Source organism: Sphaerotilus microaerophilus (genome assembly GCF_023734135.1).
Lineage (GTDB): Bacteria > Pseudomonadota > Gammaproteobacteria > Burkholderiales > Burkholderiaceae_C > Sphaerotilus > Sphaerotilus microaerophilus.
This window is the reverse complement of sequence record NZ_AP025730.1, coordinates 4,043,051-4,099,506: the sequence shown is the minus strand read 5'-3', so window position 1 is coordinate 4,099,506 and position 56,456 is coordinate 4,043,051. Positions and strand designations below refer to the sequence as shown.

Here is a 56,456-nt window from a genome sequence, read left to right as displayed (position 1 = left end):
GCCCACGCGCTTCCACACCAGGGTCTTCTGGCTCTTGTCCTTGAAGTCCTTCGAGGCATAGAGTTGTTCGAACCGGGTTTCAACCGTGTTGGCAGAAACGGTCCGGCGCTGGACGTTCGAGATCTTCAGTTCGATCGGTCCTTCCTTCTTGAGCAGCTTGGTGCGATTGGCAAACCACTTGCTCCGAGCGGTGCCGGCGGGCTTGAAGCTGGCATCGTAGAAACTCAGGTAGCGGGTGACGTCCTTGGTTGACCAGGCGGTTGCCCAGTCGAGCAGACGCTGTGACACCGGGGTGGTCAGCGGAACGGCGGCCTTGCCTGGCGCGGGCGTCGGTGCTGCCGCTGTGGTTTGCGTGCTGACCGGAGCGGTCGTTGCTGCGGGAGCGGGGGCGGGCACTGCGCCCAGCTGCTGACGAGCCCGCTCGTCCAGCTCGCCCTTGGATGTCAGGCTGATGTCGGTGGCGCTGAGTGGGCAACGCGCCGCGGCATCGTCACCTGCCTGCCAGTAACGGCCTTCGGCGATGTCGTCCTGCGCATTGCCGGCACGGGTGAGGCCCAGTGCCGCAACCAGACTGCTGGCCGACGCGTGGCTGCGGGCCTTGGCAGTCACCAGATCATGTCGTGCGATCACTTCGGCGCGCTTGGCGCTGTAGACCTCGTTCTCGGCGTTCAGGACATCCAGGAGGCTGCGTTGTCCGATGTCGAATTGCTGGCGATAGGCGTCCCGGGCCTTTTCCGCCGAACTCACATGGCGCTCCAGGTAGCCCAGTTGTTCGCCGAGCTTGCGCACGTCGTTGAAGGCGATCGCCGCCGTCTGGCGGCTGTCGCGGCAGGCCTTGTCGCGGGCGTCGGCCATCTGGTTGAGCAGGTTCGCCGATTGGCGGACGCGTGCACTGTCTGCGCCGCCGTTGAAGAGGTTCCAGTTCAGATACAGACCTGCCGAGGTATCGCGCTTCTGGTCGGCCACGCCATCCAGGTTGTTGCCAGCGCCGGCCCGTACCTTGGCTTCCACGCGGGGGTGGAAGGCGCCGTCCCGTTCACGTGCCTGAGATTGTGCCGACCGGAAATTCTCCACAGCCGCGGCGACCGTCGCATTGCGCTTGGCCACCATCTCCAGGGCTGCGGCCTGTGCGCCCGGCAGGCCTCGATCGAGATTGGCTGCCATGGGCAACTCGCCCGCAGGCATGCTGCCAACGATGCGGCGATACCTTTCGGTGACGTCGTGCAGGTTGGCGGCTTCGGTGGTGAGATTGGATTCGGCCAGTGCCAGCCGTGCATTGGCTTGTTCGACATCGACGCCTCGACCCACGCCTGCCTTGAAGCGGGACTGAATCTGTTCCGCCACCTGCTTGTGCTGCACGTAATTTTCTTCGGCCAGTTTCACCAGCCGTCGTACACGAGCAACGTCGGCATAGGCCCGCACGCTTTCCAGGGCGGTCTGTTCGCTGGCGTCGATGAACTCGAAATACCGGACCAAGCGTGCATGCCCCAGGCGGTCCACCTGGCTCTGCGTGGACAGGCCGTCCCAGAGCAACTGCGTGGCCGTCAGCGCCACGCCGGTGGAGTTCATCGACTGGTCTTCAGGCGTGCGCGTGGCAATGCGGTCGCGTGTGCGGCTGGCCTCGGCCGACAGGTCCACGCGCGGATAGTAGGCACCGCGGGCCACGTCGACTTCGTCGCTGGCTGCCCTGAAGGCGTTGAGTCGCGCGGTCACTTCCGGGTTCGTCGTGATGGCACGCTGGGCGGCATCCTTCAGGGGATCCACCGGCTGGGCGATGGCCACCTGGCATGCGAGTGCAATCAGTCCGACGAGATGCTTGGAAGTCTGCTTCATATTGGGTTGATCCTTGCTCGGGCAGGTGGGGTGGAGGTCGCGCAGGAAACCTCCATCCCGACGGGCCTTGTCTTTCGACCCGAAATTGTGCACGCATGTGCCACAATAATCCTTCTCAAGTATTCCACAGATTTGACGCCGAGAACAAGTCGCACCCGTAGAAATCCGGCCACGCCGGGTTGTGCCTGCTTTCGTCCTGTCCCGTCAAGTTGGCGGTGAACTGGCCGATACTTCCTCGATGTTGCGTAAACCGGCTGCGACTTCGTGCCAGGTCGTCCACACCAGGTGGACGGCCCGGCTGGTTTGTGCCAAGTTGTTTCAGTTGTTGGTGGCCGGCTTGGTGTTGGTGGTCTGGCTGGCTGCGCGCTCCTCCCTGGCGTGGGACCCGGAACGTTTGACGGCCCTCGCCAGCCGCCATGACCCTGCGGTCCAGCAATCGGTACGGTCGCTTCTGGATACGATCAGCCGCGCGGCGGCGATGCCTGACGAGTCGCGGTTGGAGGCCATCAACCAGTTTTTCAACCGCCGGATTTTCTTCCGCGAGGATGTCGAGGTCTGGGGTCAGGTGGATTATTGGGCCAGCCCATTGGAGACCCTGGTGCGTGGCCAAGGGGACTGCGAGGACTATGCGATCGCGAAGTACTTCAGCCTGCTTGCCAGCGGCCTCCAGCCAGCGAAACTGCGCCTGGTGTATGTGCGGGCGGTGTTGGGGCCTCCTGCTTCGCCGCCGGTCGCGCACATGGTGCTGGCCTACTATCCAGTCCAGGGGGCAGAGCCGCTGATCTTGGATAACCTCGTGCCCGAGGTGCTGCCAGCATCGCGTCGGCGTGACCTGACACCGGTTTTCAGCTTCAATACCGAAGGATTGTGGCAGGGTACCCAGGGCAGCGAGGCCGGCGATCCGCTGGCCAGATTGTCTCGCTGGCGAGAAGTGGTGGCCAAAGTCCGGGAGCAGGGGTTTTTGTGATGTCGATGGCAGCACGACGGATGGATTGCAGGAGTTGGCGATGAGCCTGATGCGGCAGGTGTGGCTGCTGGTGCTGAGCGTGATCGTGCTGGCCTGCAGTGGCAGCGTGGTGGTTTCGGTATGGAGTGCCCGCTCCTACCTGGAGAACCAGTTGGCGCTCAAGAACAGCGACAACGCCCAGGTGCTGGCGCTGAGCCTGTCGCAGCAGGGGGGCGAGCCGGCCTTGTTGGAGCTGGCGTTGGCGGCGCAGTTCGATACGGGGGCCTATCGCTCGATCCGGCTGCGGCGGGCCGATGGGCAGGTGCAGATCGAGCGGGTGGCGCCGGCCGTGCCGCCGCACGCGCCGGCCTGGTTCGTGAGCCTCGTGCCCATCGAGTCCCATCCGGGCGTTGCGCAGGTGTCGAGTGGCTGGAATGCACTGGGGTCGGTCGAGGTGGTGAGCCAGCCCGTCTTTGCCTACGCCGACCTGTGGCGCAGTGCCCAGCACACCGGTGCGTGGATGCTGCTGCTGGGCCTGGGTGCGTTGGGGGTGAGCACCTGGGTGGTGAGGCGCCTGCGCCGAGCGCTTGGGGCGGTGGTCGAGCAGGCCGAGGCACTCACGCAGCGCCGCTTCGTGCGTGTGCCTGAGCCGGCCGCGCCTGAGCTGAGGCGGGTGGCCCGCGCGATGAACGTGATGGTCGAGCGGGTGCACCGTCAGTTCACGGAACAGGCCGATGAGGTGGCGCACCTGCGGCAGCAGGCGCACTTCGATCCGCTGACCGGGGTGTCGCACCGTTCGCATTTCCTGGCGCGTTTGTCGACTGAGCTGTCCAGTGAAGACGGCATGGCCACTGGACGCCTGTTGCTGGTACGCGCGCTGCACCTGACCGAAGTGAATCAGCGCCTGGGCCACGCCCGTACCGACGAGGCGCTCCAGCAACTGGCCAAGCTATTGAGCGAGCCGGTAGGGGCGTCCGTCCCGGTGGTGGTGGGGCGTCTGAATGGCGCTGACTTTGCCGCCATCTTGCCCGTGGTTGGTGGCGCCGCGGCTGGGTTGGAGGCCTTCACGGGACAGCTTCGCGAGGGACTGGCGCCCTTTGAAGGGCTCGCGGTCGCCCTCTCGGTGGTGATTTGGCATCACGGCGAGGAAGTCGCGGCGGTGCTGTCGCGTGCGGACGCCACCCTGGCCGCCGCGGAGGCCCAGGGTGACTACGCCTGCCAACTGTCGGATCAGTCGGACCCTGAGCAGGGCGAGCCGGGTGGGGAGGACAGTTGGCGCCGCGGTATCCAGGCTGCCCTGCAGCAGCAGCGCGTGCAGTTGCTCGAGTTCCCGGTGGTGGACCGGCAGGGGCGCTTGTTGCACCAGGAATGTCCCCTTCGCATCCAGTTGAAGGAAGGTGGACCCTTCGTGGCGGCGGCCCATTGGCTGCCGTTGGCGTTGCGCACCGGCATGACTGCCCAGGTCGATGAGTTGGCCGTGCTGCTCGGACTCGCGGCGATCGAACGTGACGGTCAGCCGCGCAGCATCAACCTGTCACCTCACTCACTGCATGCCAGTGGCTTCGTCGGCCGCCTGCGCCGTCATTTGGCCGAGCATGCTGGCGCGGCGCGGCGCCTGTCGGTCGAACTCGACGAATCGGCGCTGCTGATCAGCCCGGCGACCGTGGGTGATCTGTGCCGTCAATTGCGACCCTTTGGCACGCGGGTGGGCCTGGAGCACGCGGGCGAACGCCTCGCCAGCCTGCGGCCTTTGCTGGAGAGTGGACTGGACTTCGTCAAGCTGATGTCCAGCATGGGCCGCGGCCTGTCCGGTGACGAACGTCGCACAGCACTGCTGCGCGGCACCGCGCAGATGTTGCATGGCCTGGGCCTGGCCACCTATCTGGAAGGCGTGACCGAGCTGTCGGACCTGCCCGACGTCTGGACGGCAGGGGTCGATGGCGCAACGGGACCAGCGGTCAAGGTGCGTTGACCCCCGCATCGGGGTGCGCACCGTACCCTCAGACGCGTGGTGTTACAAAGCGGAAAAATGACCCATGATCTGCCCAGTGCACAGTTGGTACGAGAGAAGGCGCTTGATTCCGCCGCTTCTCGTTGTTACGGCTGGCGAAACAGGAGTGCAGGTCATGGCAAATCGGAGGAAGCTGGCGGCAATCGGGCTGCTGTGGGCAGCAGCAGTTGTCAGTCAGGCGCATGCAGCTGACGTCAACATGGTGTCCAGCCCAGCGGGGCTGCAAGCCGCGTTGGGTGGCGCTCCACTGGTCACTGAGACTTTCGAGGATGGTCACGCCGATGGGCTGGTGATCACCACGTTTGGCGGATCGCACGTCGTTGGTTTTCAGGGTCAGAACTTCCTGCGTGCAGGGGTCTTTGATGCTTCCTTCGTCCAGTCGATTGGCGGGACAGGTGGTAGCGCTCAGTATCTGGACAGCGTCAGCACTTCCGGCAACCAGGAAACGGTCTGGTTTTTGGGCGCGGGGCGCCAAGGGGTTGGCGCAGAGTGGGATCTGGGGGCCTGGGGCGTTGGCGAGAGCCTGAGGCTGTATGCCGTGTTCTCGGACGGCGAACAACTGATCAGCGAGATCAACCCGACCACCCTGGGCGGCCATGCGCGAGGTTACCTCGGGTTCACGTCAAGTCAGTCTTTCTCGGCGGTGATCATCCGGGGTGCACTGGGCCCGGGGGCGAATGCCGAAACCTATGCGGTCGACAACGTCGCCTTTGGCAATGCCGCGCCGGTTCCCGAGCCCGAGACGGCGGTGATGTGGCTGGTGGGACTGGCTGGCCTGTCAGGGCTGCAGCGCTGGCGCGCGCAGCGTCGAGTGGCGGTGCGCGTCGACAAGTCCTGATTCGCGGGAGCACCACCCGTCAAGTGGTCTGCCGCATTCTTCTCACAGGACAAGGGGCGCTCAATCGAGCGCCCCTTGTCGTTGAAGGGCAGCAAGCACCGGTTGGATCAGGGATCAACCACCAGCTTGCCTTGCTCGACCATCGCCTTGAGGATGGCCGACTCGGTGGCATCCGTGGCCAAGCCGAGTGCTGAGGCCAACTGCGTCTGAGTCAGCTCGATCACCTGGGTTTCCTGGCCGGCTGCGTAGTTGCCGCCCGCGAAGCCACCGTTTGAACTGACGTGCAGGGTGGTGCTCGTGGCGCTGCCGGAGGGCAGCTCGACATGCAGGAAGTTTTCCAGGTTGTAGGCTCCAGCTGCAGCGTGCTCCCCCACCAGGAGATCGCGCAGGTCCAGCACGTCGCCCCCAGCCGTCTTCGTTGACGACGCATTGAAACCTGCGATCGTGTCCTGCCCCGGCGAGCCAGATGCACCGGCGTCCGCCAGTGTCCAGGCAAAGACGTCGCTGCCGGAACCCGATGTCCAGGTGTCGGTCGAGGTGGTGGCCGAGTGGCCCGCGACGACGTCGATGGTCATCTTCCCGACCGTGCTGCCGTCCGACAACGTGGCATCCACGCTCACCAGGGCCGAACGGCTCCCAAGTCCTTCCAGCGACAAGGACTGCAGGTTCCAGCTGGCCGGGTTGGTGATGCTGGCCTCACCCGAGGTGCCGATGGTCACTTCATTCACACCGTCGGTCAGCTTGGCGCCATTGGGCACGCCACTGAGGTGAATGAAGAGCGGGTTGCCCGCGACAGCGAAGCTCACGCTGCCCTGGTCGTTGTCCAGCACCAGGCGATCAGCGCTCGAATTGCCGCTTTGCGCCGCTTCGGCGGTGTGGATGGCCAGCACCTGATCCTCGGTGAGCACGCCGCTGTAGACGCGGATGTCATCCAGCGTGCCCTTGAAGTAGGTTGACGTGCCGTCGGTGGCCGCCTTGGCGTTGTTGATCCCGAAGCCGGTGAACTCGACGTTGAGAAGGCCGTCGGCGAAGGTGAAGCCACTGCCATCGAGGGAACCGTCCACCCAGATGGTGGCGGACTGGATCTTGGAGTCGGTCGGGCTCTGCGCGTAGGAGATCACGACGTGATGCCACTGGCCGTCGTTGATCGCCGTGCTGCCGAACACCGCCTGATTGCCCCGCACCAGGCCGATGTGTCCGTCCGCGCTGACCTGGCCCCACCCCAGGTTGCTGCCAGGATCGATGGTGCTGGCGCTGTTGGCGCCGATGACGCTGCCTCCGGTCTGGCCCGGATCGAGCTTGACCCAGAAGGCGAGGCTGGCGGACATGCCACCCTTGCCTTCGAGCAGGTTGGTCGTGGTCGAGGCGTTGGCGAGGTTGACGTAGCCTGAGCTGCCGTTCAACACCACGGCCTGGCCGATGTGGCCGGCCGACAGGGTCGCACCGCCCGTGAGCGTGCCCTGCTGCGTCGTGGCACTTTCGTCGGAGACGGTCGATCCGCTGGCGTTGTCGAAGGTCCAGTACTTGGTCGGCGTCAAACCAGACAGCGCGATGGCAGGGTCGACCTGGATGTAGACGCTGGCTGTTTCGCTGCTGCTGCCGGCGCTGACCGTGTAGGTGAAGCTGGCTTCGTTGCCGACCGTGTTGGTGTATCCCGTGGCCGGCTCGAAGGTGACCTTGCCATCACTGCCCAGCGAGACCGTGCCGACTTGCACGCCGTTCTGGAGCACAGGGATCTCGGCGCCGGTACCCGCCGTGACCGCCTGGCCATTGAGGTGGGTGATGTGGGCGGTGCTGTCAGCGAACTTGTCGTTGTCGAGCAGGTCGATCACCACCGGGCGGTTCTCCCAGGTGCTCTCCGAGTCGATGATGGCGTCGCGCACGGCGGTGACCTGCAGCTTCAACTGGGAGGTCGCTTCAGCGAGCCCGTCCGTCAGCGTGTAGTGCACGACCGGAGCGGTGGCCGAGGTGTTGTTGTAGTCGGCGGCAGGAACGAAGCTGTAGCTGCCGTCAGCCGCCAGCGTGAATCGACCGACACCGCTGATGGTGACCGTCGTACCGGCGCTGTAGACGGTGCTGTCGCCGACACCGGCGATCGTGAAGCTCACGATCCTCAGGTCCGCTGCAGGCGTATCTGCGTCCTGGTCGTTGTTGAGCACATTGCCGCTGGCGCTGGTGTCTTCGTTGGTGCCATTGCCGGTCGCACCAAGTCCGTCGGCCTGCGGCACGGGTGCATCGTTGGTGCCCGTGACGGTGATGACGAGCTGGGCGGAGTCGGAGCCGCCCTGACCGTCGGAGACGGTGTAGGTGAAGGTATCGAGGGCGGTGGCGCCCAGGGCCAGGGCGTTGGCGTTGTTGGCGACGTAGGTGTAGGAGCCGTCGGCATTGAGGGTGAGGCTGCCGTAGGTGCCGACCAGGGCGGTGCCGAGGGTGCCGGTGGTGCCGGAGCCGGTTTCTGCACCGGTGCGCACGCTGGTGACGGTGAGGGTGTCGCCGTCGGGGTCGGCATCACGGCCGGAGGTGGCCGAGCCGCTGAGCACGACGCCGTTGGCGGCGGTGACGCTGAGGGAGCTGTCCTCGGTGACGGCGCCGGCATCGTTGGCGGCCACGGGAGGAGGGTTGGTGACGGTGAGGGTGAAGGTCTGGGTGACCGAGCCGCCGTGGCCGTCACTGGCGGTGACGACGATGGTGTAGGGGTCGGTGACCGAGGCGTTGGAGGGCAGGGTGCCGGAGATGACGCCCGTGGTGGGGTCGATGCTCAGGCCGGAGGGCAGGCCAGAGGCGGAGTAGGCCAGGGTGTCGCCGGAGTCGGGGTCAGTGAAGCCCGAGGCGGTGGGGAAGGTGACGGCGGCGCCGTCCTGGCTGGTCTGGTCGGCCAGCGAGCCCACGGTGACGGGCACGTCGTTGGCACCGGTGACGGTGATGACCAGCTGGGCGGAGTCGGAGCCGCCCTGACCGTCGGAGACGGTGTAGGTGAAGGTATCGAGGGCGGTGGCGCCCAGGGCCAGGGCGTTGGCGTTGTTGGCGACGTAGGTGTAGGAGCCGTCGGCGTTGAGGGTGAGGCTGCCGTAGGTGCCGACCAGGGCGGTGCCGAGGGTGCCGGTGGTGCCGGAGCCGGTTTCTGCACCGGTGCGCACGCTGGTGACGGTGAGGGTGTCGCCGTCGGGGTCGGCATCACGGCCGGAGGTGGCCGAGCCGCTGAGCACGACGCCGTTGGCGGCGGTGACGCTGAGGGAGCTGTCCTCGGTGACGGCGCCGGCATCGTTGGCGGCCACGGGAGGAGGGTTGGTGACGGTGAGGGTGAAGGTCTGGGTGACCGAGCCGCCGTGGCCGTCACTGGCGGTGACGACGATGGTGTAGGGGTCGGTGACCGAGGCGTTGGAGGGCAGGGTGCCGGAGATGACGCCCGTGGTGGGGTCGATGCTCAGGCCGGAGGGCAGGCCAGAGGCGGAGTAGGCCAGGGTGTCGCCGGAGTCGGGGTCAGTGAAGCCCGAGGCGGTGGGGAAGGTGACGGCGGCGCCGTCCTGGCTGGTCTGGTCGGCCAGCGAGCCCACGGTGACGGGCACGTCGTTGGCACCGGTGACGGTGATGACCAGCTGGGCGGAGTCGGAGCCGCCCTGACCGTCGGAGACGGTGTAGGTGAAGGTATCGAGGGCGGTGGCGCCCAGGGCCAGGGCGTTGGCGTTGTTGGCGACGTAGGTGTAGGAGCCGTCGGCATTGAGGGTGAGGCTGCCGTAGGTGCCGACCAGGGCGGTGCCGAGGGTGCCGGTGGTGCCGGAGCCGGTTTCTGCACCGGTGCGCACGCTGGTGACGGTGAGGGTGTCGCCGTCGGGGTCGGCATCACGGCCGGAGGTGGCCGAGCCGCTGAGCACGACGCCGTTGGCGGCGGTGACGCTGAGGGAGCTGTCCTCGGTGACGGCGCCGGCATCGTTGGCGGCCACGGGAGGAGGGTTGGTGACGGTGAGGGTGAAGGTCTGGGTGACCGAGCCGCCGTGGCCGTCACTGGCGGTGACGACGATGGCGTAGGGGTCGGTGACCGAGGCGTTGGAGGGCAGGGTGCCGGAGATGACGCCCGTGGTGGGGTCGATGCTCAGGCCGGAGGGCAGGCCGGAGGCGGAGTAGGCCAGGGTGTCGCCGGAGTCGGGGTCAGTGAAGCCCGAGGCGGTGGGGAAGGTGACGGCGGCGCCGTCCTGGCTGGTCTGGTCGGCCAGCGAGCCCACGGTGACGGGCACGTCGTTGGCGCCCGTGACGGTGATGACCAGCTGGGCGGAGTCGGAGCCGCCCTGACCGTCGGAGACGGTGTAGGTGAAGGTATCGAGGGCGGTGGCGCCCAGGGCCAGGGCGTTGGCGTTGTTGGCGACGTAGGTGTAGGAGCCGTCGGCGTTGAGGGTGAGGCTGCCGTAGGTGCCGACCAGGGCGGTGCCGAGGGTGCCGGCGGTGCCGGAGCCGGTTTCTGCACCGGTGCGCACGCTGGTGACGGTGAGGGTGTCGCCGTCGGGGTCGGCATCACGGCCGGAGGTGGCCGAGCCGCTGAGCACGACGCCGTTGGCGGCGGTGACGCTGAGGGAGCTGTCCTCGGTGACGGCGCCGGCATCGTTGGCGGCCACGGGAGGAGGGTTGGTGACGGTGAGGGTGAAGGTCTGGGTGACCGAGCCGCCGTGGCCGTCACTGGCGGTGACGACGATGGTGTAGGGGTCGGTGACCGAGGCGTTGGAGGGCAGGGTGCCGGAGATGACGCCCGTGGTGGGGTCGATGCTCAGGCCGGAGGGCAGGCCGGAGGCGGAGTAGGCCAGGGTGTCGCCGGAGTCGGGGTCAGTGAAGCCCGAGGCGGTGGGGAAGGTGACGGCGGCGCCGTCCTGGCTGGTCTGGTCGGCCAGCGAGCCCACGGTGACGGGCACGTCGTTGGTGCCCGTGACGGTGATGACCAGCTGGGCGGAGTCGGTATTGCCGTGACCGTCGGAAACGGTGTAGGTGAAGGTGTCGAGGGCGGTGGCGCCCAGCCCCAGCGCATCGGCGCGGTCGGCCACGTACGAGTAGGAGCCGTTGGCGTTGAGGGTGAGGCTGCCGTAGGTGCCGACCAGGGCGGCGCCGACGCTGCCGGCGGTGCCGGAGCCGGCTTCTGCGCCGGTGCGCACGGCCGTGACCGTCAGGGGATCAAGGTCAACGTCAAGGTCCCGCCCTGCGGCGACCGTGCTGCTCAGGATCACGCCGTCGGTGGCTGAGACGGTCAACTGTGCATCCTGGGTGACCGCCCCCGCGTCGTCTGCTGCCACAGGGGCCGTGTCGTCATTGGTGATCACCCCCGTGCCGAGCACACCCCCTACCACCACCGGTACCGTCTCGTCGACCTCGACGGTGGCGTCGGGCGCTGTCGGTATCGAGATCGTGAAGCTGCTCACTCCGGCCGGGACGTTCAGCGTGCCATCCGCGTTGCGGGTGACGCCGTTCGAGAACGTGGCGGTGCCGCTGTAGTCGTCGGCGGAAGCGGTCCCTCCGCCGATGCTGATCGGCAGGGTCAGCACCGTGGTGGTCGCCCGGGTGAGGGTGACTGTGTAGACCAGGGTGTTGGCGGCCGCGGTGCCCTCGGGGACCGCGTCGTCACCGGCGCCTGGAGCGCCAGGCTCGACGGTGGCCACGGTGGGGACGCCGTTGTCGACGTCGGCACGCACGGCCAGACCGGTACCGGCCTGGGTCGCGTCGAAGGCGTAATCCTGCGCAGAAACCACTTCGTAGAGCCGGTCCACGCGCAGGCCGGGCTGCAGGCTGCCGCCGCTGGCGCCACCGGCTCCCGGCGGGGCGTCGCCGGTATTGACGGCCACGATCACGTTCTCCAGCGACTCGCCGTCCGGGACGCGGGCCAGCCGCGTGCCGTCGTGCTTGATCTGCACGATGCCGTTCTGCGACGTGAGGATCATGTCGCCCTTGCGGACCTCGTCACCCACCACCAGCGGGCGCGGCTGCCCACCTGCGGGACGGATGATGGCGCGACCCCAGACGCCCGTGACCATGCCCTCGGGCAGGCGCGCCGGGACGTAGCTCTCGACCAGGTCGTTGGTGCCGAGGTTGGGGATGGGGCCTGACTTCGAGCCCACTGCAGGCTTGGAAGCGGCCTTGGTGGCCACTGCGGGGCGGGCGGTGCTGGCTGCCATGTCTGCCTTTCGATGCGTCGGTGCGGTGCAATTTGAGCGCGCTCCACCTCCACGAGGAGGTACGCGCGCCCTGCACGGTCAATATATGTAACAGTATTGTCGGGGCCGGGAAACTGCTCAAGGATAGCGGTTTCTGCGAAATCCGATAAGGGGCGCCGGGCGTTGGCGTGACCGGGGCCGTCGATGGCAGTGCGCAAATTCGCTGTGCACTACCCAGCCGGACGCGGCCCCGTGTGGCGGCCTGCTGCTTTCCGATCTGGCTCAGCGCTCGCGCAATGCGTAGGCCTTGGCCTTGAGCACGGGTTTGAGCAAATACGACAGCACGGTTTTCTTGCCCGTCAGGATGTCCACCTCGGCCGTCATGCCCGGGATGATGGGTTGCTGCTCGCTGAAATGGACGGTGTCGGTGCGCACGCGCACGACATAAAACGCGTTGCCACGCTCATCGACCTGGGTATCCGGGCTGATGTTCTCGACCTTGGCCGACAGGCCGCCATATATGGAGAAATCGTAGGCGCTGAACTTCACCGTGGCGGGTTGACCCGGATGGATAAAGGCGATGTCCTTGGGCTGCACCCTTGCCTCCAGCACCAGGGCGTCGTCGAGGGGCACGATTTCAACGATGTCCTTGCCCGGTTGAACCACGCCGCCCACGGTATTGGCGAGCAGGCGCTGCACCCGCCCGCGCACCGGGGATTTGACCTGGGCCTTGTCCACCTTGTCGGCCAGCGCAACGGCCCCTTCGTTGAGGGCATTCAAACGCGCCAGCACATCTGACATTTCCTTGCGTGCTTCGTTGCGAAATGACAACTCGGTTTCGGTGATCTTGCGCTGGGCCTCGCCGATGGCCGCCTGTACGCGGGCGATCTGGGCGCCGGTCTGTTCGACCTCGCCGCTGGCGCGGCTCACGTCGCGTTCGATGCGCAGCACCTCGACTTCGGAAATTGCGCCGGACTTGAGCAGCGGCCGCGTTTTGGCCAGTTCCTGGCGCGAAATATCCAGGCTGCGCTGCGCCGAGGACCGGCGCGAGCGGGCCTCGCTCAATTCCTGTTCGCGCTGCATCAGTTGCTGGCGGTTGATGGAAACCATCGCGGCGAGTTCGGAAACCCGTGCCTGATACAGATTGCGCTCCTCGTCGATGGTGCGCTGTGCTTCCAGGTCGTTGGCCGGGGCCGTGGGCGGCAGGAAGGGGCTGCCCTCGGCCAGCGCCTTCAGCCGGGCGCGCCGCACCTGCAGCGAAAAGGTCTGCGAGGCGCTCTCGCGCACGCCGGAGGTGGCGCGGGTCACGTCGATGCGCAGCAGCAGCTGTCCGGACTCGACCTCCTGGCCCTCGCGCACCAGGATCTCGGAGACCACGCCGCCGTCGAGCGACTGCACCACCTGCAACTGGCGCGAGGGGATGACCTTGCCGTCGCCGCGCGTGACCTCGTCGATCGGGGCGAAGGCGGACCAGACGATCAGCAGCACGATCACCAGCACCGCGGCGCGCACGATGCGTTGGGCGCGGGCGGTGGATTCGCGCGAGAGCAGCTCGTCGGCTTCCAGGTCGTAGCTGGTCACGGTCCGGCCACCGGCCTCGTCGGCCACAGTGGGGCCGAGCAGGCGGCGCGTGAGCGGGTCGAGCCGCGTGCGCAGCGCCTCCAGCGTGCGCAGCAGGCGCCGGCCCAGCGAGATCAGGCGGTCGTTCATCAGGCGGCCCTCGCGATGCGCCCGGCCTGCAGGGCTTCGAGGATGCGGTCGCGCGGGCCGTCGGCGACGACCTTGCCGCCGTCGATCACGATCACGCGGTTGACCAGGGCGAGCATCGAGGTGCGGTGCGTCACGAGCACGACGGTCTTGTCCATCGCGAAGTCGGACACCTTGCGGGTGATCTGCGCCTCGGTGGAGAAATCCATGGCGCTGGTGGGCTCGTCGAGCAGCAGGATCGGCGCCTGGTGCAGCACCGCGCGGGCGATGCCCACGGCCTGGCGCTGGCCGCCGGAGAGCAGCTCGCCGCGCTCGCCCACCGCCAGGTCGAAGCCACGCGGGTGGCGGTTGACGAACTCCAGCAGGCAGGCGGTGTCGGCGGCGTTGACCACCGCCTGGTCGTCGGCGTAGGGCAGGCCCAGCGTGATGTTCTCGCGCAGCGTGCCGTAGAACAGCGTCACGTCCTGCGAGACGTAGGCGAGGTTGCGGCGCACATCGGCCGGGTCGAGCTGGCGCAGGTCGATGCCGTCGAGCAGCACTGCGCCCTCGCTGGGCTGGTACAGGCCGAGCATGAGCTTCTGCAGCGTGGTCTTGCCCGAACCCACCCGGCCGATCAGGGCGACGCGGTCGCCCGCGGCGATGCGCAGGCTGACACCGTCGATCACCGCGTCGTCGCGCCCAGGGTAGGCAAAGCGCACGTCGCGCAGCTCGATCTCGCCGCGCAGCTCGCGCCGATGCAGGAAGGCCTGGCTGGCCTCGCGCTCGACCGGCCGCTCCATCACCTTCTCCAGCGACTGCAGCGCCGTGCGCGCGCCCTGGTACTGCATCAGCAGGGCCACGATCTGCCCGGCCGGGGCCAGCGCGCGCGAGGCCAATGCGGTGCAGGCGATCAGCGCGCCCATGGTCAGCTCGCGCTGCGTGATCAGCTGCACGCCGATCACCACCACGCTGAGCGAAACGATCTGCGCCAGCCAGCTGGTGCCGTAGTTGGCCTTCGCCGACAGCTCGCGCATGCGCACCTGGGTCTGCGCCAGGAAGTGGTTGTTGCGCTCCCAGCGCGCCTGGATGACCGACTCGGCCGCCTGCGTCTTGATCGTCTCGATGCCGGTGAGCGCCTCCACCAGCGTGGCATTGCGCTGCGCGCCGGCCTGGTAGGTGGTCTGCGCCAGCTCGTGCAGGCGGTGCTGCAGGACGAAGCCGACGACCAGGATCAGCGCGAAGGCGATCAGCACCGGCAGCACCAGCCAGGGCGAGATCCAGGCCATCGCGGCGATGAACAGCAGCGTGAAGGGCAGGTCCACCAGCGCGGTGACGGTGGAGGAGGCGATGAAGTCGCGCACCTGCTCGTAGCCGCGCAGGTTGGCGGCGAAGGAGCCCACCGACTGTGGCCGGTGTTCCAGCCGCATGCCGAGCACGCGCTCCATCAGGTGGCCGGCCAGCTGCACGTCGATGCGTGAGCTGGCCTCGTCGACGAAGCGGCTGCGCAGCAGCCGCATGTAGAGGTCTGCGCCCAGCGCCAGCAGCAGGCCGACGGCCAGCACCCAGAGGGTCTCCACCGCGTGGTTGGGCACCACGCGGTCGTAGACGTTCATCGTGAAGATCGGAAAGGCCAGCGCGAAGACGTTGATCAGGAAGGCCGCCCACAGCACGTCCCGGTAGACGCCGCGCTGGCTGGCGACGGCGCTCCAGAACCAGTGGCCGGAGCGCACCGGGCGCACCTCGGGCGTGCGCTCGTCGAAGCGGAAGTGCGGCCGCACGAACAGCGTCACGCCGCTGTAGCGGCGCGCCAGTTCGCGCCGGGGCATCAGCACGGCGCCCTGGCCAGTCTCTGGCATCAGCACGCGGGCGTCACCCTCCTTGGTCCAGCCCAGCAGCACGCAGGCGTCGTTGTCCTTGAGCAGCAGGATGGCCGGCAGCGTGGCGATGTCGATGCGGTTCGGCTTGGCGCGCTGCAGGCGCGTGGACATGCCCACGCGGCCGGCCGCGCGCTCGACCAGGTGCAGCGACAGGCGCCCATCGTCCAGCGGCAGCCCGGCGGCCAGGGAGGCGCGTGAGGCGCTCACGCCGTGCAGGCGGCAGATTTCGAGCAGGCAGTCCAGCAGCGGATCGGGGTGCAGCAGGTCCTCACGCAGGCGGTCGGTGTCGGTGGCGTTGCCGGCTGGTGGTGTGGCCTCTGCCGATGGCGCTCTGGCTGCAGCGGGGGGCGTGGCGGCAGAGGGGGCGTGGGGTGGGGACGGAGTGGACGGCGGGGATGGTGCGCGGCCGGCGGCGCCGGCCTGGGCACCCGTGGCGGCAGGACGCAGGCCGACGGCCGGGCCCGGGCGGGGAGGGATCATGCTCATCGGCAGCGAGGGGGGCGTCGGTTCGGGAGGCTGCGGCCGCAGTGGCCGCAGGCGTCAGGCGATGTCGCCACAGTGCGTGCCGAAGTGGCCGTGGCGCCGGTCCGCAAAATAGTGTTCCAGCGTCATGCGCACGGTGCGGAAGGCGATCTCGGACCAGGGCAGTTCGGTCTCCCGGAACAGCCCCACCTCGATGGTCTCCGGACCGGGGTCGAAGCGGGTGTCCAGCAGCCGCGCGCGGTAGAAGAAATGCACCTGGCCGGCCGGCACCACGTTCAGCACGGTGTACAGCGGCAGCAGTTCGATGCGTGCGCCGGCTTCCTCGATGGTTTCGCGCAGCGCGCCTTCGGCGGTCGTCTCGCCCAGTTCCATGAAGCCCGCTGGCAGGGTCCAGAAGCCGCGGCGCGGCTCGATGTTGCGCCGGCACAGCAGCACCTGGTCCTCCCACACCGGCACGGTGCCGACCACGTTGAGCGGGTTCTCGTAGTGGATGGTGGTGCAGGCCGGGCAGGTCGCGCGTTCCCGGTTGTCGTCGTCCGGGATCCGGTATTCGACCGGGGTACCGCATTCGCGGCAGTGCTTGATGCGGCGCGTCAAGTGCATCCGGGCAGTGTATCGCGAGGCCCGTGGCATCATCAGCTGATCCCGCCGAGCTTCACCGGTCGGGCGCGTGCAGATGTCCTGCCCCGGCGGCTGCCGTGCGGTATGACACACCGCCCGCCGGTCCTGGCTCCCCTCTCGTGTGGGCCGGGCCGGGTGGGCCACCACCAGACAAGACAAGAGGATCGAACGATGGAGCTGTACAGCTATTTCCGCTCATCCGCGGCGTTCCGGGTGCGCATCGCCCTCGCGCTGAAGGGCCTGCCGCACGACTACCGTGCGGTCCACCTGGTGCGCAACGAGCAGGCCGATCCCACCTACGCCGCGGTGGCCACGCACCGGCTGGTGCCCTCGCTGGTCGATGGGGGCCAGGTGCTGAGTCAGTCTCTGGCCATCATCGAGTACCTCGACGAGACCTACCCGCAGCCGCGGCTGCTGCCGGCAGATGCCCTGGGCCGGGCGCGGGTGCGCGCGCTGGCGCTGGACATCGCCTGCGAGATCCACCCGCTGAACAACCTGCGTGTGCTGCGCTACCTGGTCAAGGAACTGGGGGCCAGCGAAGACGCCAAGAACGCCTGGTACCGTCACTGGGTCGAGGCCGGCCTGGAATCGGTCGAGCGCCGCCTGACCGCCGACGGTGCCACCGGCCTGTATTGCCATGGCGACACGCCCGGCCTGGCCGACTGCGTGCTCGTGCCGCAGATCTTCAATGCGCAGCGTTTCGACTGCCGGCTGGACCACGTGCCCACCGTGATGCGCGTCTTCGACGCCTGCATGGCGCTGCCAGCCTTCCAGGCTGCGCAGCCGTCGGCCTGCCCCGATGCGGAGAACTGAACGGTGTCTTTCGAGCAGGCGGCGGCCGTGCCCGCAGAGGGACTCGGCTGGCTGCGCCCCCGCTTCACCGCCGTGAACGTGCAGGCCGCGATGACCACGCGGCTCGGTGGCATCAGCAGGGCACCGTTCGACGGCTTCAATGTGCGCCCGGGCATCGGTGATGACGAGGCGGCGGTGGCGCACAACCGGCGCCACCTGCATGCGACGCTGGGCGTGCCGAGCGTGCGCGTGGATCAGGTCCACGGCGGGGTCGTGCATCGCATCGCGCGACTGTCCGTCGACCCCGGTGCACCGTTGCCCGTAGCCGACGCCATCGCCACTGCAACTGTGGGCTTGGCCTGTGAGATCCAGGTGGCCGACTGCCTGCCGGTGCTTTTTGCCGACCGATCCGGGCGGGCCGTGGCAGCTGCCCACGCGGGCTGGCGGGGCTTGGCGGCCGGCGTGCTGGAGGCCACGCTGGAGGCAGTGTGCGAGCTGGCCGGCCAGCCGCCCGAGGCGATCGAGGCCTGGCTCGGACCCTGCATCGGGCCGGCGCAGTTCGAGGTGGGCGCCGACGTGTTGCGTGCCTTCGGGGCGGCCCCGGCCGCGTTGACGGATTCGGCGCGCTTCACCCGGCGCACCGGTGCGGGTGCGGATGAGAGTGCGGTCGGGGAGGTGGATTCAAAGTGGCTGGCCGACCTGGCCGGCCTGGCGCGTGACCGGCTGGCGGCCGCCGGCCTCGTGCACCTGCAGGGCAACGATGGCAGCACAGGTTGGTGCACGGTCACGAACGCACAGCGCTACTTTTCCTACCGCCGCGACCGCCACACGGGCCGTATGGCGGCACTGATCTGGCGCAGCGCTTAGGCGGCGCGATCCGGCGGAGCCGCGGCATCGGCAGGCTGTTGCTCCTGCGCCTCACGGGCACGCCGCAGCCTGCGCCGCCCCGGCGTGCCCAGGATGTACAGCAGCAGCGCCGTCGGCAGCAGGCCATAGAAGATGAACGTGATGGCCGCACCGAGCCAGCCGCCGTTGGGCGCCAGGCCCTCGGCAAGCGCCATCATCAGGGCCACGTAGAGCCAGCCAATCGCCACCAGGTACATCGGGGTCTATCCCAGGAGTTGGAAAAGGTTCGTGCAAGCCGTTCCGACCATAATGTTGCCACCCGTCAATCGCCGGTTCACGCAGGGCGAGGGGCCAGTTGACCCGCTGAGGAGACGATGCAATCCACGAATTTCGCCCCCTGGGGCATTCCCGGGCTGCCGGGCCTGACCGATTTCGGCAAAACCGCATTCCAGTTGCCCGGTGCGCCCGACATCGGCCGGCTCGGCCAGCAGCTTGGCTCCTTCGGTGCTTCGATGGCGCCGGCCATGCAGGCCTTTGCCGACCTGAAGATCCCGCCCGCCGAGCTGGCGCGCATCCAGGCCGAGTACCTGCGCCAGGCCGCGGAGCTGTGGAACAACAGCCTCAGCGCCGGCGCGACGACGCTGCAGGGCGATCGCCGCTTCTCCTCGGACGCCTGGGCCACCAACCCGATGGCGGGCTTCGCCGCCGCCAACTACCTGCTCAACGCCCGCACCCTGATGGAGCTGGCCGACGCGGTGCAGGGTGACGAGAAGACCCGGGCGCGGGTGCGCTTCGCGGTGCAGCAGTGGATCGACGCGGCCGCGCCGTCCAACTTCCTGGCCCTGAACGCCGATGCCCAGAAGAAGGCGCTGGACACCAAGGGCGAGAGCCTGTCCCAGGGCATGGCGCTGCTGTACAAGGACCTGCAGCAGGGCCACGTGTCGCAGACCGATGAATCGGTGTTCGAGGTGGGCCGCAACGTCGCGACCACCGAGGGCGCGGTGGTGTTCGAGAACGAGCTGTTCCAGCTCATCGAGTACAAGCCGCTGGGTGCGAAGGTGTACGAACGGCCGATGCTGTTCGTGCCCCCGTGCATCAACAAGTACTACATCATGGACCTGCAGCCGGAGAACTCGCTGATCCGGTACACGGTGGAGCAGGGCCATCGCCTCTTCGTGGTCAGCTGGCGCAATGCCGACCAGAGCCTGGCCAGCAAGACCTGGGACGACTACATCGAGGACGCCGTGATCCGCGCCATCCGCGTGGTGCAGGAGATCAGCGGCTCGAAGACGCTCAACACGCTGGGCTTCTGCGTTGGCGGTACCCTGCTGGCCACCGGTCTGGCGGTGCTGGCCGCGCGCGGTGAGCAACCCGCAGCGAGCCTGACGATGCTGACCTCCTTCCTGGACTTCAGCGCCACCGGCGTGCTGGACCTGTTCATCGACGAGCCGGGCGTGCGCCTGCGCGAGATGAGCATCGGCGCCGATGCACCCGGCGGCCCGGGCCTGCTCAAGGGCAGCGAGCTCGCCACCACCTTCAGCTTCCTGCGCCCGAACGACCTGGTGTGGAACTACGTCGTCGGCAACTATCTGAAGGGCGAGGCCCCCCCGCCGTTCGACCTGCTGTACTGGAACGGCGACAGCACCAACCTGCCCGGCCCGATGTACTGCTGGTACCTGCGCCACACCTACCTGGAAGACAAGCTGAAGGTGCCCGGTGCACTGACGGTCTGCGGCGAGAAGGTGGACCTGGGGGCGATCCAGTGCCCGGCCTTCATCTACGCCTCGCGCGAAGACCACATCGTGCCCTGGGACTCGGCCTACCTGAACACGCGCGTGCTCAAGGGCCCGCTGCGCTACGTGCTGGGCGCCTCCGGCCACATCGCCGGCGTGATCAACCCTCCGGCCAAGAAGAAGCGCAACTACTGGAAGAACGACGACCTGTCTGGCACGGCGGCGCAGTGGTTCGAGGGCGCCACCTCGGTGCCCGGCAGCTGGTGGACCGAGTGGACCGACTGGCTCAACCCCCAGGGCGGCAAGCTCAAGGCCGCACCGAAGGCGCTGGGCAACCGCAGCCACCCGCCCATCGAGCCCGCTCCCGGGCGCTATGTGAAGCAGAAGGCCTGACGGATCTGGAACAGGCCCGCGGCGCGAGCGATACTGCGCGCCGTTTTTTCACTTTCGAGACCGAAAGGTAGTTTTCATGACCGACATCGTCATCGTCGCCGCCGCTCGCACCGCGGTGGGCAAGTTCGGCGGCTCGCTCGCCGGTATCGCCGCCCCTGATCTGGGCGCCGCCGTCATCCAGGGCCTGCTGGCTCGCACCGGCCTGGCCGGTGACCAGATCGGCGAAGTCATCCTGGGCCAGGTGCTGACCGCCGGCTCCGGCCAGAACCCGGCGCGCCAGTCCGTCATCAAGTCCGGCCTGCCGAACGCCGTGCCTGCGATGACCATCAACAAGGTCTGCGGCTCCGGCCTGAAGGCCGTGATGCTGGCCGCCCAGGCCATCCGCGACGGTGACAGCGAGATCGTCATCGCCGGCGGCCAGGAAAACATGAGTGCCTCCCCGCACGTGCTGATGAACAGCCGCAACGGCGCGCGCATGGGCGACACCAAGCTGGTCGACACCATGATCAACGACGGCCTGTGGGACGTGTACAACAAGTACCACATGGGCATCACGGCCGAGAACGTCGCCAGGCAGTACGGCATCAGCCGTGAGGCCCAGGACGAACTGGCCATCGGCTCGCAGCTGAAGGCCGCTGCCGCCCAGGATGCCGGCAAGTTCAAGGACGAGATCGTCGGCATCAGCATTCCGCAGCGCAAGGGAGATCCGGTGGTCTTCGACACCGACGAGTTCCTGAACCGCAAGACCAACCTCGAAGCGCTGTCGGGCCTCAAGCCCGCCTTCGACAAGGCCGGCTCGGTCACCGCCGGCAACGCCTCGGGCATCAATGACGGTGCCGCCGCGGTGATGGTGATGAGCGCCGCCAAGGCAGCCGCCCTGGGCCTGAAGCCGCTGGCCCGCATTGCCAGCTACGCCAGCGCCGGCCTCGACCCCGCCATCATGGGCATGGGACCGGTGCCGGCTGCCCGCCGTGCACTGCAGCGCGCGGGCTGGTCCGCTGCCGACCTCGACCTGCTCGAGATCAACGAGGCCTTTGCCGCCCAGGCCTGCGCGGTGCACAAGGAAATGGGCTGGGACACCAGCAAGGTCAACGTCAACGGCGGTGCGATCGCCATCGGCCACCCGATCGGCGCCTCCGGCTGCCGCATCCTGGTCACGCTGCTGCACGAGATGCAGCGCCGCGATGCCAAGAAGGGCATCGCCTCGCTGTGCATCGGCGGCGGCATGGGCGTGGCCCTGACCGTCGAGCGCTGAGTAGAACATCCTGACGAGACCGGCTCCCCCCGGGGGCTGGCACCGATGGACCACCGACCCCCTGCCTGCGTATCGTGCGCAGGCTGATACACGAAGGAGAGACAGCATGACCCAGAAAGTAGCCTACGTCACCGGAGGCATGGGTGGCATCGGTACCGCCATCTGCCGCCGCCTGCACAAGGAAGGCTTCAAAGTGATCGCCGGTTGCGGCCCGAGCCGTGACTACCAGAAGTGGCTGGACGAGCAGAAGGCCGACGGCTATACCTTCTACGCCTCGGTCGGCAACGTCGCTGACTGGGAATCCACCGTCGAGGCCTTCTCGAAGGCAGTGGCCGAGCATGGTCCGATCGAGGTGCTGGTCAACAACGCCGGCATCACCAAGGACCGCATGTTCCTGAAGATGACGCCCGACGACTGGAAGGCGGTCATCGACACCAACCTGAACTCCATGTTCTACGTGACCAAGCAGGTCGTGCCGGGCATGGTCGAGAAGGGCTGGGGCCGCATCATCCAGATCTCTTCGGTCAATGGCGAGAAGGGCCAGGCCGGCCAGACCAACTACTCGGCCGCCAAGGCCGGTATGCACGGCTTCACGATGGCCCTGGCGCAGGAACTGGCCAACAAGGGCGTGACCGTGAACACCGTCAGCCCCGGCTACATCGGCACCGACATGGTCCGTGCGATCAAGCCCGAAGTGCTGGAGAAGATCGTCGCCACCATCCCGGTCAAGCGCCTGGGCACGCCGGAAGAAATCGGCTCCATCGTCGCCTGGCTGGCGGGCCCGGACTCCGGCTTCACCACCGGTGCGGACTTCAGCTGCAACGGCGGCCTGCACATGGGCTGAACCCGGGCGCGTCGCTGGATGCGCAGACCGGTGGGTTGGGAGGGATTCTCCTCTCCCGCTCGGTCAGGACAAGGCGGCTGCGGCCGCCTTTCTCGTTTCCGGATTCCGGCGATGCCACGCACATCGACCGACTTCCCGCCCGCTCCTGAGGAGTTCGCCATGCCCCTGACCGAATCGCCAGACTGTGACCTGGTCCTCTACACCCACCCCTGGTCGCGTGGGCAGATCGCGCGCTGGATGCTCGAAGAAACCGGGGCGCCCTACCGGCAGGTGGTCCTGGACTACGCCAGCACGATGAAGGCGGCCCCCTACCTCGCCGTCAACCCGATGGGCAAGGTGCCGGCCGTGGTGCATGGCGGCCAGGTGGTCACGGAGTGCGCCGCGATCTGTGCCTACCTGGCCGATGCCTTCCCGGCCGCCGGGCTGGCGCCGCCGACGGCGCAGCGCGCGTCCTACTACCGTTGGCTGTTCTTTGCCGCCGGGCCGCTGGAGGCGGCGGTGGTCAACCGCACGCTCGGCGTCCACCCGGATGAAAAGCAGCAGCGCATGGTCGGCTACGGCAGCTATGAGCGGGTGGTGGAGGTGCTGGCTGCTGCGGTGGCCGGCACGACCTACCTCGGCGGTCCAGCGTTTTCTGCCGCCGATGTGTACGTCGGCTCGCACCTGATCTGGGGCATGCAGTTCGGCACGTTGCCCAAGCGCGCTGAGTTCGAAGACTATGCGGCCCGCCTCACCGATCGCCCGGCGTACCAGGCAGCCAAGGCCATCGACATGGCGCTGGGCGCCGAGCTGGCGGCGCAGGGCTGAACGCCGGGCCGGCCGACGCGCTGACCGTCGCTGTGGTCGCCACCAGGCTCCGTTTCAGACCAGGCCCTGGTAGGCCCCGCCGTCGAGCTGCAGGTTCTGGCCGCTGATGTAGCCCGCCAGATCGCTGCAGAGGAAGGCGCAGGCGGCGCCGAATTCCTCTGGCCGGCCCATGCGCCCGGCCGGGATGGTGGCGACGATCTGCGCGCGCGCCTCCTCGTGGCTGATGCCCGAGGCCTTCATCATGCGCTGCGCCATGAACTCCTGGCGCGGGGTGTCGATGCGCTCGGGCAGCAGGTTGTTGATCGTCACGTTGTCCGGCGCCGCCTCGCGCGCCAGGGCGCGGCTGAGCGCGGTCAGGCCGGCGCGGGCGGCGGTGGAAAGGCCCATGGCCGCGTGCGGCGTCTTCACCATCGCGGAGGTGATGTTGACGATGCGGCCCCAGCGCCGGGCCCGCATGCCCGGCAGCACGGCGCGCAGCAGCAGCGCACCGGTGAGCAGGTTGGCTTCCAGCGCGGCGATCCAGGCGTCGTGGTCCCAGTCGGCCAGCTGGCCGGGGGACGGCCCGGCGTTGTTGTTGACCAGGATGTCCGGCTCCGGGCAGGCTGCCAGCAGCGCCGATCGGCCGGCCTCGGTGACCAAGTCGGCCACCACGCCGTGCGCCGTGGCGCCTGTGTCCGCGCGCAGGTGCTCGGCCGCGGCGGCCAGCTTGTCCGCGTTGCGCCCGTTCAACCAGACCTCGCAGCCCTCCTGCGCCAGTGCCAGCGCGCAGGCATAGCCCAGCCCCTGCGAAGAGGCACACACCAGGGCCTTGCGGCCACGAATACCGAGATCCATCGTGCGTCCTCAGAGGAGGTAACCACCGCCGTCGCAGAGCATGAACTGCCCCGTGATCAGTTCCGCCTCGTCGCTGGCCAGGAAGGCGATCAGCCCGGCCAGGTGGCGCGGCTGGCCGCGCTTCTTGATGGCCTGGTTCTGCATCACGCGGTCGAAGGCCTCCTCGGGCGAGTTGGCCAGCGTGCCTTCGGTGGCGATCATGCCCGGTGCCACGGCGTTGACGGTGATGTTCTCCGGCCCCAGCTCCTTGGCCAGCACGCGGGTGAAACCCATCACCGCGCCCTTGCTGGCCACGTAGGCCATCTGGCCCGGGTTGGCCAGGTAGTAGGTGCGCGAGGCGACGTTGATGATGCGCCCGGCGCTGCTCTTTTGCAGCAGCGGGTAGAAGGCCTGGCTGACCAGGAAGTAGCCCATGAAGTTGACCTGCAGGAAGCGGTCCACCTCCTCGCGCTCCAACTCATGCCAGGGCTTGCGGCCCGACAGGATGCCGGCGTTGTTCACCAGGATGTCGATGCGCCCGCGCCGCGCCTCCACCGCCTGGGCGGCGGCGCGGATCTGCGCCTCGTCGGTGACGTCGCAGATCGAGGCCGCCGCCTCGCCGCCGGCTTCGCGGATCAGCGCGATCGTTTCCGTGGCGTCATTGCGGTCGAGGATCTCGATGAGGGCGCCCTCCTGCGCCAGCTTCAGCGCCGCGCCCTGGCCCATGCCGGAGGCCGCGCCGCTCACCACTGCGATGCGGCCGTCGAGTCGTCCCATGCTTGCTTCCTTTCGTATCGAGGTTCAGGCCTCAGGATGTCGGGATCCCTGCAGATCCGCAAAGCTCCGCCCCTCGGCCACCAATCGTTCCAGCAGCGGCGCGGGCTGCCACCAGAAGCTGTGCTCGGCGTGCAGCCGGCGGATGGCGGCCAGCACCTTGGGCAGCCCGATGCGGTCGGCCATGGCCATCGGCCCCCCCTGCGCGGCGGGGAAGCCGTAGCCGGTGAGGTAGACGATGTCGATGTCGCTGGGCCGCAGCGCGACGCCGTGCTCCAGCAGCCGCGCGCCCTCGTTGACCATGCCGTAGAGGCAGCGCTCCAGGATCTCCTCTTCGCCGATCGGGCGGCGCGTGATCCCCATGCGCGCGGACTCCGCGACGATCCAGGCCTCCAGCTCCGGGTCGCGCTGCGGCCGGCGATCGCCGTCCTCGTAGCGGTACCAGCCCTGGCCGCTCTTCTGACCGAGCCGGCCCTTCTCGACCAGCTTCAGGATGAGGTCGTTCCAGCGCCGGTCGGTGGGGCGCGTGGCCATCTGCGCCTTGCGGGTCGGGTAGCCCACGTCGTTGCCGGCCATGTCGTGCACCGCGAAGATGCCCATCGCGTAGCCGAACTTCGTCAACGCGGCATCCACCTCGTGCGGCAGCGCACCGTCCTCGACCAGGAAGTGCGCCTCCCGGTTGTACTGGCGGAACAGCGCGTTGCCGATGAAGCCCGGCCAGATGCGCGCCAGCACCGCCACCTTGCCGATGCGCTGGCCCAGGGCCATCAGGGTCGCGATCACCTCGGGTGCGGTGGCCACGGGCGTGTCGATGCGCACCACCTCCAGCAGGCGCATGACGTTGGCCGGGCTGAAGAAGTGCGCGCCGACCACATCCTGCGGCCGGCTCGTCACCGCGGCGATCTCGGCGATGTCCAGCCCGGAGGTGTTGGTGGCCAGGATGGCGCCGGGCTTGGCGATGGCGTCCAGCTCGCGGAACAGGCGCTGCTTGAGCGCCATGTCCTCGAACACCGCCTCGATGAAGAGGTCGGCCCCCTCCGGCCCCCCGGCGTCGGCCAGGTTCGTCGTGCCGCGGATGCGCGCCATGCGCTCGACCACCGCCTCGGGGCTGAGCTTGCCGCGTTTGACGCTGGTGTCGTAGTTGGCCATCACGCGCTTCAGGCCACGTTCCAGCCCCGTGGCGTCGGCGTCGATCAGCACGACCGGCAGGCCGGCGTTGGCGAAGGCCATCGCGATGCCGCCGCCCATGGTGCCGGCGCCGATCACGGCCACCTGGCGGACCGGGCGCAGCGGGGTGTCGGCGGGCAGGCCGGTCTTTGCCGCTTCCCGTTCGGCGAATCGGACGTGCTCGGCCGCGGCGGCGCGGTCGGCGTCGGTGAGGTCGAAGGCGCTCATCTCAGGCGCCCTTTCCCGGCGCGCCGGCGTCTTTGGCCTCGTCCTTGGCGACCAGCGGCTTCGCCTTGCCCTCGACGAACTCGCGCAGGCGCTGCTCCACCTCGGGCGGGCGGGCCATTGCGGAATTGAGCTGCTCGAAGAACAGGCCGTCGTCGTGCGACACATCCTGGATGCGTGGCAGTACATTGACGATCTTCCAGTTGGTCTCGATGGTGTTCTGCGCGATGCGCTGTGCCAGCTCCTTCGCCTTGGCCAGCGCCTGGCCGGCGGGGGTGACATAGCGCACGATGTGCTCCTGCAGCCCCTCGGCGGGGTTGAGCAGGCGGCCGGTGAGCATCATGTCCATCATCACCGTGGTGCCCACCACGCGCTGGATGCGCACCGTGCCGCCCCCGCCGACGAAGATGCCGCGCTGGCCCTCGGGCAGGCCGAAGAAGGCGGTCTCGTCGCAGACCCGCACATGCGCCGCGGTGGCCAGCTCCAGCCCGCCGCCCACCACCGCGCCGTGCAGCGCGGCGACCACGGGAATCGGCCCGCGCGCGATCTGGTCGAACACCATGTGCCAGTTGTGGCGGCGGCGCTTGCGCGGCGGCGTGATCTTGCCGCTGGCGCGCGCCAGGGCTTCGGCCAGGTCCAGGCCGGCGCAGAAGTTGCTGCCGTGGCCGTGCAGCACGATGACGTTGGCATCCTCATGGGCGCGCTGAACGGCGGCGTTCAGTTCGTCCACCAGGGCGTCGTTGATGGCGTTGCGCTTGTCGGGGCGGTTCAGGCCGATCAGGGCCACCGGGCCGTCGAGTTCGTAGGTGATCAGGGCTTCGGACATGGATGGGAGCTCTGTTTCAGAGGTCGAGGACCAGCTTGGGGGTCTTGGCGCCGGAGCAGCAGACCATGATGCGGTTGTTGGCGGCGCGCTCGGCTTCGCTGAGCACGAGGTCGCGGTGGTCGGGGGTGCCGGCCAGCACCTTGACCTCGCAGGTGCCGCAGATGCCTTCGCGGCAGGAATAGAGCACCTCCACGCCGGCGCCTTCCAGGCTTTCGAGCAGAGTTCGGCCCGGCTGCACCGGCACGGTCCGGCCACTGCGGGCCAGTTCCACCACGTAGCTGCCGTCGGTGGCGGCGGCCTCCTTGGCGGCAAAGTACTCCAGGTGCACCTGCTCGCGGGGCAGGGCGGCGGTGGCCGCCTCGAAGGCGCCCAGCATGCCCAACGGGCCGCAGCAGTAGACGTGCGTGCCAGCTGGCAGCGCGGCGATGAGGCCGGCGATGTCCAGCACCCGGCCTCGGTCGGCGTCGACATGCAGGTCCAGCGCGCCGTCGCGCCCGCCCGCCTGGCCGGCTTCGGACAGGGCCTGCAGCTCGCTCACGTAGGCGGCGTGGATGGCGCTGCGGGTGGCGTAGTGCAGCCGCCAAGGCCGGCCGATGGCCTCCAGGCGCCGGATCATGCCCAGGATGGGCGTGATGCCGATGCCGCCCGCGAAGAAGACGGACAGCGGCGCGGCCTCGTTCAGCGGAAAGTTGTTGCGCGGCGCACCCACCGTCAGCGTCTGGCCGCAGCGCAGCTGCTCGTGGATCCAGCGCGAGCCGCCGCGGCTGGCGGCATCGAGGTTGACCGCGATGCAGTAGCGCTGTCGCTCGCCCGGCGCATTCAGCAGCGAGTAGCTGCGGATGTGCGGCCCGCTGCCCGCATCGGGCGGGTGTGTCGCGCTGCCCGTGCCGGGCAGGTGCAGGTCGATGTGCGCGCCGGCCTCGAAGGCCGGCAGCAGCGTGTTGGGCTGCAGCGGCACCAGCTCGATGCCGAGGATGCCCTCGGCCTCCCAGGTCAGCGCGCGCACGCGCAAGGTCAGCAGGGCGGTGCTCATTCGGGTTTGAAGCCTGAGGCCTTGATGATCGGTTCCCAGTGCGCCAGCTCGGCGCGCTGGCGGGCGGCCATCTCGGCCGCGGGGCGGAAGTCCGGCATGACGGACAGCTTGTTGATCAGCACGTCGCGCAGCGCCGGCTGCGCCAGCACCTTCTGCAGCGCGCGCTGCATGCGCTCCAGCTCGGCCGGCGGTGTCTTCGCCGGGGCCCACATGCCGGTCCAGCCCTCGCCGCTGGTGACCTTGATGCCCTGCTCGGCGAAGGTGGGGATGTCGGGCATCAGCTCCGAGCGCTTCTCGGTGAAGAGGCCAATCACATTCACCTGGCCGGCACGGTGGTGCTTGAGCAGGCCGTCCATCAGGCTGATGGCCGCCGGCACGTGGCCGCCGACCAGGTCGGTGACCATCGGTGGCGTGCCCTTGTAGGGCGTCACCGGCAGGTCGATGCCGGCTTCCCTGGCGAGCTGCACGCCCAGGAAGTGGTTCTGGCCGCCCAGCCCCGGCGTGCCGAAGCTGGCGGTCTTGGGGTTCTTCTTCACCCAGTCGATGAACTCGCGGGCGTTGCTGGCACCGGTGGCCGGGCTCACCGCCATGCCCAGCGGGTAGGAGGTGAGCGCCGCCACCGGGGCAAAGTCCCGGAACAGGTTCCACTTCAGCTGCGCACCGAACACCAGCACCTGGAAGGTCGGCGTCGCATTGGGCGCGATCATCCAGGTCAGGCCGTCGGGCGCGGCGGACATCAGCGCATCGGCGGCAAAGCGCCCGCCGGCGCCGACCTTGTTGTCGATGATCACCGGCTGGCCCAGCTCGGCGGGCAGCCGGTCGGCGATCGCGCGGGCGATGGCGTCGGTGCCGCCGCCGGGTGGCAGGCCCAGCAGGATGCGGATCGGCCGGTCACCCTGCGCCCGCACCAGCGTCGGGGCAGCCCAGGCCGCAGCCGCAGCGGCCCCAGTGGCGAGGAGACGGCGGCGGCGGAGCATGGCCACGCCTTTCATGCCTGCTCGGCCAGCACGCGCCAGTCGCTGCCGCTGGGCAGCACACCGCCCACCGAGCGGGCCTGGCGGTAGTCCAGCTCGGGGTGGGTCGCTAGCGTCGGCGGCTTGCCGGCCATGAATTCGCGCACCGATTTCAGGATCGCGGCGCGCACCCGCAGCACCGCGCCGTCGGCCGAGCAGAGCTGCTCGTCGCTGCGGTCGTAGATCGGGCCCTGGCCGAGGAACATCGCGAAGTCCTCGGTGGCCAGGTGCTGCGGGAAGCCGCTGGCGTGGCCACGCTTCATCAGGTCGCGGTTCTGGCCCCAGTTGTTGGCGGCGCCGCCCTCGGGCACCGGCGGGGAGTTCCACACATCCGGCGCGGTGGAGATGATGGTCGGGCCCAGGGGGGCATGCTCGTTGAAGTTGACGAACCAGGCGCGGTGCGTCACGTCGTCCACCGGGGTGGAGAAGAACACCATCGCCGGGCCCTTCTCGTAGGGCGCGCAGATCAGGCCGTACCAGGGCATCACGAAGTTGTTGATGCGCGCGTAGAACTTGTCCTCGCCGACATCGCGGATGGCGGCGTAGCGGAAGCCGTAGGGCCGCTCCTCGAACTCCAGCCGCGGCGCCAGCGCCTTGGTCATGATCAGGCGCTCGTTGCCACTGCCCGCCGTGAGCTTGGTGGTGGACTCGTGCAGCACGCCCACGTGGGAGGAGTCCATCGACGCCTCCACGCCCTGCAGCCAGTTGGTCGGCACCTCCACGCTGGTGACGGCGCGCTGGTCCTCGGGCAGGTCGATGAAGGGCAGCTCCGGGAACTTCGGTGCGGTGTCGCCTTTGCCCAGCCAGACCCAGACGATGCCGCCGCGCTCCACCACGCTGTACTGGTTGGTGCGGATGTGCTTGCAGAACTGCTGCTGGTCGCCGCTGTGGTTGGGCGCCTCGTCGAGCACGCCCGTCACGTTGATCTTCCAGCCGTGGTAGATGCAGCGCAGGCCGTCCTCCTCGCTGCGCGCCAGCAGCATGGAGGTCCGGCGGTGCGGGCAGGCCTCGTCGATCACGCCGGCCGTGCCGTTGCCGGCGCGGAAGGCGGCGTAGTTCTTGCCGAGCAGGCGCACGCGGAAGGGGCGCCCGCCGGCTTCGAGCTTCGACGACGGGATGGCCGGCAGCCAGTAGTGCTGGCGGATCATCTCCCCCAGCGGGGCGCCGTTCTCGACGCGGGTCACCAGGTCGTTGTCTTCCTTGGTCATGGGCATGGCGGTCTCCTCGGATCGTTGGCGGGCTGCAGGAAACGCAGCTCAGGACGGATCGGTGTAGTTGCGGAAGGCGCGCGGGTACACGCGGCGGCAGTTGCAGTCGAAGATGTCGGCGCGGTCGTCGGCCGACAGCCAGCCGATGTTCTCGATCACCGGCTTCATGTCGTCGTAGTCGCGCCCGCTGATCGGGTCGCGCGCGCTGCCGGTGCCGGGCTTCTCGGTGCCGAAGAGCACGTTCTTCACCCCGGCCACCTTCAACAGCAGCTCGATCGAGTCCTGGCTGTAGTTGCAGGTGTCGAAGTAGAGCTTGCGCAGCTGCTCGTCGAAGCTCACCTTCTCGCCACGGCGCACGCTCCAGCTGCGAAAGCGCCCCATCTGGTAGGGGATCGCGCCACCGGCGTGGGCCACGACGATCTTCAGGTTGGGGAATTTCTGGAAGGTGTCGCTGTCGATCAGCGAGATCACCGCGATGCTCTCCTCGTTGATGAACTTGAGGGTGTAGCTCTCGCGCGGCGTGCAGCTGCCGGCCGAGTGGATCAGGCCGGGCACCTGCAACCGCTCCATCGCCGCGTACAGCGGGTGCCAGAACGGATCGCCCAGGCCGGGCGGCGGCAGTTCGCTGCCCTCGGTGGGGTCCGGGTTGATCAGGCAACCGACGAATCCCAGCTGCTCGACGCAGCGCTCCAGCTCGGCCACGCAGCGCTCGGCCGGGCTCTCGTGCATGAACTGCGGCAGGCCGGCGACGCCACGGAAGCGGTCCGGGTAGCAGGCCACCACGCGGGCGATCACGTCGTTGCAGTGGCGCGCCCAGATCTCGCTGACCTTGGCCGGCTTGACCGAGTGCATCTGCAGGTAGGGGCGCGGCGAGATGAACTGCAGGTCGGTGCCGACGCTGTCCATGATCTTGACCACCTCGGTGGCCACCTTGTGGATGGCCTCGTCGGGGATCTTCGGGTCGACCGAGGGGTTGCCGCGGCCGCCGACCAGCTCGGACATGAACTTCAGGCTCTGCGGCGGCATCACCACGTGGGCGTGGGAATCGATGATCAAGGGGAATCCTTTCGAAGCGAATGCGAGCGGTTCAGCTTTGGACCATGGCCAGGACTTCGAGCTGCAGCCACATGCCGTGCTGCAGGTCGTGCACGCCGATGTGGCGCGCCGGGCGGTCGTCGGGGTCGGGGAAGGCGGCGAGCCAGTGGGCGTTGACCGCCTCGCGCACCGAGTCGTCCTTCACCGTGATGCTCAGGCGCACGACGTCGTCCAGCGACGCACCCCCCGCCGCCAGCAGGGCGCGCAGGTTGGTGAAGGCGTGCGCTGCCTGCGTGGCGGCGTCGGCGGGCAGGGCGCCGCTGGCCGGGTCCTTGCCGGCGATGCCCGAGGAGCAGATCAGGTTGCCGACGCGGGCACCCAGAGGGATGGGCGCCTTGTGGCCGACGTTCGGGACCTGCAGGGAGCGCTTGGGACGCTTGGGGTGGGTCATGCGGGGTCTCCGGATTCGGCATCGAAGAAGCTCATCGGCACGGTGGCCAGGAACTCGGAAAAGCCCGAGGAGCCCACCGGCACGTGCAGGTGCATGGCCTGCCAGGCGCCAGCCTCGTCGCCGGACTGGATGGCGCGGGCAATCTTCAGGTGATCCTGCAGCGAGCGGGCGATCTGCTGCTTGTTCTGGAAGTCCTTGACGCGGTAGCGCTGGATGCGCCGGCGCGCGTGGCGGATCTGCTCGGCCAGGTACTCGTTGCGGCTGCCGGCGTAGATGGCCTCGTGGAACAGCGCGTTGGCCAGGGTGTACTCGGCGGTGCCACCGCTGACGGCCGCCTCCTGGCAGCGCGCCAGGGTGTCGTCCAGGCGGCGGCTGAGTTCGTCGTCGACCCGGCGCGCGGCCAGCTTGGCCGCCAGGGCCTCCAGCTCGGAGATGAACTCCAGCATCGCCCGCACCTTGCCGATGGACAGCCGCGCCACCGTCACCCCCTGGCGCGGCGCGATGCGCACCAGATGGCGGGCGGCCAGCTGCTGGAGCGCCTCGCGCACGGGGGTGCGGCTGACCTCGAAGCGCGCGGCCAGCGCCCGCTCGTCCAGCGCGGCGCCGGGGGGCAACTTACCCGACTCGATCTCGTCCTGCAGAGTGGCCCGGATGTCGGCCGCGCGACCCCCGGGGCGGGGGCGGGTGTCATCGGAGGTCAGCTCGCCCTCGGCGGCGTCGGGCGGTTCGTTCGACGGGGGGTTTGGCATGGGTGTTCCTGGAAGCGAGGTCTAAAGAATACCAAACATCATTTGTGGCATACCTAGGGAAAGTCATGAGCATGCGGATGACTGGCCTGAAATGGGCTGAATCCGGGCTTATTGGGATCGAGATGATCGCCTGAGTGGGCGAAAACCCGCGGGTTAACCCGCGTTTCACCCGAAATGCCCACGGGTAAACACCGGTATCTGGATGCCTTTGCAGAATTTCTGGTGTGTTGATCATGGCATTTGTGTATGCCAGACTTCGTCCCATGGCGAACAATACAAGTCCTGTGCCGGCCCGGATGCCGGACGCCGCCCGCCCGCTGGGCCGGGTGCTGCAGCCCCGTTCCATCGCCCTGGTGGGTGCGTCGGCCGACCCGCGGTCCTTTGGCGGCTTCGTGCTCGCCAACGTGGAGCGCTTCGGTTTTGCCGGTGCGCTGCACCTGGTCAGCCGCAGCAGTGCGGAGATCGGTGGGCGGGCCTGCGTGAAGACAGTGGACGAGCTGCCCGAGGGCATCGACCTGGCGGTGCTGGCCATTCCCGAGGCGGGCGTGCTCGACGCCGTGCGCAGCTTGGGGGCGCGGCACTGCCATGCGGCGGTGTTGTTCGCCTCTGGTTATGCGGAGACGGGCGACGAAGGCCGGGCGAAGCAGGCCGAACTGGCCGCGGTGGCCGAGGCCGCCGGCATGCTCCTCATCGGCCCCAACTGCATGGGCTTCACCCACTTCGCGGCCGGCGTGCCGGTGACCTTCGAGCTGCTGGAGCGCGACGCCTACCGTGCCGCCGAGGCTGGGCACGGTGGCATCGGCATCATCGCGCAGAGCGGCTTCATGGCCGCCACGCTGCGCGATGCCTTCACCGGCCGTGGTCTGCCGCTGACCTGCCAGTTCTCCACCGGCAACGAGGCCTCGGTGGGCGTCGAGGACGTGCTGGCCGCCTACCTGGATGACGCGGCCACCCGGGTCATCGCGGTCTATGCCGAGCAGGTCCGCCGCCCGCGGCTGTTCCTGAGTCTGGCGCGCCGGGCCCGCGAGCTGGGCAAGCCCATCGTGCTGCTGATGCCCGGGCGCAGCGAGCGCGCCCGCCATGCCGCCGCCTCGCACACTGGCGCGCTGGCGGGCGACCATGCCAGCGCCAGCGTGCTGCTGCAGCGCGAGGCGGTGGTGGTGGTCGACACGCTCGACGAGCTCTTCGACACCACCGCGGTGCTGCTCAGCCACCCCCGCCCGGCGGCGGGTGGCGCGGCCTTCGTGACGGGCTCGGGGGCGATGAAGAACATCGCGCTGGACCTGGCCGACGGCATCGGGCTGGACCTGCCGGCGCTGGGCGCGCCCACCGTGCAGGCACTGGCCGAGAAGCTGCCCAGCTACGCGGTGGCCGAGAACCCGCTGGACTACACCACCATCGGCGTGCGCCAGCCTGGCCTGATCGGCGAGCTGGTGCACACGATGGCGGCCGACCCCGCCGTCGGCAGCGTGGTGTTGTGCATCCCCGTGGGGCCGGTGATGGCCCAGCGCGACAAGGCCGATCACATCGTGCCGGCGCTGGGCCGCTGCCCCAAGCCGGCGGTGCTGGTGCTGACCGGTGACGCCGGCCCGGTGGAACCCTTCTTCCTGGAGGCCATCCGTGCCAGCGGCGTGCCGTTCTTCCGCTCGGCCGACCGCGCGCTGCGGGCGCTCAAACGGGTGGCGCAGTACGCCGAGGCGCTGGAGCGCGCCGCGCGGACGGATGAATTCGCCGCTCGGCCCTTGCCTGATGCCGGACTGCCCGGGCCTGCGCCGGCCAATGGCATCTATCCCGAATACCAGGGCAAGGCCTGGCTCAACTCGGCCGGCATCGCGGTGCCACACGGCAGCCTGGCGCGCACGGCGGACGAGGCGGTGGCCATCGCCGAGGGCCTGGGCTGGCCGGTGGTGATCAAGGCGCAGGCCAGCAGCCTGCCGCACAAGAGCGACGTGGGCGGCGTGATCGTGGGGCTGGCGGATGCCGCCGCGTTGCGTGCCGGCTGGGTGACGCTGATGGACAACCTGGCGACACACCGCCCCGATCTCACCCTGGGTGGTGTCCCGGGCAGTGGCCTGGACGGTGTGCTCGTCGAGGCGATGGGATCCAGGGGCCTGGAGCTCGTGGTGGGGGCCAGGAACGACCCGGCGTGGGGCCCGGTCGTCCTGGTCGGCTTGGGTGGGGTGTGGATCGAGGCGCTCCGTGATGTGCGCCTGATCCCCCCCGACCTGGCCGAGCCCGACATCGTCGCGGAGCTGCAGCGCCTGAAGGCCGCGCCGATGCTGGCAGGCATCCGCGGCGCGACCGGGGTGGACGTGGCGGCCATCGCCCACGTCGTGGCCACCCTCGGTGCCCTGATGCGGGCCAACCCGGCCATCGCCGAGATCGACGTCAACCCGCTGGTGGCCTACCCCGACCGCGTGCTGGCGCTGGATGCGCTGATCGTGGTCGGCCCGGCGCAGGGAGCATCCGCATGAAGCTGGCATTCAGTGCGGCCGATGAGGCCTTCCGCCAGGCCGTGCGCAGCTTCGTGCGTGAGCAGCTGCCCGGCGACATCCGCCGCAAGGTGGAGCTCGGCCTGCGCCTGGAGCAGGCCGACTACGTCACCTGGTTCAACCGGCTGGAGGCGCGCGGCTGGCTCACGCCGGGCTGGCCGCCCGAGCATGGCGGCCCGGGCTGGACGCACCTGCAGCGCTTCATCTTCGACGAGGAGTGCCTGCTGGGCGGGGCGCCGCGCATCATCGCCAGCGGCATCCAGATGCTGGGGCCGGTGCTGATCGCCTTCGGCACGCCCGAGCAGAAGGCCCGCTACCTGCCCGACATCCGCGCCAGCCGCACCTGGTGGGCGCAGGGCTTTTCGGAGCCGGGCTCGGGCTCGGACCTGGCCTCGCTGCGCACCACCGCCGTGCTGGAGCCGGACGGCCGGCACTTCGTCGTCAACGGCCACAAGGTCTGGACCTCCTACGCGCAGTGGTGCTCGATGATGTTCGCCCTGGTCAGGACGGACCCGAACGCCGCCAAGCCGCAGGAGGGCATCAGCTTCCTGCTGATCGACATGACGTCGCCCGGCTTGACGGTGCGGCCGATCCGCATGCTCGAAGGCGGCACCGACCTGAACGAGTGCTTCCTCGACAACGTGCGCGTGCCGGTCGAGAACCTGGTCGGCGAGCTGAACCAGGGCTGGACCTGCGGCAAGTACCTGCTGGGCCACGAGCGCACCGGCATCGCCGGCATCGGCTCGTGCAAGCAGCAGCTGGCGCGCGCACGCCAGCTGGCCGGGCAGCAGGGGCTGGGCGAAGATGCCCTGTTGCGCGCCCTGCTGCAGGCGCGGCTGGCGCAGTTCGAGATCGAGCTGATCGCGCTGGAGGCCACCGCGCTGCGCCTGCTCGCACCCGGCCAGCGCAGCCGCGTGCCGCAGGTGGAGGCGTCGATGCTCAAGGTGCGTGGCACCGAGCTGCGCCAGGCCATCTACGAGACGCTGCTGGACATCGCCGGGCCGGACGCGCTGCCCTTCTCGGCCGAGGCGCAGTTCCTGGAGTTCCTCGATGCGGCCGACGACGCGCCGGTGGCGCCGGTGCCTCCCGAACTGGCCAGCGTGGCCGCCAACTGCCTGGACGCCCGCAAGCTGTCGATCTACGGCGGCAGCAACGAGGTGCAGCGCAACCTGATCGCCCAGGCCGTGCTGGCCGCCCATTGACCAGAAGACCGAGCGCCAAGGTATGGATTTCTCCCTGAACGACGACGACCTGGCGCTGCGCGACGCGGTGCAGCGCTTCTGCGAGGGCGAGTACCCCGCGCCCGAGCGTGGCAACGCCGAGACCCCCGCGCAGGCCGCCCAGCGCCACGCCGCCCTGGCCGAGCTGGGCCTGCTGGGCCTGCAGATCCCCGCCGAGCTGGGCGGCAGCGCGCTGGGGCCGCAGGCCGCGATGCTGGCGGCCGAGCAGCTCGGCCGCGCATTGGCCAACGGCAACTGGCTGTCCAACGCGGTGCTGATGGCGCCCCTGCTGGCCGAAGCCGGCAGCCCGGCGCAGCGCAGCGCCTGGCTGCCCGCACTGGCCGCGGGCCGCCTGCAGGTCGCGCTGGCCTGTGCCGAGCCCGAGGCCCGCTACGACCTGGCCGATGTGCGCAGCCGCGCGAAGCCGACCGCCGACGGTGGCTGGAGCCTGAGCGGACGCAAGGCGCTGGTGCTGGGTGGCGACGTGGCCGACCTGCTGCTGGTGGTGGCGCGCACCGACGGCGAGCGCCGCGACCGCAGCGGGCTGAGCCTGTTCGCCATCGATGCCGCGTCGCCCGGCCTGACCCGCCGGCCGATCACGCTGCTGGACGGCCGCCGTGCCGCCCAGCTCGACCTGCAAGGCGTGTCGCTGGCGGCGGACCGCCTCGTCGGCCCGCTGGATGCCGCGCTGCCGCTGGTGGAGCGCGCGGTGGAGCGCGCCAACGCCGCGCTCTGCGCCGAATCGGCCGGGGCGCTGGAGGCGCTGCTGGCCATGACCTGCGAGCACCTGAAGACCCGCCGGCAGTTCGGCGCGCCGCTGGCGAAGTTCCAGGCACTGCAGCACCGGGTGGCCGACATGGCCACGGCGCTGGAGCAGCTCAAGTCGATGGCCTGCGTGGCCGCGATGGCGCTGGAGGCCGAGGACGCCAGCGAGCGCACCCGCCTGGTCTCGGCCGCCATGACCCTCACCGCCCAGTTGGGCCGGCAGTGCGGCCTGACGGCCATCCAGCTGCACGGGGCGATGGGCATGACCGACGAGTGCCGCGTCGGCCACTACGCGAAGCGGCTGATCGCCAACGGCCTGCTGTTCGGCGATGCCGCCTTTCACCTGGCCGCGTTCGACGCCGCACGGCGGCCGACCGCTGCTGATCTTGATTTGACCCCCTGAGACGAACGAAGGAGACACGCCATGACCTCTCATCCGATCCTGCGCCGCAGCCTGCTCGGCCTGGCCGCCGCGACCCTGTGCCTGGCGCTGCCGCTGGGCGTGCAGGCGCAGGGCGACAAGCCCATCCGCCTGCTGGTGGGCTTCCCGCCCGGCGGGGCGTCCGACAGCGTGGCACGCGTGCTGGCCGAGAAGCTGCAGGTGCTGCTCAAGCAGCAGGTCATCGTCGAGAACCGGCCGGGCGTGGGCGGGCGCATCGCCGCCCAGGCGGTCAAGAACGCCGCGCCGGATGGCCTGACCTACATGGTCGCGCCCAACGCCACCTTCGTCTTCCAGCACCTGACCTACCCGGTGAGCGTGCTGGGCTACGACATGACCACCGACTTCACCTCGGTGGCCCAGATCAACTCCTACCCGATGGCGATGGTGGTCAACGCCGGCATCGGCGTGAAGAACGCCAAGGACTACGCTGCCTGGCTCAAGGCCAACCCGGACAAGGGCACCTTCGGCACGGCCGGGCAGGGCGGTGACACGCACTTCAACGGCCTGCAGTTCGCCAAGGTGGCGGGCGTGAAGATGACGGTGGTGCCCTACCGCGGCAACGGCCCGCTGGTCACCGATCTGGTGGGTGGGCAGATCCTGACCGGCAACATGGTGGCGGGCGATGCGCTGCAGCACGTCAAGAGCGGCAAGCTGACCTACGTGGGCGTTTATGCGCCGAAGCGCTCGCCGCTGCTGCCCGACGTGCCGACCATGGCCGAGCAGGGCTTCGACACGGGCGGCGACAACGGCTGGATGGGCCTCTGGGGCCCGGCCAAGCTGCCCAAGGCCGAGCTCGATCGCATGCAGGGCGCGCTCAAGCACGTGCTCGCCCAGCCGGAGGTGAAGGATCTGATGATGAATCGCTTCGCCCAGATCGCCGACTACCGCCCGGGCGCCGAGGCCGACAAGCAGCTCAAGGCCGAGCTGGCGCACTGGGGGCCGGTGATCAAGGCATCGGGCTTCACCCCGGCGCAGTGACCGGAGACCTGGCATGAGCTTGAACGGCAAGGCCGCCATCGTCGGCGCCTACGAGCACCCGACCCGCAACGCCGAGAACCTCTCGGTGCTGCGCCTGCACGCCGACGTGGCCAAGGGCGCCCTGGCGGATGCAGGGCTGACCCGCGACGACATCGACGGCTACTTCTGCGCCGGGGATGCGCCGGGGCTGGGCAGCGCCACGGTGGCCGAGTACCTGGGGTTGAAGCTGCGCCATGTGGACAGCACCGAGTGCGGCGGTTCGGCACCGATCCTGCATGTGGCGCATGCCGCGGCGGCGATTGCCGCCGGGCGCTGCAACGTCGCGCTGATCACCCTGGCCGGCCGGCCCCGTGCGGCGATGGCCGAGGCGCAGGCCCGCGCTGCGGCCGCCGGCCCCGGCAAGGACGGCAAGCCGGCCAAACCCGCGCTGGCGCTGCGCCCGCCCGACCCGGATTGCCCGGAGCTGGCCTTCGAGCTGCCCTACGGCCCTTCGACGCAGAACCTCTACGCCATGGTGGCGCAGCGCCACATGCACGAGTTCGGCACCACCAGCGAGCAGCTCGCCTGGATCAAGGTGGCCGCCTCCCACCATGCCCAGCACAACCCGAACGCGATGCTGCGCAAGGTGGTGACGGTGGACGACGTGGTGAACTCGCCGATGGTCAGCGACCCGCTGCACCGCCTGGACTGCTGCGTGATGAGCGACGGCGGCGGCGCGCTGATCGTCGCCCGCCCGGAGATCGCCCGGCAGCTGAAGCGGCCTTTGGTGATGGTGCGCGGCACCGGCGAGGCGCCCAAGCACGGCATGGGCGGGCGCATCGACCTGACCTGGTCGGCGGCGGCCTGGTCCGGCCCGCGGGCCTTCGAGGAGGCCGGCATCACGCCGGCGCAGATCCAGTACGCCTCGCTCTACGACAGCTTCACGATCACCGTGCTGATGCAGCTGGAGGACCTGGGCTTCTGCAAGAAGGGCGAGGGCGGGCGCTTCGTGATGGACGGCGGCCTGATCTCCGGCGTGGGCCGCCTGCCCTTCAACACCGATGGCGGCGGCCTGTGCAACAACCACCCGGCCAACCGCGGCGGCGTCACCAAGGTGATCGAGGCGGTGCGCCAGCTGCGCGGCGAGGCCCACCCCGCCGTACAGGTGCGTGACTGCACCTGGGCGCTGGCCAACGGCATCGGCGGTGCGCTGGCGTCGCGCCACACCGCCGGAACCCTCATCCTGGAGCGTGTGTGATGGCACGGAAGATCCCGAAACCCATGGTCCAGGCCGAAACCGCCGCCTACTGGCAGGCCGCCGACGCGGGCCGCCTGCTGGTCAAGCGCTGCACGGCCTGCGGCGAGTTCCACCACTACCCGCGCGATATCTGCCCGCACTGCCTGAGCGACGCCACCGAATGGGTGGACGCCGCCGGCACCGGCACGGTCTACGCCTGCAGCACGATGGGCCAGGGCGAGGCCGCCTACACGCTGGCCTACGTGACGCTGGACGAGGGGCCGACGATGCTGACCAACCTGGTCGGCGGCGACGCCGCGCGGTACCAGATCGGCCAGAAGGTGCGCGTGGTCTTCACGCCCAGCGAGGGTGGACCGGCGGTGCCGATGTTCACGCCCGTCTGAACAACGATGAACCGGGAGAAACCGATGCGAACCGGTGCGCTGTCGCGCTTCACCATCCTCGACGCCACCCGCGTGCGCGCCGGCCCCACCGCGGTGCGGGTGTTCGCCGACCAGGGCGCGCGGGTCATCAAGCTGGAGATCCCGCCCGGCGCGCCCGGCGGCGACGACATGATCGGCGGGCGCGAGCACAACCGCGCCGACTACGAGAACCTGCACCGCAACAAGGAAAGCCTGACGCTGAACATGAAGGCGCCCGAGGGGCTGGCGATCCTGCATGCGCTGGTCAGGCAGGCCGACGTGTTCATCGAGAACTACCGCCCGGACGTCAAGTACCGCCTGGGCATCGGCCCGGACCAGTTGCGCGCCATCAACCCCCGGCTGGTCTACGCCAGCATCTCCGGCTTCGGCCAGGACGGGCCCTATGCGAACTGGCCCGGCTTTGATTCCATCGCCCAGGGCATGGGCGGGCTGATGAGCGTCACCGGCCGGCCCGGCGAAGGGCCGATGCGGGTGGGCATCCCGCTGGCGGACCTCTGCGCCGGGCACTTCTGCGCCCAGGGCATCCTCGCGGCGCTGCTGGAGCGCGAGGTGTCGGGCGAGGGCCAGTGGGTGCAGACCTCGCTGCTGGAGTCGCAGATCGCGATGCTGGACTTCCAGGCCGCGCAGTGGCTGATCGACCGCAAGGTGCCGCAGCAGCACGGCAACGAGCACCCGCTGACCGTGCCCACGGGCGTGTTCAAGACGGCCGACGGCTACCTGAACCTGGCCGCCATCGGCAACACCATGTGGCGGCGCCTGTGCGAGGCCCTCGACGTGCCTGAGCTGGCCGCCGACCCCGAGCTGGGCAACGACCCGCAGCGCTGCGCACAGCGTGAGCGGGTCAACGGCGCGATCGGCGCGGCCTTCCTGAAGCGCAGCACGGCCGAGTGGACCGAGCGGCTGCTGGCGGCCGGCGTGCCCTGCGGCCCGATCCACAGCGTCGACCACGTCTTCACCGACCCGCAGGTGCAGCACCTGGGCATCGCCTGGCCGATGCGGCACCCCGAACTCGGCGAGGTGTCGGTGGTGGGCCAGCCCTTCCGCCTGTCGCGCAACCCGCGCCAGGCCGAGCCAACACCGGCGCCGCACCAGGGCGACCAGACCGACGCGATCCTGCGCGAGCTGGGCTACGACGATGCCCGCATCGCCGAGCTGCGCGCTGCGGTCGTGGTTTGAAAGAAAGGACATTCCATGGCCCGACTCGTTGCCGCCTTTGGCGCCTCGCACAGCATCATGCTGGTCTCGCAGCGCGAGGACTGGATGCACGGCTTCCGTGCCATCGACCCCAAGAACCCCTTCCTCTTTGACAAGCAGGGCGAGAAGACCGACTACGAGCGCCTGCTCGCTGCCACACCGCCCGGCGCCGCCGAGGCGCTGGCGTCACCGGAGATCATGAGCCAGCGCTACGACCAGGCCGAGGCGGCGATGGACGCGCTGCGCGAGCGCATCCACGCGGCGCGGCTGGACGTGCTGCTGATCGTCGGTGACGACCAGACGGAGCTGTTCCGCACCACGAACAACCCCGCGATCGCGATCTACTGGGGCGAGACGATCCGCAACACCAAGCGCGAGCCGGCGGCGCCATCGGACGCCTGGGTCAAGTCGGCGCGCATGTGGCGCCACGAGCCCGAGGTGGACCGCGACTACCCGGTCAAGAGCGACCTGGCGCAGTGGCTGATCCGCCAGCTCTGCGACCGCGATTTCGACATCGCCGCGCTCGACGGGCTGGAGCCCGGCCAGTTCGAGGGCCACGCCTTCCAGTTCATCCACCGCCGCCTGCTGCAAGGGGGATCAGTGCCCGCCGATCACATGGTCCCGGTGATCCCGGTGATCCTGAACACCTTCGACCCGCCCAACCAGCCCACGCCGCGGCGCTGCGTGCAGCTGGGTGCGGCGCTGCGCGAGCTGATCGCCGCCTGGCCGCAGGACCTGCGCGTGGGCGTGATTGCCTCCGGTGGCCTGAGCCACTTCGTGGTGGACGAGGAACTCGACCAGCAGGTGCTCGACGCCATCCGCCATAAGGACGGCGCCGCGCTGGCCGCGCTGGACCCCAAGCGCCTGCAGGCCGGCAGCAGCGAGATCCGCAACTGGCTGGTGGTGGGCGAGCTGGCGCGCGAGCTGGAGCTGGAACACGTCGACTACATCCCCGCCTACCGCAGCCCGGCGCTGACCGGCACCGGGCTGGCGTTTGCCAGTTGGAAAACCCTGGAGTAGCACGACATGTCGATCCAGAACGAAGAGCGGTCCGAGCGCCGGGCCGCTCCCAAGCCGGACCGCATCCCCTCGGGGGATCGGCCGACGTACCCGGCGGTCGAGGGGCTCGTGAAGCGCCTGCGTCGGCTCGATGCCTGCGCGGTCTCCGACGCCCTCGACAAACTCGGCCTGCAAGGCGCCGTCACCGGCCTGCCGCTGCGCAGCGCCGGCCCCGGCGGCGCCAGCCGCATCGCCGGCCGGGCGGTGACGATGAAGGTCGGCCCCGGCACACCACCGCCGGGACCGCCCAAGCACCTGGGCTGCACCGCCATCGAGCGGGCCGGTGCCGACGACCTGATCGTGGTCGAGCAGAAGAGTGGCGTCGAGGCCGGCTGCTGGGGCGGCCTGCTGACGCTGGGCGCCAAGGTGCGCGGCATCGCTGGCGTGGTGGCCGACGGCCCGCTGCGCGATGTCGATGAGGCCATCGCCTACGAACTTCCGATCTATGCACGCAGCCTCACCTCCCGCACCGCCCGCGGCCGGGTGGTCGAGCTGGGCACCCAGGTGCCGGTGGTGATCGGCGATGCGCTGGCCGGCGGCCAGGCCACGGTGCACCCCGGCGACTACCTGCTGGCCGACCGCAGCGCGGTGATCGTCATCGCTGCGGCCGACATCGAGCGCGTGCTGGACGCCGCCGAGCAGATCGTGGCCAAGGAGGCGGCGATGGCCAAGGCGATCCTTGGCGGGACGCCGATCGGCACCGTGATGGGCGGCAACTACGAACACATGCTGAAGAACGGATGACCATGAGCGAACCCTTGGACCCCAACGTGGCGCGTGCCGCCAAGCTCGACACCGCCACCCTCTCCGACGCGCTGGACAAGCTCGGTATTGCCGGCCAGTGCTACCGCATCAAGCCGCGCGACGTGAACTTCCGGATGACGGGCCGCGCCTGGACGCTGCTCTACGGCCCGGCTGGCAAGCCCTGCGGCACGGTGGGCGACTACATCGACGACGTGCCGCCCGGCAGCATCGTGGTGCTCGACAACGGCGGGCGCGACAACGCCACCGTTTGGGGCGACATCCTCACCGAGATCGCCCACCGCCGCGGCATCGCCGGCACGCTGATCGACGGCGTGTGCCGCGATACCGCGCTGTGCCGCCAGCTCGGCTACCCCATCTTCAGCAAGGACCACTGGATGCGCACCGGCAAGGACCGCGTGCAGGTGGAAGCCACGGGGGTGCCGGTGAACATCGGCGACGCCCGCGTGGCACCCGGCGACATCGTGCGCGGGGATGCCGACGGCGTGCTCGTGATCCCCAAGGAGCATGAGTCCGCGGTGCTGGACACCGCCGAGGCCATCGAGGTGGCGGAAGAAGCCATCCGCAACGCGGTGCGCGGCGGCATGCGGCTGGACGAGGCGCGCAAGCAGTTCAAGTACCACCAGTTGCAGACCCGCCAGGAGGGATGATGAGCCTGCGTTTCGACTGGCATTCGACCACCCGCGCCGACGCGCCGCGGGTCGGTGAGGACCTCGTGGCGGCGGCACGCACGCTGCCCACCGCCACCCTGCACGAGGCGGGCGGCAAGATCGGCGCGCTGCCTTCCGCGTTGAAGCCCATCGCCCCGGGCATGCGCGTGTGCGGCGCGGCGCTGACGGTGCACTCGCCCGGCGGCGACAACCTCTGGCTGCACCGCGCGCTGGACGTGGCTCGCCCCGGCGACGTGATGGTGGTCTACGCCAGCGGCGTGCACGAGCACGGCTACTGGGGCGAGATCATGGCCACGATGGCGCAGGCGCGCGGCTTGGCCGGCCTGGTGATCGACGGCTGCGTGCGTGATGCGGCGCTGCTGGCGGCGATGGGCTTCCCGGTGTTCGCCCGCGGCCTGTGCATCCGCGGCACCGGCAAGGACTTCGGCGCACCCGGCTGGATCAACCACCCGATCCGCCTGGGTGAGGTCACCGTCGACGGTGGCGACCTGATCGTGGGTGATGCCGATGGCGTGGTGGCGATCCCGCGAGAGCGGGCGGCCGAGGTGATCGAGAAGTCGGTGAAGCGCGAGGCCGACGAGGCCGCCATCCTGGCCCGCCTGCGCGCTGGCGAATCGACCTTGGACGTCTATGGCTGGCGCTGACTCTGCTGTATCGCTGGACATCGCGGCCGGCCTGCCGTCGCTGGCCATCGACGGCCACATCGCCACGATCACGCTGCGCCGCCCCAAGGTAGCCAACCGCCTGGAGCTGGAGGACCTCGCCGCGCTGGGCGAGCACCTGGCCACCGTCAACGCCCGCGACGAGGTGCTGGTGCTGCGGCTGCAGGCCGAGGGCCGGCACTTCTGCAGCGGCTTCAACATCGCCCGCGTCGACGGCGGGGGCGAGGCCGCCGGCGCGCGCTTCGAGGCGCTGGCCGAGGCGCTGGAGAACGCCCGGCCGGTGACGGTGGCAGCGATCCAGGGCGGCATCTACGGCGGCGCCACCGACCTGGCGCTGGCCTGCGACTTCCGCCTCGGCACGCCGGCCAGCGAATGGCGCGTGCCGGCGGCCCGCCTGGGGCTGCACTACTACCTGGGCGGCCTGGAGCGTTACGTGGCGCGGCTGGGCCTGCAGGCCGCCAAGCGCGTGATGCTGACCGCCGAGACCTTCGACGCCCCGGCCATGCTCGCCACCGGCATGCTGGACCGGGTGGTTCCCGCTGCCGAGCTGGCCTACGAGGTGGAGGCCTTCTGCACCCAGCTGGCCGGCTTGGCGCCGCTGGCCCTGCTGGCGATGAAGAAGAACCTCAACCGGCTGGCCCGCGGCACGCTCGACGTGGCCGAGGCGGCGGCCGACATCGCCCGCGCCGCCGCCTCCGAGGACCTGAAGGAGGGCGCCCGTGCCTGGGCCGAGAAGCGCCCGCCCGTGTTCCAGGGTCGCTGACCCGTTCTTGCCAGATCCATCAGGTCCACCATGCCCACCTCCGCTGACCCGACCCGCTGGGACGCCGAAGCCGACTTCGTCATCGTCGGCGCCGGCACCGCCGGCTGCGTGCTGGCCAACCGCCTGAGCGCCGACCCCGCCCACCGCGTGGCGCTGGTTGAGGCCGGCGGCCCGGACCGGCACCCGTACGTGCGCATGCCGATGGGCTTCCTGAAGGCGCTGCAGAACCCGGCGCTGACCTGGCAGTTCCAGAGCGAGCCCGAGCCGGCGATGAACGGCCGGCGCATCCCCATCCCGCGCGGGCGCCTCTGGGGCGGCTCTTCGTCGATCAACGGCATGTTCCACATCCGCGGCCACCGGCGGGATTTCGACGACTGGGCGGCCGCCGGCTGCAGCGGCTGGAGCTATGCCGAGGTGCTGCCCTACTTCCGCCGCAGCGAGACGAGCTGGCGCGGCAACGGCCCCTACCACGGCGGCGACGGCCCGCTGCAGGTCAACCCGGTGGACACCCGCCGCCTGCTGGCCGAGCCGCTGCGTGAGGCGGCCGAGCGCGCCGGCCACCGCGCCAACGACGACTACGACGGCGAGCACCACGACGGCATCGCCCGCGGCGAGGTGGCCATCGACCGGCGCGGCCGGCGCCACAGCAGCGCGCGCGCCTACCTGCACCCGGCGCTGCAGCGGCCCCATCTGCAGACCTTCAGCCACGCCCAGGTGCAGCGTGTGATCTTCGAAGGCGGCCGGGCGGTGGGGGTGGAATTCCTGCAGGACGGCCAGCGCCGGCGCCTGCGTGCGGCCCGCGAGGTGATCCTCTGCGGCGGCGCCTACGGCTCACCCCAGCTGCTGATGCTCTCGGGCATCGGCCCCGCGGCTGAGCTGCAGGCGCTGGGCATTTCGGTACAGCGGGACCTGAGCGGCGTGGGTGCCAACCTGATCGAGCACCCGCGCATGCCGCTGCAGTTCCGCGCCAATGCGCCGGTGACCTTCCTGAGCCAGCTGCGCTTTGACCGCGCCGTGATGAACGTGCTGCGCTGGGCCTTCACCGGTTCGGGGCCGTTCGCGACGCAGATCTGCTCGGGCACCGTGCTGCTGAAGAGCCAGCCGCAGCTCGACCGCCCGGACATCCAGCTGCTGTGCAACCCGGTGCGCATCGACGCGCGCCTGTGGTTCCCGGGCGTGGTGAACGAGCAGGAGCATTGCTTCTACATCACCGTCTGCCAGCTCTACGCCAAGAGCCGCGGGCGCGTGAGCCTGCGCTCGCCCGACCCGGCGGACGCACCGCGCATCGCGCTGAACCTCTTCAGCCACCCGGACGACCTCGTCAGCATGCGCGAGGGCCTCCGCGCCGCCCGCGCCATCTACCGCCAGCTGCCGCAGGCCGCGCTGATTGACCGCGAGACCATTCCCGGCGCAGGCCTGGACAGCGACGAGGCGCTCGACGCCGCCATCCGCCAGCTCGGCGGCATCACCCACCACCCGGTGGGCACCTGCGCGATGGGTGACCTGGCCAGGAGCCCGGGCGCGGTGGTCGACCCGCAACTGCGCGTTCACGGCGTGGCCGGGCTGCGCGTGGTGGATGCGTCGGTGATGCCCAGCATCGTTGGCGGCAACACCAACGCGGCCACGCTGATGATCGGGGAGAAGGCCGCTGACCTGATCCTCGGCCGCAGCCTGCCACCCGCCAATCTGCCTTCCTCCCCCCTTTGAGAAAGGGGGGTCGGGGGGGATTTCTCCCCTCTCGCCGACCGCAAATCCCCCCAACCCCCCTTTTTCAAAGGGGGGCGAATGCCAGGAGCTGTGATGACGATGCCTGACCTGCTCAACCGCCCGCTGCGTTGCCTGATCGACGGCCAGTGGCACGACGCCGCCAGCGGCGCCACGCTGCCCGTCACCAATCCCAGCACCGGCGAGGTCTTCGCGCAGGCCGCGGCGGGCGAGGCGGCCGACATCGACGCCGCCGTGGCTGCCGCGCGCCGCGCCTTCGAGTCCGGCCCCTGGTCGAAGATGCCGCCCGCCGGCCGCCAGCGCCTGCTGTGGCGGCTGGCCGAGCTGATCGACGCCCATGCCGACGAGCTGGCCCTGCTGGAGGTGCTCAATACCGGCAAGCCGCTGAAGATCGCCCGGATGTTCGACGTCGGCCTGTCCGCGGAAAGCCTGCGCTACCACGCCGGCTGGGCCACCAAGCTGGAAGGCGCGACGCGCGACGTGTCGCTGCCCGGCCATTGGCATGCCTACACCCTGCGCGAGCCGGTGGGCGTGGCCGGCCTGATCGTGCCCTGGAACGTGCCGCTGCCGATGGCGGTGGGCAAGATCGCCCCGGCGCTCGCCGCGGGCTGCACCGTGCTGCTCAAGCCCGCCGAGCTGACGCCACTGACGGCGGTGCGCCTGGGTGAGCTGGTCATCGAGGCCGGCTTTCCACCCGGCGTGGTCAACATCGTCACCGGCCTGGGCACGACAGCCGGGCAGGCCCTGGTGGACCACCCCGGCGTGGACAAGATCTCCTTCACCGGCTCCACCGCGGTGGGCCAGCGCATCCTGGCCTCGGCCGCCGGCAACCTCAAGCGCCTGTCGCTGGAACTGGGTGGCAAGAGCCCCGTCTTCATCTTTGCCGACGCCGACCTGGAGCGCGCCACCGACGCCGCAGCGCGCGGCATCTTCGCCAACAGCGGCCAGGTCTGCGCGGCGGGTTCGCGGCTGTTCGTGCACCGCGCGGTGGCCGACCGCGTCTTCGAAGGCATTGCCGAGCGCGCCCGCCGCCTGCGTGTCGCCCCTGGCCTGGCGCCCGACGCCGAGATGGGCCCGCTGATCTCCGCACGCCAACGGGAACGTGTGCTGGCCTATATCGACGGCGGGCGCGAACAGGGCGCCGAGGTCCTGGCCGGCGGCGCGGCGCTGGACGGCCCCGGCTTCTTCGTCCAGCCGACCGTGATGGTGAACACCCGCGCCGACATGACGATGGTGCGCGAGGAGATCTTCGGCCCGGTGCTCAGCACCTTCGTCTTCGACGACGAGGAAACGGTCGAGCAGCTCGCCGCCCGGGGCAACGACAGCGCCTACGGGCTGTCGGCCTCGATATGGACCCGCGACCTCGGCCGCGCCCACCGCCTGGTGCGCAAGATCCGCAGCGGCGTGGTGCGCGTCAACGCCGCGGTGGCGCCTGATTTCGCGATGCCCTTCGGCGGCGTCAAGCTCTCCGGTTGGGGCCGCGAGAACGGCCGCGAAGGGGTGGAGAGCTATACCGAGCTGAAGTCGGTGGCGATGGACCTGGGCTGACGGGGCCCACTGTCGCATTTGTCGGGGTCCGGACATCCGAGGCGGTCCGGCGGAATTCGTCCAGAAGCGCCAGGTCCTTGATTCGGTAGATATTTTTCAGGTTCCGGAGGTTGGCACGCGTCTCGCAGTGGAGATCGCAACGCCCAACTCGCTGTGGTGGCCGGCCCGGGCCGCCGCGGTGAAACGACCGGAGCCTGCGATGTCTTCTTCCTCCACTGCCTTCGTTTCCATCGGTGACCTGCGCAAGGGTCGTCAGGCCCGCCCACCGCCCCCAAGGTGCCACCCAGATCCCGCTACTCCCGCACCAGCTGGCGAGCCAGCCTGAGGAAGCAGGCGCGGTCGGCGTTGCTCAGGGGCTGGAGGATGTCGTCCTGCAGGTCCTGCACGATCGGCAGCAGGGCGGTACGGACGCGCTCGCCCTCGGCGGTCAGCGACAGCTCGCGTGCCCGGCGGTCCCGCTCGCTGACGATGCGGAGGATCCAGCCCTTGTGCTCCAGCCGGTCGATCACGCCGCCGATGGTGGCCCGGTCGTAGGCAATCGTCTCGGCGACGCGCGCCTGGTCCGTGGCCGGGTGGGCGTGGATGGTGTCCAGGGCCGCGAACTGGATGGGCGTCAGGTCGAAGCCGGCCGCCTGGGTGCGCTGGACGAAGTTCTGGGTGGACTGCTGATGCAGGCGGCGGATCAGGTGCCCGGCCATGTCGAGTGAGTCCATCCATGTGCTCCGTTTGAAGGGCCAACGCCGATCAGGCCAGCCGGTTCCGGCGGGAAACAATCAGCATACATATCGTATTGACGCTGATTATATGCATCGGTATGATTTGCTGGCGCGCCGGAGTGTGGTCGATGGCGCTGTTCAACCCCAGGAGACAGGTGATGCAGTTCTACAAGAATGGCTTCCGCGGCGGCAACCCGGACGTGAAGGAAGCAGCCCCCAACCGGCGCAACCGCGGCATCAACGAGCCGCTGCCCGAGCAGGTGGATGTGCTGATCGCCGGCACCGGCCCGGCCGGCCTGTGCCTGGCTGCGCAGCTGGCGCAGTTCCCCGAGATCGAGACGATGATCGTGGAGCGCATGCCCACCAACATCATCAAGGGCAAGGCCGACGGCATCAACACGCGCACGATGGAGATGTTCCAGGCCTTCGGTTTTGCCGACAAGGTCAAGCGCGAAACCTACTGGGTCAACCAGACCAACTTCTGGATGCCCGACCCGGCCAACCCCGAGCATATCAAGCGCGTGGGCCGGGTGCAGGACGTGGCGGATGACAGCTCGGAGATGCCGCACATCCTGATCAACCAGGCGCGGCTGCATGAGCTCTTCCTGGAGGTGATGAAGAACTCGCCGTCGCGCCTGGAGCCCGACTACAGCTGGGAGATCGTGAGCCTGACGGTGGATGCGACCACCGACGACCACCCGGTGACCGTGACGCTCAAGGACGCCAGCGGCGTGAACTGGTGGGCCACCCGCACGGTGCGCGCCAACTACGTGGTCGGCTGCGACGGCGCGCACTCCGCGGTGCGCAAGTCCATCGGCGGCGAACTGCATGGTGACGCCGCGCACCAGGCCTGGGGCGTGATGGACATCCTGGCCAACACCGACTTCCCGGACGTGCGGCAGAAGTGCCTGATCTCCTCGGCCAACGAGGGCAACGTGCTGATCCTGCCGCGCGAGGGTGGTTACGTGTTCCGCATGTACGTGGAGCTCGACAAGCTCAAGGACGGCGAGAAGGCCGCCAGCCGCAAGTTCACGCAGGACGACATGATCGCGGCGGCCAACCGCATCATCCGCCCGTACTCGATCGACGTGAAGGAGATCGTCTGGTGGTCGATCTATGACATCGGCCACAGCATCACCGACAAGTTCGACGACGTAGGCCCGGAGGGTGACCGCGACCCGCGCGTCTTCACCGCCGGTGACGCCTGCCACACCCACTCGCCCAAGGCCGGCCAGGGCATGAACGTGTCGATGCAGGACACCTTCAACCTCGGCTGGAAGCTGGTGCACGTGCTGCAGGGCCGCGCCGACGCCAGCCTGCTGCGCAGCTACTCGAAGGAGCGCCTGACCGAGGCCAAGCGCCTGGTCGAGACCGACCACGAGTGGGCGCGCATCATGTCCGCGCCCACCACCCGGGCCGAGCGCGAAGGCCGGGAAGAGCCGCGCATCATCCGCCAGTTCAAGGCGAACCTGGAGTTCACCGGCGGCACGGCGGTCAAGTACGACACCTCCTACCTCTTCGGCGCTGGCACCCACCAGGCGCTCGCCAAGGGCGAGGAGATCGGCCGCCGCTTCCACTCGGCGCCGGTGGTGCGCCTGTCGGACGCCAAGCCGATGCAGCTCGGCCACGTCGCCGAGGCCGACGCCCGCTGGCGCCTCTACGCCTTCGCGGGCAAGGCGGATAGCTCGGCGCCGGGCTCGGCGATCCACCGGCTGGCCGACTGGCTGGAGACGAACCCGGCCTCCCCGGTGGTCAAGTACACCCGCCCCGGTGAAGACATCGATGCGGTGATCGATTTGCGCGCCGTGTTCCAGCAGACCTTCGACCAGCTGGCCTACGAGAACATGCCCTCGCTGCTCAAGCCGAAGACCGGCAAGCTCGGCCTGCAGGACCACGAGAAGGTCTTCTGCGTCGACCACAAGGGCGCCGGCGACATCTTCGACCTGCGCGGCATCAACCGCGACAGCGGCTGCATGGTGGTGGTCCGCCCGGACCAGTACACCGCGCACATCCTGCCGCTGGACGCCTTCGACGAGCTGGCCGCCTTCTTCGCCGGTTTCCTGCGGTGACCTGAGGCGGTCAAATCGGCCGGCCGGCAGTTCAACCTGGCGCCAGCCAGGTTGCCGGCCGACGCGCTGCCACCGGGTCAGCCGGGGCGGGGCCCGTCAGCGCAGGATGCCCCGCAGGCTCATGGACCGCGCGTACACGCTGAACAGGACCAGCAGCCCGGCGATGACGGCACTGGTGACCGCGCCCTGCAGGCCCATCAGTGCGCCGCCGTTGGTGAGGACGTAGCTGTAGAGCAGGCTGACCAGGAAGGCCGCCAGCGACAGGACAAAGACGGGGAACGCCGGCTGGCGGCGCAGCAGCAGCAGGACGGACGCCAGGAAGGCACCGAAGACACCGACCGCCCAGACGACCATCATCCAACCCGGCATCTGCCGGTAGTGGGCGACCTGCTCGGGCGTCATGCCGGCACTGACCAGGTAGTCGGCACCCTGCACCTGGTTCATCACGAAGTCGAATACGCCGATGGCGTTGAACAGCACGGCGACCGTGCCCACCAGCCACAGGTGCCACGGTGTCTTCGCTGATGAATCCGCCATCTCAAGCTCCAGGCAATCCGCCGTCCTGTGCAAACTATCACAGACGGGGCTGGCAAAAGCCAGTGAGGGCTTCCTGGGGCGGGGGCGGAATTTCACCAGCGCCTTGGCGGGCACCACGGCACCGGCCTTGTCGATGTGGTGCAGGGCCTGCGTCAGGCAGCGGCTCCGCAGGCAGGCGAAGGCCGGGTCACCCTGAATCAATCGCAAGGCGCTGATGTGGAAGGGAGTTGTCTTCCCGGTCACGCACTGGGGCGCGATGTGGGAATTGTCGGAACCGCGACAGCCCGTGGCGCCGAACCGTGACGGCGCAGTCGACGCTGCTGCGCCGCATGGGGGCCCGGCGATTTTTCTTGCGGCGCGCTGTAACCACATCCCGCTCCCAAGCGACTTGGCAGGTGGAACCCGCTGCGCTGCAGCGGCGTTCACGCCCCCACCGGCCCGCCACACGGCCGGGCCTCTACCTGTACCTGTTCCTGACCCGATTGGAGAACCGCGATGACCTCTGCCCGCCACACTGCCACCGCTGCCGCCACCGCCACCACGCTCGCCCTGGCCCTGGGCGCTGCCCTGGCCCTCGCCCAGGCGCCAGCCGCCGCCCAGGAGGCCGGCAAGGACGTTGCCAAGGAAAAGTGCTTCGGCGTGGCCCTCAAGGGCCAGAACGACTGCGCCGCCGGTGCCGGCACCACCTGCGCCGGCACGGCCAAGAAGGACCACCAGGGCAACGCCTGGAAGTTCGTGCCTGCCGGCACCTGCGCACAGATGGCCTCGCCCCACTCGCCGACCGGCCACGGCCAGCCGATGGCATTCAAGGAAGGCCGCCCGGCCATGTGAGCGGAATGGCGCCATGCAAGCCACCCCCACCCCGCTGGCCGGCATCGGCCTGAAGACGGTCCACGTCGCGCAGATCCTGCGTGATGGGGCGGCGGTGGACTTCTTCGAGGTCCACGCCGAGAACTACATGGTCGCCGGCGGCCCCTTCCTGCGCCACCTGGAGGCGCTGCGCGCGCGCTGGCCGCTGTCCATCCACGGTGTGGGGCTGTCGATCGGTGCTCCGGGGCCGCTTGATGAGGCCCACCTGGAGCGCCTGCAGGCGCTGCTGGAGCGCTTCGAGCCGCAGTGGTTCTCCGAGCACCTGGCCTGGTCCATCCACGGCGGCCGGTACCTGGGCGACCTGCTGCCGCTGCCCTACCACCGGGCCACGCTGCAGCGCGTGTGCGAGCACATCGACCAGGTGCAGACGCGGCTGGGCCGGCGCCTGCTGCTGGAGAACCCGAGCCGCTATGTCGCGTTCGATGCCTCCACGATGGACGAGGCGGCGTTCCTCACCGAGGTGCAGCGCCGCAGCGGCTGCGGGTTGCTGGTGGACGTCAACAACGCCTACGTCAGTGCGGTCAACCAGGGGTGCGACGCCTGGGAGCTGCTTGGCGCGCTGCCGCCACAGGCCATCGGCGAGGTCCACCTCGCTGGCCACCGCCGCGAGGTGGACAGCCTCGGCGACCCGCTGCTGATCGACACCCACGACTGCGCCGTGGCCGACCCGGTCTGGTCCCTGTACCGGCGCCTGCTCGCCCGGCTCGGCCGGCCCGTGCCCACGCTGATCGAGCGCGACGCCGAAGTCCCTCCACTGCAAGCCCTGGAAGCCGAGGCCGCCCGTGCGCGCCGGGATCTGCGTCACGTGGCCCAGCCGCAGGTGTGGCCACAGCCGCATCCGCATCCGCAAGTGGAGGTGCCGGCATGACACCTGCCATTCAGGATGTCCAGCGCAGCCAGGCCGCCTGGGCCCAGGCCCTGCTCGATCCGCAACTCGGCGCACCCACCGGCCTGCGCAGCTGGAACGGCTCCGATCCGGCCCAGCGCTTTGCCCTGCACCGCAACAACGTCGTGCTCGGGCTCAGCGAGGCGCTGGGGGAGGCCTTTCCGGTGCTGCGTGCCCACGTCGGTGCCACCGCCTTCGAGGTGCTCGCGCGCGAGTTCCTCCGCGACCACCCACCTGCCAGCCCGGTGCTGAGCGACTGGGGCGACGAGCTGGCCGGCTGGATCGAGCGCTACGCGCCCGCTGCCGCCTGGCCCTGGCTGGCCGACCTGGCCCGGCTGGAGCGGGCGCGGGTGCGTCTGTACCACGCCGCCGACGCCAGCGCACTGCCCGAATCGGCCATCGCCGCCCGCCTGGCGCAGCCGCATCGCCTGAGCGCTGCCCGGCTGACCTGGCACCCGGGCGCGGCGGTCTACCAGTCGCGCTGGGCCTGCGTATCGCTCTGGGCGGCGCACCAGGGCGCGGGGGCGTGGGCCGACCTCGACATCCAGCAGGGCGAGGCGGCGCTGCTGCTGCGCCAGGGCGACGAGCTGCAGGTCCTGCCCCTCCCACCCGCGCAGGCGGCCGTGCTGGCCGCCCTGGCCCGCGGGCAGACCCTGGGCGAGGCCGCTCGCCATGCGGAAGAAACCCAGGAGGGCGAAGCCGCCACGCTCGCCGCCTGCCTGACCTTGCTGCTGCGCCAGGGCCTCATCACGGCCTGGCATGACCCGGGCTGACCCAGAGGAACCAGAGGACCCACTGCCATGAACCACACTGCGCCCGTCACCCCCATGGCCACCGCGCCTGGGGCCCTGCCCAGTCCGTCCAGCCCCGGTCTACTCGCCCGCTGGTGGCATCCGCTGTGCGCCCAACTCGGCCGCCTGCCGCACACGCTGGTCGCCGCGCTTGCACGCTTCTCGCTGGCCGCGACCTTCTGGCTCTCCGGCCAGACCAAGATCGAGGGCCTGGCCATCAACCTCGTCGAGGGCCGCTTCCAGCTTGGCTGGCCCCGGCTGTCGGCCTCCGCGGTCGATCTCTTCCGCGACGAGTACCGCCTGCCGATCCTGCCGCCGGAATCGGCCGCGCTGCTGGCCGCCAGCGCCGAGCACGCCCTGCCGCTGCTCCTGCTGCTCGGCCTGGGCACGCGTTTCGCCGCGCTGGGCCTGCTCGGCATGACGATCGTGATCCAGCTGCTGGTCTACCCCGGCGCTTACGCCACCCACGGCATCTGGGCCGCCGCGCTGCTGCTGCTGATCGCCCACGGCCCGGGGGCCTGGTCAGTCGACCATGTGACGGGGTGGGATCGGGTACAGCCGGCCCGGTGACGCGGGCGTGAGCGGACCGGGCGCCCGCTCAGCTGATCTGCCGGGGTTCGCGCGGGGCGTTGAGCTGGTGCAGCAGCGTGAAACCGTCCGAACCCGGGGTGAAGCCCTCGTGTTCCAGCCTGGATTCCGACGCCGCCGTGATCTTCTGCGTCGCCTCCAGGCCCCAGTCCTGCAGCGTCTGCGTCAGCAACTCGCAGCGCATCGCCAGCAGGCCGCGCAGCTCTTCGCGCTCCAGGTGCTCGCGGTCGGGGTGGCGCCCGCCCAGGTTGAGCGAGGTGAACTCCGCCAGCGCATGGTCGGCGGCGGAGAACCCCTGCGCCTCCCGTTCGAGGATGCGGCGCAGATCTTCCCCCGTCTTCAGGAGGATGCCCAGCCGGTGGCACAGCCGCGCGATGCGGCGACTCAGCTCGGAGAAGGCCTCCGCCTTCTCCTGCATCAGCCAGCGCATGCTCTCCAGCTCTTCGGTGCTGAAGCGGGGGCTTCCCTCCACGGGGAGCGTGTCGGCAGGGGTGTCCAGGATGAACCTCGTCGGGTGATGGGTGCAAACCCTAGTATGGCCGCAGATGGTTGCTGCGGGGGGCGATGCAGCTTTCGCGCCAGCCTGGCTCGGGCGTGCCGAGGAGCTCCGTCGCGCCTCTGGTTTGTTTCTCCTCAATCGGCGTTCGTAAAAAAATGTGCACGTGGCGCTGGGTCGATCTAGCCTGAAGCTCTGGACGACGGCTTGGCAGACGGTTCCGCCGGGCCGAGGAGGAGCGCAGCATGAAGCGATTGATGAGACTGATGAGTTGGTGGCTGCTGGCGCTTGCCGCGTTCGCGGTGCTGGGCTGCAGCGGTGGCGGCGGGGAGAGCGATCCGTCGATTTCGGTGGATCGCAGCACGGTCAGCGTCTCGGCCACGCCGGCCGAGGCCGCCCCGGTCGTGACCGTGCTCCTGTCGGCCCAGGACATGCCCGCTGAGGGTCTGTACCTGAGCGTCGATTCCACCTACAACGGGGTCCAGAGCGTGAGTTGGACCAGCCCGTCGGAAGACCGGGCGCTCATCGAGATCCGCTTCTTCGCGCCGGGGCAATTGCCCAACGGCGTGTACCGGGACACGGTGACGATCTCGGTGTGCCGTGACGGCTACTGCGCGCGGCACGTGAACAACAGCCCATTGCGCATCCCGGTGACCTACACGGTCTCGGGCTCGTACAACGCCGACGCGCAGGCCAGCGCGGATCGCACGCAGGTGGTGCTGACGGCGTCGAAGCAGGACGCGGTCCTGCCCGTGGCCAGTGTGGTGGTGAGCAGCAGCGAGGCGCTGCCGGGTGGGGTGTACGTCCAGGCGACGAGTTCGGGGCAGGGCATCGCCTCGGTGACGAGCACCTCGTTGTCGCCGACCCAGACGCGGGTGGATGTTTCCTTCCTCACGCCCCAGTCGCTCGACGTGGGCCGCTACGACGGCAGTGTCACCCTGCGGGTCTGCATCGACTCGTCCTGCAACCGGGCGCTGGTGGGCAGTCCGTTGACCTTGGCCACCCAGTACACGGTCAACAACGAGCCGATACCGGAGCCTGGCCTCACCCCCATCGACGTGGCCAGCCGGGCGGCGCTGCCGCACGACGTGGTGGACGCCGAGTACAGCCGTGCCCTGGACTCGGTGGTGATGGTTGCCTCCTGGCCCAGCCCGGCGCTGTACATCCACGACACCC

Annotated in this window: 48 protein-coding genes (2 of these 48 running past the window's edge); 29 read left to right on the top strand and 19 right to left on the bottom strand. The window is 69.5% G+C overall.

All coding sequences use genetic code 11. From position 1 onward, the window contains the following. A protein-coding gene (locus NGK70_RS17475; protein WP_251969768.1) for a TolC family outer membrane protein crosses the window boundary here: on the bottom strand, window positions 1-1,833 show its 5' portion. 36 nt of this gene lie to the left of the window's left edge; only the first 1,833 of its 1,869 coding nucleotides appear in the window; its start codon is at window positions 1,831-1,833; the stop codon falls past the left edge of the window. A 238-nt stretch (window positions 1,834-2,071) separates the two neighbouring features. On the opposite strand from NGK70_RS17475, the gene NGK70_RS17470 reads away from it, so the two are divergent. The 3 genes from NGK70_RS17470 (at window position 2,072) to NGK70_RS17460 (ending at window position 5,628) form a co-directional block, all read left to right on the top strand. Then, window positions 2,072-2,800 (top strand): transglutaminase-like cysteine peptidase, encoded by a 729-nt coding sequence (locus NGK70_RS17470; RefSeq protein ID WP_251969767.1) that lies wholly within the window; start codon window positions 2,072-2,074, stop codon window positions 2,798-2,800. A 40-nt stretch (window positions 2,801-2,840) separates the two neighbouring features. Further along, the gene (locus tag NGK70_RS17465) at window positions 2,841-4,751 is read left to right on the top strand and encodes an EAL domain-containing protein (protein WP_251969766.1); all 1,911 of its coding nucleotides are present in this window, start codon (window positions 2,841-2,843) and stop codon (window positions 4,749-4,751) included. A 103-nt stretch (window positions 4,752-4,854) separates the two neighbouring features. After that, window positions 4,855-5,628, top strand: a complete 774-nt coding sequence (locus NGK70_RS17460) for a PEP-CTERM sorting domain-containing protein (protein ID WP_251969765.1) — start codon at window positions 4,855-4,857, stop codon at window positions 5,626-5,628. A gap of 107 nt (window positions 5,629-5,735) precedes the next feature. Here NGK70_RS17460 and NGK70_RS17455 read toward each other — a convergent pair whose 3' ends face one another. The 4 genes from NGK70_RS17455 to NGK70_RS17440 all read right to left on the bottom strand — a co-directional run bounded on the left by NGK70_RS17455 (window position 5,736) and on the right by NGK70_RS17440 (window position 16,405). Further along, a complete protein-coding gene (locus NGK70_RS17455) occupies window positions 5,736-11,777 on the bottom strand; it encodes an Ig-like domain-containing protein (RefSeq protein ID WP_251969764.1) in 6,042 nt (2,013 codons plus the stop codon). 261 nt (window positions 11,778-12,038) lie between these two features. Further along, a complete protein-coding gene (locus NGK70_RS17450) occupies window positions 12,039-13,466 on the bottom strand; it encodes an HlyD family type I secretion periplasmic adaptor subunit (RefSeq protein ID WP_251969763.1) in 1,428 nt (475 codons plus the stop codon). Beyond that, window positions 13,466-15,799: a type I secretion system permease/ATPase gene (locus NGK70_RS17445; RefSeq protein ID WP_251969762.1), complete on the bottom strand. Its 2,334-nt coding sequence runs from the start codon at window positions 15,797-15,799 to the stop codon at window positions 13,466-13,468. The genes NGK70_RS17450 and NGK70_RS17445 overlap by 1 nt, the downstream gene beginning before the upstream one ends. Before the next feature lie 60 nt (window positions 15,800-15,859). Then, window positions 15,860-16,405: an NUDIX hydrolase gene (locus NGK70_RS17440; RefSeq protein WP_251969761.1), complete on the bottom strand. Its 546-nt coding sequence runs from the start codon at window positions 16,403-16,405 to the stop codon at window positions 15,860-15,862. Between the two features lie 189 nt (window positions 16,406-16,594). On the opposite strand from NGK70_RS17440, the gene maiA reads away from it, so the two are divergent. Continuing rightward, on the top strand, window positions 16,595-17,236 hold the full coding sequence (maiA, locus tag NGK70_RS17435; RefSeq protein WP_251969760.1) for a maleylacetoacetate isomerase: 642 nt from the start codon (window positions 16,595-16,597) through the stop codon (window positions 17,234-17,236). Window positions 17,237-17,239: 3 nt separating this feature from the next. Continuing rightward, the gene (gene pgeF, locus NGK70_RS17430) at window positions 17,240-18,082 is read left to right on the top strand and encodes a peptidoglycan editing factor PgeF (protein ID WP_251969759.1); all 843 of its coding nucleotides are present in this window, start codon (window positions 17,240-17,242) and stop codon (window positions 18,080-18,082) included. Here pgeF and NGK70_RS17425 read toward each other — a convergent pair. After that, the gene (locus NGK70_RS17425) at window positions 18,079-18,318 is read right to left on the bottom strand and encodes a hypothetical protein (RefSeq protein ID WP_251969758.1); all 240 of its coding nucleotides are present in this window, start codon (window positions 18,316-18,318) and stop codon (window positions 18,079-18,081) included. The two genes, pgeF and NGK70_RS17425, sit on opposite strands and share 4 nt — an antisense overlap. Window positions 18,319-18,435: 117 nt before the next feature. On the opposite strand from NGK70_RS17425, the gene phaC reads away from it, so the two are divergent. The 4 genes from phaC (at window position 18,436) to NGK70_RS17405 (ending at window position 23,093) form a co-directional block, all read left to right on the top strand. Beyond that, window positions 18,436-20,187, top strand: a complete 1,752-nt coding sequence (phaC, locus tag NGK70_RS17420) for a class I poly(R)-hydroxyalkanoic acid synthase (protein ID WP_428985529.1) — start codon at window positions 18,436-18,438, stop codon at window positions 20,185-20,187. Window positions 20,188-20,263: 76 nt separating this feature from the next. Continuing rightward, a complete protein-coding gene (locus NGK70_RS17415; protein ID WP_251969757.1) occupies window positions 20,264-21,442 on the top strand; it encodes an acetyl-CoA C-acetyltransferase in 1,179 nt (392 codons plus the stop codon). Between the two features lie 106 nt (window positions 21,443-21,548). Next, entirely contained in the window at window positions 21,549-22,286 is a 738-nt protein-coding gene (gene phbB, locus NGK70_RS17410) for an acetoacetyl-CoA reductase (RefSeq protein WP_251969756.1), read from the top strand. Between the two features lie 159 nt (window positions 22,287-22,445). After that, on the top strand, window positions 22,446-23,093 hold the full coding sequence (locus NGK70_RS17405; protein ID WP_251969755.1) for a glutathione S-transferase family protein: 648 nt from the start codon (window positions 22,446-22,448) through the stop codon (window positions 23,091-23,093). Window positions 23,094-23,147: 54 nt separating this feature from the next. On the opposite strand, the gene NGK70_RS17400 is transcribed toward NGK70_RS17405, so the two are convergent. The 10 genes from NGK70_RS17400 to NGK70_RS17355 are packed head-to-tail and all read right to left on the bottom strand — an operon-like array spanning window position 23,148 to window position 32,387. After that, on the bottom strand, window positions 23,148-23,927 hold the full coding sequence (locus tag NGK70_RS17400) for an SDR family oxidoreductase (protein ID WP_251969754.1): 780 nt from the start codon (window positions 23,925-23,927) through the stop codon (window positions 23,148-23,150). 9 nt (window positions 23,928-23,936) lie between these two features. Then, the gene (locus NGK70_RS17395) at window positions 23,937-24,683 is read right to left on the bottom strand and encodes an SDR family NAD(P)-dependent oxidoreductase (RefSeq protein ID WP_251969753.1); all 747 of its coding nucleotides are present in this window, start codon (window positions 24,681-24,683) and stop codon (window positions 23,937-23,939) included. 24 nt (window positions 24,684-24,707) lie between these two features. Beyond that, on the bottom strand, window positions 24,708-26,075 hold the full coding sequence (locus NGK70_RS17390) for a 3-hydroxyacyl-CoA dehydrogenase (protein WP_251969752.1): 1,368 nt from the start codon (window positions 26,073-26,075) through the stop codon (window positions 24,708-24,710). A 1-nt stretch (window position 26,076) separates the two neighbouring features. Next, on the bottom strand, window positions 26,077-26,898 hold the full coding sequence (locus NGK70_RS17385; RefSeq protein ID WP_251969751.1) for a crotonase/enoyl-CoA hydratase family protein: 822 nt from the start codon (window positions 26,896-26,898) through the stop codon (window positions 26,077-26,079). Window positions 26,899-26,914: 16 nt separating this feature from the next. Then, window positions 26,915-27,931, bottom strand: coding sequence for a PDR/VanB family oxidoreductase (locus NGK70_RS17380; RefSeq protein ID WP_251969750.1), 1,017 nt, complete (start codon window positions 27,929-27,931; stop codon window positions 26,915-26,917). After that, window positions 27,928-28,908, bottom strand: coding sequence for a tripartite tricarboxylate transporter substrate-binding protein (locus NGK70_RS17375; protein WP_251969749.1), 981 nt, complete (start codon window positions 28,906-28,908; stop codon window positions 27,928-27,930). The genes NGK70_RS17380 and NGK70_RS17375 overlap by 4 nt, the downstream gene beginning before the upstream one ends. Before the next feature lie 11 nt (window positions 28,909-28,919). After that, window positions 28,920-30,158 carry a Rieske 2Fe-2S domain-containing protein gene (locus tag NGK70_RS17370; RefSeq protein ID WP_251969748.1) on the bottom strand — a complete coding sequence of 413 codons (1,239 nt, stop codon included), beginning with the start codon at window positions 30,156-30,158 and terminating at the stop codon, window positions 28,920-28,922. Between the two features lie 42 nt (window positions 30,159-30,200). Beyond that, the gene (locus tag NGK70_RS17365) at window positions 30,201-31,208 is read right to left on the bottom strand and encodes an amidohydrolase family protein (protein WP_251969747.1); all 1,008 of its coding nucleotides are present in this window, start codon (window positions 31,206-31,208) and stop codon (window positions 30,201-30,203) included. A 31-nt stretch (window positions 31,209-31,239) separates the two neighbouring features. Beyond that, on the bottom strand, window positions 31,240-31,638 hold the full coding sequence (locus NGK70_RS17360; RefSeq protein ID WP_251969746.1) for a RidA family protein: 399 nt from the start codon (window positions 31,636-31,638) through the stop codon (window positions 31,240-31,242). Further along, entirely contained in the window at window positions 31,635-32,387 is a 753-nt protein-coding gene (locus NGK70_RS17355) for a GntR family transcriptional regulator (protein ID WP_251969745.1), read from the bottom strand. Before NGK70_RS17355 ends, NGK70_RS17360 begins: the two co-directional genes overlap by 4 nt. Window positions 32,388-32,683: 296 nt before the next feature. Here NGK70_RS17355 and NGK70_RS17350 point away from each other — a divergent pair, with 296 nt between their 5' ends. The 14 genes from NGK70_RS17350 (at window position 32,684) to NGK70_RS17285 (ending at window position 48,327) form a co-directional block, all read left to right on the top strand. Further along, the gene (locus NGK70_RS17350) at window positions 32,684-34,861 is read left to right on the top strand and encodes an acetate--CoA ligase family protein (RefSeq protein WP_251969744.1); all 2,178 of its coding nucleotides are present in this window, start codon (window positions 32,684-32,686) and stop codon (window positions 34,859-34,861) included. Further along, on the top strand, window positions 34,858-36,081 hold the full coding sequence (locus NGK70_RS17345; RefSeq protein ID WP_251969743.1) for an acyl-CoA dehydrogenase family protein: 1,224 nt from the start codon (window positions 34,858-34,860) through the stop codon (window positions 36,079-36,081). The genes NGK70_RS17350 and NGK70_RS17345 overlap by 4 nt, the downstream gene beginning before the upstream one ends. A 22-nt stretch (window positions 36,082-36,103) precedes the next feature. Further along, the gene (locus tag NGK70_RS17340; protein WP_251969742.1) at window positions 36,104-37,267 is read left to right on the top strand and encodes an acyl-CoA dehydrogenase family protein; all 1,164 of its coding nucleotides are present in this window, start codon (window positions 36,104-36,106) and stop codon (window positions 37,265-37,267) included. 21 nt (window positions 37,268-37,288) lie between these two features. After that, window positions 37,289-38,284, top strand: a complete 996-nt coding sequence (locus tag NGK70_RS17335; protein ID WP_251969741.1) for a tripartite tricarboxylate transporter substrate-binding protein — start codon at window positions 37,289-37,291, stop codon at window positions 38,282-38,284. A 13-nt stretch (window positions 38,285-38,297) separates the two neighbouring features. Next, a complete protein-coding gene (locus NGK70_RS17330; protein ID WP_251969740.1) occupies window positions 38,298-39,521 on the top strand; it encodes a thiolase domain-containing protein in 1,224 nt (407 codons plus the stop codon). After that, window positions 39,521-39,904: a Zn-ribbon domain-containing OB-fold protein gene (locus NGK70_RS17325; RefSeq protein ID WP_251969739.1), complete on the top strand. Its 384-nt coding sequence runs from the start codon at window positions 39,521-39,523 to the stop codon at window positions 39,902-39,904. Before NGK70_RS17330 ends, NGK70_RS17325 begins: the two co-directional genes overlap by 1 nt. 24 nt (window positions 39,905-39,928) lie before the next feature. Further along, window positions 39,929-41,119 (top strand): CaiB/BaiF CoA transferase family protein, encoded by a 1,191-nt coding sequence (locus NGK70_RS17320; RefSeq protein WP_251969738.1) that lies wholly within the window; start codon window positions 39,929-39,931, stop codon window positions 41,117-41,119. A 15-nt stretch (window positions 41,120-41,134) separates the two neighbouring features. Continuing rightward, a complete protein-coding gene (locus NGK70_RS17315) occupies window positions 41,135-42,157 on the top strand; it encodes a DODA-type extradiol aromatic ring-opening family dioxygenase (RefSeq protein WP_251969737.1) in 1,023 nt (340 codons plus the stop codon). A gap of 6 nt (window positions 42,158-42,163) precedes the next feature. After that, a complete protein-coding gene (locus NGK70_RS17310; RefSeq protein WP_251969736.1) occupies window positions 42,164-42,940 on the top strand; it encodes an RraA family protein in 777 nt (258 codons plus the stop codon). 2 nt (window positions 42,941-42,942) lie between these two features. Continuing rightward, window positions 42,943-43,608, top strand: a complete 666-nt coding sequence (locus NGK70_RS17305; RefSeq protein ID WP_251969735.1) for an RraA family protein — start codon at window positions 42,943-42,945, stop codon at window positions 43,606-43,608. Beyond that, on the top strand, window positions 43,605-44,273 hold the full coding sequence (locus NGK70_RS17300) for a 4-carboxy-4-hydroxy-2-oxoadipate aldolase/oxaloacetate decarboxylase (RefSeq protein ID WP_428985528.1): 669 nt from the start codon (window positions 43,605-43,607) through the stop codon (window positions 44,271-44,273). Before NGK70_RS17305 ends, NGK70_RS17300 begins: the two co-directional genes overlap by 4 nt. Next, window positions 44,260-45,054 carry an enoyl-CoA hydratase/isomerase family protein gene (locus NGK70_RS17295; protein WP_251969733.1) on the top strand — a complete coding sequence of 265 codons (795 nt, stop codon included), beginning with the start codon at window positions 44,260-44,262 and terminating at the stop codon, window positions 45,052-45,054. The genes NGK70_RS17300 and NGK70_RS17295 overlap by 14 nt, the downstream gene beginning before the upstream one ends. 30 nt (window positions 45,055-45,084) lie before the next feature. Continuing rightward, window positions 45,085-46,761 carry a GMC family oxidoreductase gene (locus NGK70_RS17290; RefSeq protein WP_251969732.1) on the top strand — a complete coding sequence of 559 codons (1,677 nt, stop codon included), beginning with the start codon at window positions 45,085-45,087 and terminating at the stop codon, window positions 46,759-46,761. Between the two features lie 93 nt (window positions 46,762-46,854). Then, window positions 46,855-48,327, top strand: coding sequence for an aldehyde dehydrogenase family protein (locus NGK70_RS17285; RefSeq protein WP_251969731.1), 1,473 nt, complete (start codon window positions 46,855-46,857; stop codon window positions 48,325-48,327). A gap of 293 nt (window positions 48,328-48,620) precedes the next feature. On the opposite strand, the gene NGK70_RS17280 is transcribed toward NGK70_RS17285, so the two are convergent. Then, a complete protein-coding gene (locus tag NGK70_RS17280) occupies window positions 48,621-49,040 on the bottom strand; it encodes a MarR family winged helix-turn-helix transcriptional regulator (protein WP_251969730.1) in 420 nt (139 codons plus the stop codon). A 161-nt stretch (window positions 49,041-49,201) separates the two neighbouring features. Between NGK70_RS17280 and NGK70_RS17275 the strand changes: the two genes are divergently transcribed. Beyond that, window positions 49,202-51,112, top strand: coding sequence for an FAD-dependent monooxygenase (locus NGK70_RS17275; RefSeq protein WP_251969729.1), 1,911 nt, complete (start codon window positions 49,202-49,204; stop codon window positions 51,110-51,112). A 96-nt stretch (window positions 51,113-51,208) separates the two neighbouring features. Here the strand turns inward: NGK70_RS17275 and NGK70_RS17270 are convergent, their stop codons facing one another. Further along, on the bottom strand, window positions 51,209-51,892 hold the full coding sequence (locus NGK70_RS17270; RefSeq protein ID WP_251969728.1) for a hypothetical protein: 684 nt from the start codon (window positions 51,890-51,892) through the stop codon (window positions 51,209-51,211). Window positions 51,893-52,144: 252 nt separating this feature from the next. Between NGK70_RS17270 and NGK70_RS17265 the strand changes: the two genes are divergently transcribed. The 4 genes from NGK70_RS17265 to NGK70_RS17250 are packed head-to-tail and all read left to right on the top strand — an operon-like array spanning window position 52,145 to window position 54,766. Then, window positions 52,145-52,480 carry a BufA1 family periplasmic bufferin-type metallophore gene (locus NGK70_RS17265; protein WP_251969727.1) on the top strand — a complete coding sequence of 112 codons (336 nt, stop codon included), beginning with the start codon at window positions 52,145-52,147 and terminating at the stop codon, window positions 52,478-52,480. 13 nt (window positions 52,481-52,493) lie between these two features. Then, complete coding sequence (bufB, locus tag NGK70_RS17260) at window positions 52,494-53,387, top strand: MNIO family bufferin maturase (RefSeq protein ID WP_251969726.1); 894 nt, start codon at window positions 52,494-52,496, stop codon at window positions 53,385-53,387. Then, complete coding sequence (locus NGK70_RS17255) at window positions 53,384-54,178, top strand: HvfC/BufC N-terminal domain-containing protein (protein WP_251969725.1); 795 nt, start codon at window positions 53,384-53,386, stop codon at window positions 54,176-54,178. The genes bufB and NGK70_RS17255 overlap by 4 nt, the downstream gene beginning before the upstream one ends. A gap of 27 nt (window positions 54,179-54,205) precedes the next feature. Then, window positions 54,206-54,766 carry a DoxX family membrane protein gene (locus NGK70_RS17250; RefSeq protein WP_251969724.1) on the top strand — a complete coding sequence of 187 codons (561 nt, stop codon included), beginning with the start codon at window positions 54,206-54,208 and terminating at the stop codon, window positions 54,764-54,766. Window positions 54,767-54,794: 28 nt separating this feature from the next. Here NGK70_RS17250 and NGK70_RS17245 read toward each other — a convergent pair whose 3' ends face one another. Continuing rightward, window positions 54,795-55,256 carry a hypothetical protein gene (locus NGK70_RS17245; RefSeq protein ID WP_251969723.1) on the bottom strand — a complete coding sequence of 154 codons (462 nt, stop codon included), beginning with the start codon at window positions 55,254-55,256 and terminating at the stop codon, window positions 54,795-54,797. Window positions 55,257-55,537: 281 nt separating this feature from the next. On the opposite strand from NGK70_RS17245, the gene NGK70_RS17240 reads away from it, so the two are divergent. Then, window positions 55,538-56,456, top strand: the 5' portion of a protein-coding gene (locus NGK70_RS17240) for a hypothetical protein (protein WP_251969722.1). 890 nt of this gene lie beyond the right edge of the window; 919 of the gene's 1,809 nt are visible here — the first part of the coding sequence; it begins with the start codon at window positions 55,538-55,540; its stop codon lies off the right edge, out of view.

What these genes read in the sequence shown, in the direction of transcription:
- NGK70_RS17470 (WP_251969767.1), top strand. Translation starts at nt 2,072, where the DNA reads ATGTTGCGTAAACCGGCTGCGACTTCGTGCCAGGTCGTCCACACCAGG.
- NGK70_RS17465 (WP_251969766.1), top strand. Translation starts at nt 2,841, where the DNA reads ATGAGCCTGATGCGGCAGGTGTGGCTGCTGGTGCTGAGCGTGATCGTG.
- NGK70_RS17455 (WP_251969764.1), bottom strand. Translation starts at nt 11,777, where the DNA reads ATGGCAGCCAGCACCGCCCGCCCCGCAGTGGCCACCAAGGCCGCTTCC.
- NGK70_RS17450 (WP_251969763.1), bottom strand. Translation starts at nt 13,466, where the DNA reads ATGAACGACCGCCTGATCTCGCTGGGCCGGCGCCTGCTGCGCACGCTG.
- NGK70_RS17445 (WP_251969762.1), bottom strand. Translation starts at nt 15,799, where the DNA reads ATGATCCCTCCCCGCCCGGGCCCGGCCGTCGGCCTGCGTCCTGCCGCC.
- NGK70_RS17440 (WP_251969761.1), bottom strand. Translation starts at nt 16,405, where the DNA reads ATGCACTTGACGCGCCGCATCAAGCACTGCCGCGAATGCGGTACCCCG.
- maiA (WP_251969760.1), top strand. Translation starts at nt 16,595, where the DNA reads ATGGAGCTGTACAGCTATTTCCGCTCATCCGCGGCGTTCCGGGTGCGC.
- NGK70_RS17425 (WP_251969758.1), bottom strand. Translation starts at nt 18,318, where the DNA reads ATGTACCTGGTGGCGATTGGCTGGCTCTACGTGGCCCTGATGATGGCG.
- phaC (WP_428985529.1), top strand. Translation starts at nt 18,436, where the DNA reads ATGCAATCCACGAATTTCGCCCCCTGGGGCATTCCCGGGCTGCCGGGC.
- NGK70_RS17415 (WP_251969757.1), top strand. Translation starts at nt 20,264, where the DNA reads ATGACCGACATCGTCATCGTCGCCGCCGCTCGCACCGCGGTGGGCAAG.
- phbB (WP_251969756.1), top strand. Translation starts at nt 21,549, where the DNA reads ATGACCCAGAAAGTAGCCTACGTCACCGGAGGCATGGGTGGCATCGGT.
- NGK70_RS17405 (WP_251969755.1), top strand. Translation starts at nt 22,446, where the DNA reads ATGCCCCTGACCGAATCGCCAGACTGTGACCTGGTCCTCTACACCCAC.
- NGK70_RS17400 (WP_251969754.1), bottom strand. Translation starts at nt 23,927, where the DNA reads ATGGATCTCGGTATTCGTGGCCGCAAGGCCCTGGTGTGTGCCTCTTCG.
- NGK70_RS17395 (WP_251969753.1), bottom strand. Translation starts at nt 24,683, where the DNA reads ATGGGACGACTCGACGGCCGCATCGCAGTGGTGAGCGGCGCGGCCTCC.
- NGK70_RS17390 (WP_251969752.1), bottom strand. Translation starts at nt 26,075, where the DNA reads ATGAGCGCCTTCGACCTCACCGACGCCGACCGCGCCGCCGCGGCCGAG.
- NGK70_RS17385 (WP_251969751.1), bottom strand. Translation starts at nt 26,898, where the DNA reads ATGTCCGAAGCCCTGATCACCTACGAACTCGACGGCCCGGTGGCCCTG.
- NGK70_RS17380 (WP_251969750.1), bottom strand. Translation starts at nt 27,931, where the DNA reads ATGAGCACCGCCCTGCTGACCTTGCGCGTGCGCGCGCTGACCTGGGAG.
- NGK70_RS17375 (WP_251969749.1), bottom strand. Translation starts at nt 28,908, where the DNA reads ATGCTCCGCCGCCGCCGTCTCCTCGCCACTGGGGCCGCTGCGGCTGCG.
- NGK70_RS17370 (WP_251969748.1), bottom strand. Translation starts at nt 30,158, where the DNA reads ATGCCCATGACCAAGGAAGACAACGACCTGGTGACCCGCGTCGAGAAC.
- NGK70_RS17360 (WP_251969746.1), bottom strand. Translation starts at nt 31,638, where the DNA reads ATGACCCACCCCAAGCGTCCCAAGCGCTCCCTGCAGGTCCCGAACGTC.
- NGK70_RS17355 (WP_251969745.1), bottom strand. Translation starts at nt 32,387, where the DNA reads ATGCCAAACCCCCCGTCGAACGAACCGCCCGACGCCGCCGAGGGCGAG.
- NGK70_RS17350 (WP_251969744.1), top strand. Translation starts at nt 32,684, where the DNA reads ATGCCGGACGCCGCCCGCCCGCTGGGCCGGGTGCTGCAGCCCCGTTCC.
- NGK70_RS17345 (WP_251969743.1), top strand. Translation starts at nt 34,858, where the DNA reads ATGAAGCTGGCATTCAGTGCGGCCGATGAGGCCTTCCGCCAGGCCGTG.
- NGK70_RS17340 (WP_251969742.1), top strand. Translation starts at nt 36,104, where the DNA reads ATGGATTTCTCCCTGAACGACGACGACCTGGCGCTGCGCGACGCGGTG.
- NGK70_RS17335 (WP_251969741.1), top strand. Translation starts at nt 37,289, where the DNA reads ATGACCTCTCATCCGATCCTGCGCCGCAGCCTGCTCGGCCTGGCCGCC.
- NGK70_RS17330 (WP_251969740.1), top strand. Translation starts at nt 38,298, where the DNA reads ATGAGCTTGAACGGCAAGGCCGCCATCGTCGGCGCCTACGAGCACCCG.
- NGK70_RS17325 (WP_251969739.1), top strand. Translation starts at nt 39,521, where the DNA reads ATGGCACGGAAGATCCCGAAACCCATGGTCCAGGCCGAAACCGCCGCC.
- NGK70_RS17320 (WP_251969738.1), top strand. Translation starts at nt 39,929, where the DNA reads ATGCGAACCGGTGCGCTGTCGCGCTTCACCATCCTCGACGCCACCCGC.
- NGK70_RS17315 (WP_251969737.1), top strand. Translation starts at nt 41,135, where the DNA reads ATGGCCCGACTCGTTGCCGCCTTTGGCGCCTCGCACAGCATCATGCTG.
- NGK70_RS17310 (WP_251969736.1), top strand. Translation starts at nt 42,164, where the DNA reads ATGTCGATCCAGAACGAAGAGCGGTCCGAGCGCCGGGCCGCTCCCAAG.
- NGK70_RS17305 (WP_251969735.1), top strand. Translation starts at nt 42,943, where the DNA reads ATGAGCGAACCCTTGGACCCCAACGTGGCGCGTGCCGCCAAGCTCGAC.
- NGK70_RS17300 (WP_428985528.1), top strand. Translation starts at nt 43,605, where the DNA reads ATGATGAGCCTGCGTTTCGACTGGCATTCGACCACCCGCGCCGACGCG.
- NGK70_RS17295 (WP_251969733.1), top strand. Translation starts at nt 44,260, where the DNA reads ATGGCTGGCGCTGACTCTGCTGTATCGCTGGACATCGCGGCCGGCCTG.
- NGK70_RS17290 (WP_251969732.1), top strand. Translation starts at nt 45,085, where the DNA reads ATGCCCACCTCCGCTGACCCGACCCGCTGGGACGCCGAAGCCGACTTC.
- NGK70_RS17285 (WP_251969731.1), top strand. Translation starts at nt 46,855, where the DNA reads ATGACGATGCCTGACCTGCTCAACCGCCCGCTGCGTTGCCTGATCGAC.
- NGK70_RS17280 (WP_251969730.1), bottom strand. Translation starts at nt 49,040, where the DNA reads ATGGACTCACTCGACATGGCCGGGCACCTGATCCGCCGCCTGCATCAG.
- NGK70_RS17275 (WP_251969729.1), top strand. Translation starts at nt 49,202, where the DNA reads ATGCAGTTCTACAAGAATGGCTTCCGCGGCGGCAACCCGGACGTGAAG.
- NGK70_RS17265 (WP_251969727.1), top strand. Translation starts at nt 52,145, where the DNA reads ATGACCTCTGCCCGCCACACTGCCACCGCTGCCGCCACCGCCACCACG.
- bufB (WP_251969726.1), top strand. Translation starts at nt 52,494, where the DNA reads ATGCAAGCCACCCCCACCCCGCTGGCCGGCATCGGCCTGAAGACGGTC.
- NGK70_RS17255 (WP_251969725.1), top strand. Translation starts at nt 53,384, where the DNA reads ATGACACCTGCCATTCAGGATGTCCAGCGCAGCCAGGCCGCCTGGGCC.
- NGK70_RS17250 (WP_251969724.1), top strand. Translation starts at nt 54,206, where the DNA reads ATGAACCACACTGCGCCCGTCACCCCCATGGCCACCGCGCCTGGGGCC.